The organism is Clostridium sp. CM038 (assembly GCF_055081105.1).
Window position 1 is genome coordinate 1,273,771 of the sequence record NZ_CM143651.1, and the last position, 57,671, is coordinate 1,331,441.

At 30.4% G+C, this 57,671-nt stretch carries 60 protein-coding genes and 5 pseudogenes (2 of these 65 only partly in view); 47 read left to right on the top strand and 18 right to left on the bottom strand.

Annotated elements, in window-relative coordinates:
* The 3 genes and pseudogenes from ACWJKS_RS05735 to ACWJKS_RS05745 form a co-directional block, all read left to right on the top strand.
* Positions 1 to 101, top strand: the 3' portion of a protein-coding gene (locus ACWJKS_RS05735) for a hypothetical protein (protein WP_165414698.1). Its footprint begins 163 nt before the window's first position; the window shows 101 of its 264 coding nt (coding positions 164–264); its start codon lies beyond the left edge, outside the window; the stop codon is at positions 99 to 101.
* A gap of 10 nt (positions 102 to 111) precedes the next feature.
* Positions 112 to 469 (top strand): annotated as a pseudogene (locus ACWJKS_RS05740) (IS1595 family transposase); the annotation flags it as partial.
* 117 nt (positions 470 to 586) lie between these two features.
* Positions 587 to 1,075 (top strand): hypothetical protein, encoded by a 489-nt coding sequence (locus tag ACWJKS_RS05745; protein WP_462960678.1) that lies wholly within the window; start codon positions 587 to 589, stop codon positions 1,073 to 1,075.
* A 341-nt stretch (positions 1,076 to 1,416) separates the two neighbouring features.
* Here the strand turns inward: ACWJKS_RS05745 and ACWJKS_RS05750 are convergent, their stop codons facing one another.
* Complete coding sequence (locus ACWJKS_RS05750; RefSeq protein WP_462960679.1) at positions 1,417 to 2,694, bottom strand: sensor histidine kinase; 1,278 nt, start codon at positions 2,692 to 2,694, stop codon at positions 1,417 to 1,419.
* A gap of 8 nt (positions 2,695 to 2,702) precedes the next feature.
* Entirely contained in the window at positions 2,703 to 3,416 is a 714-nt protein-coding gene (locus ACWJKS_RS05755) for a LytR/AlgR family response regulator transcription factor (RefSeq protein WP_462959291.1), read from the bottom strand.
* Positions 3,417 to 3,719: 303 nt separating this feature from the next.
* Between ACWJKS_RS05755 and ACWJKS_RS05760 the strand changes: the two genes are divergently transcribed.
* From ACWJKS_RS05760 to ACWJKS_RS05775, 4 genes are all read left to right on the top strand, one after another.
* Positions 3,720 to 4,472, top strand: coding sequence for an ABC transporter ATP-binding protein (locus ACWJKS_RS05760; protein ID WP_462960680.1), 753 nt, complete (start codon positions 3,720 to 3,722; stop codon positions 4,470 to 4,472).
* Positions 4,450 to 6,510 (top strand): FtsX-like permease family protein, encoded by a 2,061-nt coding sequence (locus ACWJKS_RS05765; RefSeq protein WP_462960681.1) that lies wholly within the window; start codon positions 4,450 to 4,452, stop codon positions 6,508 to 6,510. Before ACWJKS_RS05760 ends, ACWJKS_RS05765 begins: the two co-directional genes overlap by 23 nt.
* 559 nt (positions 6,511 to 7,069) lie before the next feature.
* On the top strand, positions 7,070 to 7,759 hold the full coding sequence (locus tag ACWJKS_RS05770) for a response regulator transcription factor (RefSeq protein WP_462960682.1): 690 nt from the start codon (positions 7,070 to 7,072) through the stop codon (positions 7,757 to 7,759).
* Positions 7,749 to 8,762, top strand: a complete 1,014-nt coding sequence (locus tag ACWJKS_RS05775) for a sensor histidine kinase (RefSeq protein ID WP_462960683.1) — start codon at positions 7,749 to 7,751, stop codon at positions 8,760 to 8,762. The genes ACWJKS_RS05770 and ACWJKS_RS05775 overlap by 11 nt, the downstream gene beginning before the upstream one ends.
* A 423-nt stretch (positions 8,763 to 9,185) precedes the next feature.
* On the opposite strand, the gene ACWJKS_RS05780 is transcribed toward ACWJKS_RS05775, so the two are convergent.
* Positions 9,186 to 10,679 (bottom strand): hypothetical protein, encoded by a 1,494-nt coding sequence (locus ACWJKS_RS05780; RefSeq protein ID WP_462960347.1) that lies wholly within the window; start codon positions 10,677 to 10,679, stop codon positions 9,186 to 9,188.
* Positions 10,680 to 10,860: 181 nt separating this feature from the next.
* On the opposite strand from ACWJKS_RS05780, the gene ACWJKS_RS05785 reads away from it, so the two are divergent.
* From ACWJKS_RS05785 to ACWJKS_RS05855, 15 genes and pseudogenes are all read left to right on the top strand, one after another.
* Complete coding sequence (locus ACWJKS_RS05785) at positions 10,861 to 11,724, top strand: ATP-binding cassette domain-containing protein (RefSeq protein WP_462960684.1); 864 nt, start codon at positions 10,861 to 10,863, stop codon at positions 11,722 to 11,724.
* A gap of 2 nt (positions 11,725 to 11,726) precedes the next feature.
* Complete coding sequence (locus ACWJKS_RS05790) at positions 11,727 to 12,944, top strand: ABC transporter permease subunit (protein WP_462960685.1); 1,218 nt, start codon at positions 11,727 to 11,729, stop codon at positions 12,942 to 12,944.
* A 4-nt stretch (positions 12,945 to 12,948) separates the two neighbouring features.
* Complete coding sequence (locus ACWJKS_RS05795; protein ID WP_462960686.1) at positions 12,949 to 14,064, top strand: hypothetical protein; 1,116 nt, start codon at positions 12,949 to 12,951, stop codon at positions 14,062 to 14,064.
* Positions 14,065 to 14,593: 529 nt separating this feature from the next.
* A pseudogene (locus tag ACWJKS_RS05800) lies at positions 14,594 to 15,795 on the top strand (transposase); the annotation flags it as partial.
* 533 nt (positions 15,796 to 16,328) lie between these two features.
* The gene (locus tag ACWJKS_RS05805; RefSeq protein WP_165414565.1) at positions 16,329 to 17,108 is read left to right on the top strand and encodes an ABC transporter ATP-binding protein; all 780 of its coding nucleotides are present in this window, start codon (positions 16,329 to 16,331) and stop codon (positions 17,106 to 17,108) included.
* A complete protein-coding gene (locus ACWJKS_RS05810) occupies positions 17,083 to 19,029 on the top strand; it encodes an FtsX-like permease family protein (RefSeq protein ID WP_462960687.1) in 1,947 nt (648 codons plus the stop codon). The genes ACWJKS_RS05805 and ACWJKS_RS05810 overlap by 26 nt, the downstream gene beginning before the upstream one ends.
* Before the next feature lie 297 nt (positions 19,030 to 19,326).
* On the top strand, positions 19,327 to 19,998 hold the full coding sequence (locus ACWJKS_RS05815) for a response regulator transcription factor (protein ID WP_462960688.1): 672 nt from the start codon (positions 19,327 to 19,329) through the stop codon (positions 19,996 to 19,998).
* Positions 19,995 to 21,014: a sensor histidine kinase gene (locus tag ACWJKS_RS05820; protein ID WP_165414568.1), complete on the top strand. Its 1,020-nt coding sequence runs from the start codon at positions 19,995 to 19,997 to the stop codon at positions 21,012 to 21,014. The genes ACWJKS_RS05815 and ACWJKS_RS05820 overlap by 4 nt, the downstream gene beginning before the upstream one ends.
* A 6-nt stretch (positions 21,015 to 21,020) precedes the next feature.
* Positions 21,021 to 22,540 (top strand): annotated as a pseudogene (gene tnpC, locus ACWJKS_RS05825) (IS66 family transposase).
* 213 nt (positions 22,541 to 22,753) lie between these two features.
* A pseudogene (locus ACWJKS_RS05830) lies at positions 22,754 to 23,242 on the top strand (PhzF family phenazine biosynthesis isomerase); the annotation flags it as partial.
* A gap of 81 nt (positions 23,243 to 23,323) precedes the next feature.
* A complete protein-coding gene (tnpA, locus tag ACWJKS_RS05835) occupies positions 23,324 to 23,632 on the top strand; it encodes an IS66 family insertion sequence element accessory protein TnpA (protein ID WP_462960689.1) in 309 nt (102 codons plus the stop codon).
* On the top strand, positions 23,626 to 23,979 hold the full coding sequence (gene tnpB / locus ACWJKS_RS05840) for an IS66 family insertion sequence element accessory protein TnpB (protein ID WP_165414570.1): 354 nt from the start codon (positions 23,626 to 23,628) through the stop codon (positions 23,977 to 23,979). The genes tnpA and tnpB overlap by 7 nt, the downstream gene beginning before the upstream one ends.
* 218 nt (positions 23,980 to 24,197) lie before the next feature.
* Positions 24,198 to 25,046 carry an IS66 family transposase gene (tnpC, locus tag ACWJKS_RS05845; RefSeq protein ID WP_462960690.1) on the top strand — a complete coding sequence of 283 codons (849 nt, stop codon included), beginning with the start codon at positions 24,198 to 24,200 and terminating at the stop codon, positions 25,044 to 25,046.
* A pseudogene (locus ACWJKS_RS05850) lies at positions 25,037 to 25,522 on the top strand (PhzF family phenazine biosynthesis isomerase); the annotation flags it as partial. The gene tnpC (ACWJKS_RS05845) and the pseudogene ACWJKS_RS05850, both read left to right, overlap by 10 nt.
* 85 nt (positions 25,523 to 25,607) lie before the next feature.
* Positions 25,608 to 26,642, top strand: a complete 1,035-nt coding sequence (locus ACWJKS_RS05855) for an L-threonylcarbamoyladenylate synthase (RefSeq protein ID WP_165414572.1) — start codon at positions 25,608 to 25,610, stop codon at positions 26,640 to 26,642.
* Positions 26,643 to 26,841: 199 nt separating this feature from the next.
* Here the strand turns inward: ACWJKS_RS05855 and ACWJKS_RS05860 are convergent, their stop codons facing one another.
* Positions 26,842 to 27,009 (bottom strand): hypothetical protein, encoded by a 168-nt coding sequence (locus ACWJKS_RS05860; RefSeq protein WP_220286651.1) that lies wholly within the window; start codon positions 27,007 to 27,009, stop codon positions 26,842 to 26,844.
* Between the two features lie 397 nt (positions 27,010 to 27,406).
* On the opposite strand from ACWJKS_RS05860, the gene ACWJKS_RS05865 reads away from it, so the two are divergent.
* The 5 genes from ACWJKS_RS05865 (at position 27,407) to ACWJKS_RS05885 (ending at position 30,296) form a co-directional block, all read left to right on the top strand.
* Entirely contained in the window at positions 27,407 to 27,901 is a 495-nt protein-coding gene (locus ACWJKS_RS05865) for an SDR family NAD(P)-dependent oxidoreductase (protein ID WP_224578840.1), read from the top strand.
* A gap of 57 nt (positions 27,902 to 27,958) precedes the next feature.
* Positions 27,959 to 28,171 (top strand): hypothetical protein, encoded by a 213-nt coding sequence (locus ACWJKS_RS05870; protein ID WP_224578842.1) that lies wholly within the window; start codon positions 27,959 to 27,961, stop codon positions 28,169 to 28,171.
* A 271-nt stretch (positions 28,172 to 28,442) separates the two neighbouring features.
* Positions 28,443 to 29,444: a transposase gene (locus ACWJKS_RS05875; protein WP_462960691.1), complete on the top strand. Its 1,002-nt coding sequence runs from the start codon at positions 28,443 to 28,445 to the stop codon at positions 29,442 to 29,444.
* Between the two features lie 23 nt (positions 29,445 to 29,467).
* A complete protein-coding gene (locus tag ACWJKS_RS05880) occupies positions 29,468 to 29,764 on the top strand; it encodes a site-specific DNA-methyltransferase (RefSeq protein ID WP_165414629.1) in 297 nt (98 codons plus the stop codon).
* 340 nt (positions 29,765 to 30,104) lie between these two features.
* Entirely contained in the window at positions 30,105 to 30,296 is a 192-nt protein-coding gene (locus tag ACWJKS_RS05885) for a hypothetical protein (protein ID WP_462960692.1), read from the top strand.
* A 335-nt stretch (positions 30,297 to 30,631) separates the two neighbouring features.
* On the opposite strand, the gene ACWJKS_RS05890 is transcribed toward ACWJKS_RS05885, so the two are convergent.
* From ACWJKS_RS05890 to ACWJKS_RS05900, 3 genes are read right to left on the bottom strand one after another with little or no spacing between them, the layout of a single operon-like run.
* Entirely contained in the window at positions 30,632 to 30,811 is a 180-nt protein-coding gene (locus tag ACWJKS_RS05890) for a hypothetical protein (protein ID WP_462960693.1), read from the bottom strand.
* An 8-nt stretch (positions 30,812 to 30,819) separates the two neighbouring features.
* On the bottom strand, positions 30,820 to 31,275 hold the full coding sequence (locus ACWJKS_RS05895) for a hypothetical protein (RefSeq protein ID WP_462960694.1): 456 nt from the start codon (positions 31,273 to 31,275) through the stop codon (positions 30,820 to 30,822).
* Positions 31,272 to 31,577: a PadR family transcriptional regulator gene (locus ACWJKS_RS05900; protein WP_165414625.1), complete on the bottom strand. Its 306-nt coding sequence runs from the start codon at positions 31,575 to 31,577 to the stop codon at positions 31,272 to 31,274. Before ACWJKS_RS05900 ends, ACWJKS_RS05895 begins: the two co-directional genes overlap by 4 nt.
* A gap of 270 nt (positions 31,578 to 31,847) precedes the next feature.
* On the opposite strand from ACWJKS_RS05900, the gene ACWJKS_RS05905 reads away from it, so the two are divergent.
* Positions 31,848 to 32,909: an ArsR/SmtB family transcription factor gene (locus ACWJKS_RS05905; RefSeq protein WP_462956292.1), complete on the top strand. Its 1,062-nt coding sequence runs from the start codon at positions 31,848 to 31,850 to the stop codon at positions 32,907 to 32,909.
* 21 nt (positions 32,910 to 32,930) lie between these two features.
* Positions 32,931 to 34,628, top strand: a complete 1,698-nt coding sequence (locus tag ACWJKS_RS05910; RefSeq protein ID WP_462960695.1) for an ABC transporter ATP-binding protein — start codon at positions 32,931 to 32,933, stop codon at positions 34,626 to 34,628.
* Positions 34,629 to 34,932: 304 nt separating this feature from the next.
* Here the strand turns inward: ACWJKS_RS05910 and ACWJKS_RS05915 are convergent, their stop codons facing one another.
* Positions 34,933 to 35,484: a DEAD/DEAH box helicase family protein gene (locus ACWJKS_RS05915; protein ID WP_462960696.1), complete on the bottom strand. Its 552-nt coding sequence runs from the start codon at positions 35,482 to 35,484 to the stop codon at positions 34,933 to 34,935.
* 620 nt (positions 35,485 to 36,104) lie between these two features.
* Between ACWJKS_RS05915 and ACWJKS_RS05920 the strand changes: the two genes are divergently transcribed.
* The 6 genes from ACWJKS_RS05920 (at position 36,105) to ACWJKS_RS05945 (ending at position 40,877) form a co-directional block, all read left to right on the top strand.
* Positions 36,105 to 36,860, top strand: a complete 756-nt coding sequence (locus tag ACWJKS_RS05920) for a hypothetical protein (protein ID WP_462960697.1) — start codon at positions 36,105 to 36,107, stop codon at positions 36,858 to 36,860.
* A gap of 238 nt (positions 36,861 to 37,098) precedes the next feature.
* Positions 37,099 to 37,620 (top strand): DUF3189 family protein, encoded by a 522-nt coding sequence (locus tag ACWJKS_RS05925; RefSeq protein ID WP_462960698.1) that lies wholly within the window; start codon positions 37,099 to 37,101, stop codon positions 37,618 to 37,620.
* Positions 37,621 to 38,357: 737 nt separating this feature from the next.
* Complete coding sequence (locus tag ACWJKS_RS05930) at positions 38,358 to 38,840, top strand: MarR family winged helix-turn-helix transcriptional regulator (RefSeq protein WP_462960699.1); 483 nt, start codon at positions 38,358 to 38,360, stop codon at positions 38,838 to 38,840.
* A 24-nt stretch (positions 38,841 to 38,864) separates the two neighbouring features.
* Positions 38,865 to 39,734 (top strand): SDR family oxidoreductase, encoded by an 870-nt coding sequence (locus tag ACWJKS_RS05935; protein ID WP_462960700.1) that lies wholly within the window; start codon positions 38,865 to 38,867, stop codon positions 39,732 to 39,734.
* A 158-nt stretch (positions 39,735 to 39,892) separates the two neighbouring features.
* Positions 39,893 to 40,258, top strand: a complete 366-nt coding sequence (locus ACWJKS_RS05940) for a VOC family protein (RefSeq protein WP_165414617.1) — start codon at positions 39,893 to 39,895, stop codon at positions 40,256 to 40,258.
* Positions 40,259 to 40,433: 175 nt separating this feature from the next.
* On the top strand, positions 40,434 to 40,877 hold the full coding sequence (locus ACWJKS_RS05945) for a flavodoxin family protein (RefSeq protein ID WP_462960701.1): 444 nt from the start codon (positions 40,434 to 40,436) through the stop codon (positions 40,875 to 40,877).
* Positions 40,878 to 41,196: 319 nt separating this feature from the next.
* Here ACWJKS_RS05945 and ACWJKS_RS05950 read toward each other — a convergent pair whose 3' ends face one another.
* Positions 41,197 to 41,490: a type I restriction-modification system subunit M N-terminal domain-containing protein gene (locus tag ACWJKS_RS05950; RefSeq protein WP_462961054.1), complete on the bottom strand. Its 294-nt coding sequence runs from the start codon at positions 41,488 to 41,490 to the stop codon at positions 41,197 to 41,199.
* 172 nt (positions 41,491 to 41,662) lie between these two features.
* Here ACWJKS_RS05950 and ACWJKS_RS05955 point away from each other — a divergent pair, with 172 nt between their 5' ends.
* From ACWJKS_RS05955 to ACWJKS_RS05965, 3 genes are all read left to right on the top strand, one after another.
* Positions 41,663 to 42,580 (top strand): ABC transporter ATP-binding protein, encoded by a 918-nt coding sequence (locus ACWJKS_RS05955; RefSeq protein ID WP_462960702.1) that lies wholly within the window; start codon positions 41,663 to 41,665, stop codon positions 42,578 to 42,580.
* Positions 42,581 to 42,596: 16 nt separating this feature from the next.
* Complete coding sequence (locus ACWJKS_RS05960; protein ID WP_462960703.1) at positions 42,597 to 43,391, top strand: ABC transporter permease subunit; 795 nt, start codon at positions 42,597 to 42,599, stop codon at positions 43,389 to 43,391.
* Between the two features lie 419 nt (positions 43,392 to 43,810).
* Positions 43,811 to 44,779 carry a DUF2087 domain-containing protein gene (locus ACWJKS_RS05965; protein ID WP_462960704.1) on the top strand — a complete coding sequence of 323 codons (969 nt, stop codon included), beginning with the start codon at positions 43,811 to 43,813 and terminating at the stop codon, positions 44,777 to 44,779.
* Between the two features lie 345 nt (positions 44,780 to 45,124).
* Here ACWJKS_RS05965 and ACWJKS_RS05970 read toward each other — a convergent pair whose 3' ends face one another.
* From ACWJKS_RS05970 to ACWJKS_RS05990, 5 genes are all read right to left on the bottom strand, one after another.
* Positions 45,125 to 45,634 carry a hypothetical protein gene (locus ACWJKS_RS05970; protein WP_462960705.1) on the bottom strand — a complete coding sequence of 170 codons (510 nt, stop codon included), beginning with the start codon at positions 45,632 to 45,634 and terminating at the stop codon, positions 45,125 to 45,127.
* Positions 45,618 to 45,935 (bottom strand): hypothetical protein, encoded by a 318-nt coding sequence (locus ACWJKS_RS05975; protein WP_462960706.1) that lies wholly within the window; start codon positions 45,933 to 45,935, stop codon positions 45,618 to 45,620. Before ACWJKS_RS05975 ends, ACWJKS_RS05970 begins: the two co-directional genes overlap by 17 nt.
* Positions 45,911 to 46,456, bottom strand: a complete 546-nt coding sequence (locus ACWJKS_RS05980; protein ID WP_462960707.1) for an RNA polymerase sigma factor — start codon at positions 46,454 to 46,456, stop codon at positions 45,911 to 45,913. The genes ACWJKS_RS05975 and ACWJKS_RS05980 overlap by 25 nt, the downstream gene beginning before the upstream one ends.
* A 5-nt stretch (positions 46,457 to 46,461) precedes the next feature.
* Positions 46,462 to 47,436 (bottom strand): hypothetical protein, encoded by a 975-nt coding sequence (locus tag ACWJKS_RS05985; protein ID WP_462960708.1) that lies wholly within the window; start codon positions 47,434 to 47,436, stop codon positions 46,462 to 46,464.
* A gap of 290 nt (positions 47,437 to 47,726) precedes the next feature.
* Positions 47,727 to 48,260, bottom strand: a complete 534-nt coding sequence (locus tag ACWJKS_RS05990; protein ID WP_462960709.1) for a cysteine hydrolase family protein — start codon at positions 48,258 to 48,260, stop codon at positions 47,727 to 47,729.
* Positions 48,261 to 48,556: 296 nt separating this feature from the next.
* On the opposite strand from ACWJKS_RS05990, the gene ACWJKS_RS05995 reads away from it, so the two are divergent.
* From ACWJKS_RS05995 to ACWJKS_RS06010, 4 genes are all read left to right on the top strand, one after another.
* The gene (locus ACWJKS_RS05995) at positions 48,557 to 48,757 is read left to right on the top strand and encodes a hypothetical protein (protein ID WP_462960710.1); all 201 of its coding nucleotides are present in this window, start codon (positions 48,557 to 48,559) and stop codon (positions 48,755 to 48,757) included.
* A 140-nt stretch (positions 48,758 to 48,897) separates the two neighbouring features.
* Positions 48,898 to 49,812 carry an ABC transporter ATP-binding protein gene (locus ACWJKS_RS06000; protein WP_165413986.1) on the top strand — a complete coding sequence of 305 codons (915 nt, stop codon included), beginning with the start codon at positions 48,898 to 48,900 and terminating at the stop codon, positions 49,810 to 49,812.
* A 7-nt stretch (positions 49,813 to 49,819) separates the two neighbouring features.
* Positions 49,820 to 50,656 (top strand): ABC transporter permease, encoded by an 837-nt coding sequence (locus ACWJKS_RS06005; protein ID WP_462960711.1) that lies wholly within the window; start codon positions 49,820 to 49,822, stop codon positions 50,654 to 50,656.
* A gap of 224 nt (positions 50,657 to 50,880) precedes the next feature.
* Positions 50,881 to 51,165 (top strand): hypothetical protein, encoded by a 285-nt coding sequence (locus ACWJKS_RS06010; RefSeq protein ID WP_462960712.1) that lies wholly within the window; start codon positions 50,881 to 50,883, stop codon positions 51,163 to 51,165.
* Positions 51,166 to 51,222: 57 nt separating this feature from the next.
* Here ACWJKS_RS06010 and ACWJKS_RS06015 read toward each other — a convergent pair whose 3' ends face one another.
* The gene (locus ACWJKS_RS06015; RefSeq protein ID WP_462960713.1) at positions 51,223 to 51,558 is read right to left on the bottom strand and encodes a DUF3784 domain-containing protein; all 336 of its coding nucleotides are present in this window, start codon (positions 51,556 to 51,558) and stop codon (positions 51,223 to 51,225) included.
* A gap of 172 nt (positions 51,559 to 51,730) precedes the next feature.
* Positions 51,731 to 51,994: an alpha/beta fold hydrolase gene (locus tag ACWJKS_RS06020; protein WP_462960714.1), complete on the bottom strand. Its 264-nt coding sequence runs from the start codon at positions 51,992 to 51,994 to the stop codon at positions 51,731 to 51,733.
* A gap of 330 nt (positions 51,995 to 52,324) precedes the next feature.
* Between ACWJKS_RS06020 and ACWJKS_RS06025 the strand changes: the two genes are divergently transcribed.
* Positions 52,325 to 53,023 carry a lysostaphin resistance A-like protein gene (locus ACWJKS_RS06025; RefSeq protein WP_462960715.1) on the top strand — a complete coding sequence of 233 codons (699 nt, stop codon included), beginning with the start codon at positions 52,325 to 52,327 and terminating at the stop codon, positions 53,021 to 53,023.
* A gap of 147 nt (positions 53,024 to 53,170) precedes the next feature.
* Positions 53,171 to 53,299 carry a hypothetical protein gene (locus ACWJKS_RS06030; protein WP_263492341.1) on the top strand — a complete coding sequence of 43 codons (129 nt, stop codon included), beginning with the start codon at positions 53,171 to 53,173 and terminating at the stop codon, positions 53,297 to 53,299.
* 127 nt (positions 53,300 to 53,426) lie between these two features.
* On the opposite strand, the gene ACWJKS_RS06035 is transcribed toward ACWJKS_RS06030, so the two are convergent.
* The gene (locus tag ACWJKS_RS06035) at positions 53,427 to 54,857 is read right to left on the bottom strand and encodes an MFS transporter (protein WP_462960716.1); all 1,431 of its coding nucleotides are present in this window, start codon (positions 54,855 to 54,857) and stop codon (positions 53,427 to 53,429) included.
* 19 nt (positions 54,858 to 54,876) lie between these two features.
* Positions 54,877 to 55,311 (bottom strand): MarR family winged helix-turn-helix transcriptional regulator, encoded by a 435-nt coding sequence (locus ACWJKS_RS06040; protein WP_462960717.1) that lies wholly within the window; start codon positions 55,309 to 55,311, stop codon positions 54,877 to 54,879.
* 194 nt (positions 55,312 to 55,505) lie between these two features.
* Between ACWJKS_RS06040 and ACWJKS_RS06045 the strand changes: the two genes are divergently transcribed.
* The 3 genes from ACWJKS_RS06045 to ACWJKS_RS06055 form a co-directional block, all read left to right on the top strand.
* Positions 55,506 to 55,760 (top strand): hypothetical protein, encoded by a 255-nt coding sequence (locus tag ACWJKS_RS06045; RefSeq protein WP_165413978.1) that lies wholly within the window; start codon positions 55,506 to 55,508, stop codon positions 55,758 to 55,760.
* A gap of 156 nt (positions 55,761 to 55,916) precedes the next feature.
* Positions 55,917 to 56,252 (top strand): cupin domain-containing protein, encoded by a 336-nt coding sequence (locus tag ACWJKS_RS06050; RefSeq protein WP_165413977.1) that lies wholly within the window; start codon positions 55,917 to 55,919, stop codon positions 56,250 to 56,252.
* 384 nt (positions 56,253 to 56,636) lie between these two features.
* Positions 56,637 to 57,671: the 5' portion of a NupC/NupG family nucleoside CNT transporter gene (locus ACWJKS_RS06055; RefSeq protein WP_165413976.1), read on the top strand. Its footprint extends 168 nt past the window's final position; only the first 1,035 of its 1,203 coding nucleotides appear in the window; the start codon lies at positions 56,637 to 56,639; the stop codon falls past the right edge of the window.

Below are 57,671 nucleotides of genomic sequence, written 5' to 3' on the forward strand. Positions count from 1 at the left end.
TGTTAGTATTTAGGTGTCAAAGTATTATAGCAGGTATAGAAAAAATATATGAACTTAAATTTGAAGTTAGAAGTTGTAAATGGATGATCTATAAAATGTGAATGAATATAACAAGTGTGTATTGCTACTGCCATTGATAGACAAGGTAATTTAATTATGGAGTTACTATGTAAAGGCAGAATGACACACCAAGAGTTAGAAAGGCTCTATGAAGGTCGTATAGGGGATAACTCTATCCTTTGTACCGATAGTCATAAGGGTTATGTTCAATTTACTAAAGATTTTTCATTGGAACATAAGCGAATAAAAAGAGGAAAACACAAAGAAGGAATTTACCATATTCAACACATTAATGCTGTACACAGCAAATTGGAAAAGTGGATGGATAAATTTAATGGTTCAATGTAATGTAGCCCACGCTTATACTAAAATATCAGATTTCAAAGAAAGAGAACCTATTTTTGTTTAGTGTACATATATTGGAATTGATTATGTAATTATTGTTCAAATATGATACAATTTAGTACACAATTATGATATTGTAAAATTAATTTTTATTTAACTTATAGAGATAGGAAGTGATGTAATGGGATTGTTAATAGAAAGCATTATTTTATGTTTAATCTTTTTCGTAATTTGCTTTTTAGGAACTGGAAGTGACGAAAAAAATATTAAAAGTTTTGGTTCATACCCAGATGAAATACAAGGCATAATAATCAATAATGATAGGTTGAAAAATAAAATTGTAAGGAAAAGTTCTCATATGTCGTTTATATCAAATGTTTTTATATTCTCTATAGTATTGTTTTTATTTGGATTTATTATAAGAACTGATAGTTGGAAACAAAACTTTATAAATATCTTAATTTTAGGTGAGGTTCTTAATGCTTTTGATTTTTTCTTTATTGATATGATTTGGTGGAGAAATACAAAAAGAGTAAGATTTAAAGGAACAGAAAAATTAGATATTGCATATAAAAATCCTAAAAAGCACATTAGTTCATTCTTGAAAGGAATTATTGTTTTTGTGATTGTTGCATTAGTTGATACAGTAATGTTAACTTTTTTAAAATAAATTTCAATTTATCTGATTTAAAAAGCAAAACAAGGGAAATCAAATGGTTTCCCTTAAAAATCTCTATATTTTCAACACTCTTTTAAAACATAGCCATATTTTAAAATTGAGAGCAAAAATTTTGCTCTTTTATTAGTTAATTTAGAGTATACTACAGACGAACGCTAACTAATAGCCATAAAGTTTATTGAAATTGCTATTTTGTTAAAACCAAGGTAGATATAATACTTTCAATGTAATAAGTCATGCTAGGCACATTGTAAGCTATAGTTCTTGGCAAAGGCATTTTGTGCAAGAATTCACACAACAACAGATAGTTATTTAAATATTAATAAAAATCTTTACACCTTTATAAAAAGTGTTATTTTAAAAGTATTATCTGTGTATTCTGTATCAATATCCCCGCTATATTTAGATACCACAGTTCTAATGATATCCACGCCATATCCATGTATTAGGTTATTTTTTTTATTAGTGATAAATCTCAGGCCATTTACTTTTATCTGATTTATCTTTGAGTTTTCAACCTCATAAACAAAATATCCTTTATCTGTATTTGACTTAATATTTATAAATCTGGAGTTTTTATCTTGTATTTTTGAACATGCATCTATTGCGTTATCAATAGTATTAGAGAATATGCTACATAAATCTGGTTGAGAAATATTTAATTGCTCAGGAACATAAATATTTATGTTAACATTTATACCTAAATCAATAAGCTTTTTGTGTTTGTTATTCAAAATTGAATTTACTACTTTATTCTCACAAAATGTATGAAGTGACATAGAGCTTATACTTTCTGTCACATTGCCAAGGTAATGCCTTGCATCTTCAATGTTCCCCTCATACAAAAATGAGTTTATAACCCCTAAGTGATTTTTCATATCATGCAATATTTTCTTTGTGATATTCTGATTTTCTTCTATATCCATATAATGTTCCATCTGCATTACTAATTGTTTATTTAAGGAGTCAGCTTCGGAACCTAAAGCAATTTCTTTAATAACATAAAACGTAGCAATAATGCCAAAAATATATAAAGTCATTATCGTAATGACAATGAGGTTGTAAAAGGTGGTTACTTTAAATATAAAAGGAACAATGCTAAAAACAATGGAGATGAAGGTAGCTAAAGACATAATACATATGAGTGCCCATATTTTGCTAGATAAAATTTCTTTAGCCCATAATACAACCTTATAAAGAGCAAAATATATTAAAATAAAAATCAGAACTCTTAAAGAAGATTCAATTATGTCATTAAATCTATATTTGTAGATTGGGAAAAAAGAAGCTATTCTAGCAGCCAACATTTTCACACTTACAGAGATAGTTGAAACCATGGACACGGCACAAATCCTTTTTATTTTTACGTCTTTATAAAAGATTAATCCTATAATCAAGTAGATAACAAATGAATATATAATATTTTCAATATCTCCTGACATAATAGGTATCATACACATCACAAATAAGGCGAAAAAATTTAATGCAGAAAATATTTTCGAGTCTCTTTTCGTTAAAAATGCATTAAGTAATTTAAATAAAATAATTGTTTCTATAAACGAAATAATAAATAAAATAATGATTGGAATAATAACTGCAATTATCTCCATAAAGCACCCTACCTCAGTATTTGTTTTGCAAACGTTATTAAAGTCTTTTTATATCTGTTTCTACTTATTGGAACGTTGTATCCAAGTGTAGTAATAGCATGATTTTGTTCAATGCTATTTATATTAGTTAAGTTTATTAAATATCTTTGGTGACAGCGTATAAAATTTCTATTAATAAGTTCTTTTTCTACATCATCAAGCTTTGAATAAAATTCATATTCACCCTGCTTACAGATTAGTCTAATAATCCTCTTATCACTAAAAAAATACACAATATCCAAAAAGTTAATTTTATGAGTTTTATCTTTAAAATTTATTATATACACATCACTATTTATCATATCCAAACTATCAAGAGCTTCTTTAAATACCTTAGCTATTTTGTCAATTTTAAAAGGTTTTAGTATATAATTGAAGGCTCTGACGTTATAGCCTTCGAATACATATTCCATAAGTCCTGTTACAAAAATAATTATAGCAATTTTATTTGTTTTTCTGATTATTTTGGCAGTATCTATTCCTGATATCTTTTTCATTTGAATATCTAAAAATATTATATCAAATTTATATGAATTGTTTTTTATGGTATTTATAAGCTGTTCTCCGCTTTCATAATCGTTTATTTTAGCATCAAGGTTGTTTTCTTTAATCTGGCCTGCCAGAATATTTTTCAGCATATTTCTTTGTTTAAATTCGTCTTCACATATAGCAATTTGTAACATAAATGTTGTTCCTCCAATTTTTTATATTTTCAAAAAAGATCTTGAAAAATTTCAAAAATTCCCAATATGATGTTGATTACGAAATGACTTTTGAGGTGTTTACAAATTTACTCTAATAATATTATAACATGATTTAACAGTAGTATTTTACAATTTATACAGTGTTAATTATGAGATTTCCACAAACATTACCAAACGTTACAAAATAACTACCAAGCGTTACAACACCTCAATTTATGAGATTGAACTTCGCATATTAACATGCTAATATTTCCTTATAATATAGAATGAGGAGGAGAAAAAATGTTAGAAGTAAAGAGTTTAAAGAAGACTTATGTATCAAAGGGTGGTGAATATATTGCTCTTAGGGATATTGATTTGAAAGTTAATGAAGGCGAATTTGTGGCTGTTATGGGGCCGTCTGGTAGTGGTAAAACCACACTGCTCAATTGTATATCAGGATTTATACATGCAGATTCGGGTCAAATTCTTTTGGATGGAGTAAATATTTTAAATATTAATGAGGATAGGCTTGCAGATGTGAGACAGAATAAATTAGGATTTGTATTTCAGGATTATATGCTGGTTAATGGACTTACAGTACTTGAAAACATATTTCTGCCCCAAATTATTGCCAGTAAGGATATGAATAAAATGATGAAAAGAACAGAAGAACTTATGGAAAATTTCACAATAGAAACGATAAAAAATAAATATCCTAACGAAATATCAGGTGGAGAAAAACAAAGAGTTGCAATAGCGAGGGCACTTGCGAATAAGCCCTTAGTTCTTTTGGCAGATGAACCAACAGGTAATCTGGATTCAAAGTCTAGCTTAGCGGTAATAAAGGCATTCATGGATGCTAAGAAAAACTTAGGAGCAACAGTATTTATGGTTACACACGATGCCTTTGCAGCATCATATTGTGATAGAGTAGTAGCGCTTACGGACGGACACATTGTTAAAGAACTTATTAGAACTACCTCTCCGCGGGAATTTTTAAATGACATTCTAACTTTCATGAAGGGGATAAATGGTGAGACTTATGACGCTTAACGCTATTGTTAGAAAGCTATTTAAAAATAACATAAAGGAATATGCTTTGTTTATTTCATCAATCATATTTGCAGTTACAATGATTGGGGGATATGGCATTCTCCAATTTAGTCCAACGGTTACCAAAGTACTCATGGATGGTGGTTCAACGCAACAAATTACGTTAAGCATGTTTGCATTTACACTAATAGGAACATTTGTATTTGTAATATATGCTTATTCGTTATTTATGAGATATAAGTCAAGGGAAATAGGTGTTTTCATTTCTCTTGGAATCAGACGTAAAAATGTAAGGAAAATTGTTATAAAAGAGCTGAATATAATTTTCCTAACAGCTACATTATTGGGATTACTCTTTTCAATATTAATTTCATGGCTAAGCTGGACTGTTTTAACCTTCTTTCTAAAAACAGAAGAAACAGCTTTTTCTATTGGATGGACTGGAATAGCTATTGCAATTTTATTTTCAGCTTTATGCATGATTATTACTAGAGTACTAACTTCACGATATATTAAAAAGATAGACATAATAAAGATACTTAAGGCTGAAGAACAGGTCGATGATAATAAAGGTGATAGTTTCGTTTTGGGTTTAGTTGGCATAGTAATGATACCTGCAGGGATAATTCTATTTACTTCAAGCACTAAGCTATATTTTTTAATAGCATCTTTAGTTGGATTGTATTTATTAATAGTACAGATTACATCCATAGGTGTTTTGTTTAAAAAAATTAGTCCTAGCTATTATTATAAAAACATTGTGTTTTTTAATTTGATAAAATCAAAGGGAAAACAATATACTTTACCATTATTTGTATCGACTATTCTAATTGGAGTTGGAATTTTCGGTGTTGCTTTTACTTCTGCTCAAATGATATCGGGTATTTTAAGTACAATCTATGTTGATCCCTATGATTATATGGTTAAAGTAGGATTTCAACAAGGAAATTTTAATGAAAGTGATATAAAAAAATTAGCAATAGATAATAATGTTAAACTTAAGGATTTCAAGAAGTTTGATACAATCATTTTAGGTGAGTACTTTAAAAAAAATAATGAATGGGGCCCTATCAATTTTGTAAGTGAAGAAACTGTATATGAACTTACTGGTAAAAAATTCGATATTGGTCCAGGTTCTTATATTAATATTATATCTGCTGACGAAAATAGTGATTCAAGTAAATATCACTCACAAACTATTGGGCCTATAACGCTACTAAATCCTACTACCAAAAAAGAATTCACTCTTAATAATAAAGGAATAAAATTTATTGATAAGATTATGAATCCAGATACACTATTTGATCGAAAAGGTTTTTACGTTATAGATACAGCTTTGTTTAATAAGCTGCGAAGCGAAATGAAAAAGGAATACATATTTACAACCTATGTATTCAATACACCAAATTGGAAGGAAACAGGTGGTTTTAGTAATGCATTATTTGATTCAATAGTTAATGCTAGCGGAGGGAAATGGTGTCCAAACTATAGCACCGGGGTTATATTTGATAGAATAAGAGCACAAAGACCAAACGAACCAGTAAATTATGAATATAAGGTGTATAAGGAAAATAGTTTTGAGGCAAATAGATTGTGGTCATTTATTCCATATTCAAGATATCACATATTTAATAGTGGCATTTCTGATTTTGCTGTTTATTTATTGCTTACTCTATATATTTCTATAATCGCAATTGTTTCAGCAATTATGACAATTGGTCTTAAGATATTAAATACAATGTGGCAGGATAAGTCAGTATATAAAAATATTACATTCCTTGGAGTAAGAAAAACTAAGATAAAGTCAATTATATCAAAGCAAGTTGCTTTAATATACTTCGTTCCAGTAACACTAGGAACTATTATCACTTTATTTATATTTAAGTCAATAATGACTACTAATGTTTGGGCGTTTTCAAATGTATCATTTTTATTTGCTTGTGGATTATCCTTATTAGTAGTTTTAATCCAAGTTGGATTATTTTTTGTAATTAGAAAGCAGGCTATTAAAGAAGGTGTTAATTTTATAGATTTGTAAATTAGAAAAAATGTAACAAAGTTATAGAAGCAAATGTTTTAAGAAAGGTGAGTTGAGAAATTGGCAGGTAATGTTATGATTATTTATAAGTGTCAGAGTGTAATTGACGGAGCTGAAAAGTTATATGAGCTAAAGTATGAGATGGGTACTTGTAGGTGGATATTATTTAAAATTTAGATCCCAGCTATCAATTACTGAAATAATATAGCCTGTACACATTTTATATTTTATTAGTTTCTCATATTATGAATTGTGATTAATATGTTATTTTAATCATTAAGGAGAGAAGCAAAGCTTGGCATTTACTTGCAGGGTGAAAGTCCCTGTTGAGAAGGGTCTAACCAACCACTCATATCGAGTATTGCGTTGAAGCTGGTAACAGCAAGACGAAGCGTACACAGAGAACTATATAGGCCGCAGAGAGAATTGTGATGAATCCATGTTGAACTTAGTAAAAAATATAAATAAGCATGAATACACTAATTTTATTTGGTATAATATGTTTAAATGGAATTGAGAATATTATAAGTTTTTTAATATAAACATATGGAGGAATTAAATGGAGAGAATTTTGATTGTTGAAGATGATAAAGATATTCGAGATATATTAAAAATCTATTTAAAAGCTGAATCTTTTGAAATATGGGAAGCTGAAAATGGTAAGAGAGCTTTTGAAGTTCTTGAAGATAAAGAGCTGGATTTAGTTATTTTGGACTTAATGCTGCCAGATATAAGTGGGCTAAACATTTGTAAAAATATACGCACCAAATACAAATTTCCTATAATAATGCTGACTGCAAAAACAGCGGATCAAGATAAAATAATAGGTCTTACTTATGGTGCAGATGATTATATCACTAAGCCTTTTAATCCCTTGGAAGTCATGGCAAGGGTTAAAGCTCAGCTTAGGCGATACAAGGAATATGGGGAAGGTACAAAGGAAAATAATACTATATATTATAAAGGATTAATCTTAGATAGAAATAGTAGACATGTTAATTTCAATGGCAAGGAACTAAAACTAACACCTACAGAATTTAACCTTATTGAAATATTACTATTAAACAAAGGACATGTTTTAAATGGAGAAAAGTTATTTCATTTGTTGAGGGAGGAGGAGTATTATTCAAAATCTACAAATACAATAACAGTTCATATTCGAAACTTAAGAGAAAAAATGGAGGAGTCTTTTGAACATCCGGAATATATTAAGACTGTTTGGGGGGTAGGCTATATCATTGAAGATTAAAAAATGGAACTGGAATTATTTTATTTTAGCTTTTTTTATATTTATAGGATTAATGTTATTTATTGATTTGAAATTGCAATTAACTGTGGCAGAATTTTTGAGAGATATGGTTATTGGAAGTTTTCTTCTTTTAGCGATTGTTGTTTACTATACATCAAGATACTCACAAAGTAAGGAACGAAAAAAGATAATAACTCAGTTAGAGCAAAGAATTTCTTTGCTCAGCAAAGGAGAGATACCTGAAAAAGTTCAAGAACTAAAACTAATTGATTCTGAGATAAATGAACTTAGACATGAGAATGAACTTGTGAAGCAGGAGATATTAATGGAGATGAGCAAGAAAAATGACCTTGTAACCTATTTAGCACACGATTTAAAAACTCCATTAACAAGCATCGTTGGCTATCTCACAATTTTAGATGAATCTGAGGTGCCAGAGGAGGTTCGTAAAGACTATATAAAGAAACTTTTGGGAAAATCCTATAGAATGGAAGATTTAACTAATCAGTTTTTTGATATTACTCGCTTTAGTCTTCAGGAAATCCCTTTGAATAAAAGTTTATTAGATGCAAAGTTTTTCCTAGAACAGTTGACTGAGGAACTATATCCTTTACTTAAGGAGAAAAACTTGAAATTTGATATAAACCTTACTCCTAATATTAAGATTTACGCCGACGGATCACTATTTGCCAGGGTGTTAAACAATTTATTAAAGAATGCTATAGCATATAGCCACAAGGATTCTGTCATAAAAATAAAGGTTGAAATAGGAAAATGTAATATGCAATTATTTGTAGAAAATGATGGTGACGTAATAAGTAAGCAGGAACTAAAACTTATATTTGAAAAGTTTTATCGAAGAGATCAGTCAAGAAGTCAATCAAGCGGGGCAGGACTTGGTTTGGCTATTGCAAGAGAAATTGTACAAAAGCATCAGGGCTCAATAGACGCGGAAAGTCAGGATGGACATACTGTATTTATTATTACTCTACCCAATTCTTAATAAAATCTTTATAAATACTAAATAATTTATGAATAAACCTTTCTTTTATCTCAGTTATACTGAAGATGAAAGAAAGGTTTTTTATTGATTTAATGACATTTCAGAAGGAAGTCTCCCACTTCTATAAGTGGAGGTCACATACTACAACAAAAATAAAACTTCAGTGGGGGGATAACAATTGATAATTGTTATCTGCCGCAGAGGTCTGCAAAGAGGTCAATCTCCTTCTGAAGTCGTTAATTGCAGCATCGCAGATGATGATTGAGTAGTCACGGAAACTAATATGTAAAACTTGAGTTTGTATAAAGTTATATAGAACTATAAATTTTATGTTAAGAGAGCAGTTAGTGATAAAAATAGGTATAGCAAACAAGCCTGCACGATGCAGGAATTTTCAGTAAAAAATATTCAATTGTTAAATAGCTACACTAATAAATTTAAAATACTAAAACCAGAAACTTTAAGTCTTGCATCTAGATGAATATTAATTCCAGCAATCATAGTCATAAATGAATAACGTTTTTTACCGTATATTCGTAAAGAATGAATTCTATAATCATTTAGAATACGATTGTTTATACGTTCTGAGCAGGTTCTAGTTTTATAAATAGTTTTCCATTGTTTTGAACCGCGAGGCAAAGGAGTAAACAACCGCAAATCCCATGATGGTTTAGTGTAGATTACTCGCCCATACGGTGAAGGTGAGCATTGTTCGCAGCAAGAGCAACTGTCAACCTTTTTTAAAACTAAAGGGCAACGCCATTTAAGGCGTGAACGACTTTTTTCATAACCGTTATAGACCATCTCATGGGCACCAATACAGATAGGAAATCCTTTTTCATTAATATCTAGAGCAGCTGGATATTTTGAATTTCCTTTGTTTTTGGAGTTCAGATCAATAAAGGGATTAATGTTCCATTTGGAACATAATTCATATGTAGCATAGTTATCGTTAGCTGAGTCAAGAACATAATTTGTTATATTGAATTGCGGTAACAGTTTTCTAAATTCAGCTAATGCGACTATTCCAGTGACACTGTCGTGTCTGCTTGCTTCTACAAATCGTAGATAAATAGGTAAATCGATCTTGTATTTCTTGTTATAGGAAGATAAAGCATAGAGCGTGTAGCCGTAAAACCAACGATTTTCATGACTGTCCCAACCCCAAGTAGCATTTATGTCAGAAAGTCTACGAGGGCATTTGCAATCGTAAATTCCATTTTGACGGCAGTCACAAACTTTAGAACCATAGTAGGAAGATTTACAGTGAACGCAAGTACCATCACCCGCAACTGTGAGTTTATCTTTTTCTATTAAGTTAAGATTAAAAGATGGCTCTACAGCAACTAATGAGAATATTTTTTGAAGCAGCCTTTCGGCTCTTAGTGAAAATGAGCGACCAGCTTCAAAAAAATCTGAAATTCTTTTAACAACACCTGTTTTTTTATTAGGAAGCTTTTTATTTTTCCCGGGTTCTTTGATTTTAGAGGGTTTCTTCTTATACGAATATGTATTTTTTAGTTTGATTCTGTCGATAGACAGATCTGAGAGCCATAATCTAGAGATAAAATCATAATGAGCACCAAGTGATGGGACATTATTTTCAGTGCAGCCAATACAGGTTGCAAGTAACTCACAGGCATGAAGCTTTTTAACCCAGTTGGTAATGCTTGTTTCCTTTTGAAAAAGCATTAAAGAAAATGAACGAAATATTTCAGGTTGAAGGGTCGCAGGTCTACCGGTATTAGAATAATAAGGTTTTAATATCTCTCTAAGAATATCTAAGTCTAAGCAATGCAACTTAGAGATAGAAGTTTCAAGTTCTATAATTTTTTTAGGAAAAACTTTGTAGAAACATGAGAGAGTTGAAATAATAAATTGCTGATAATCAGCATGAGAGCTCCAATTTTTAAGCATAAAATAATCCTCCTTTTAAAACATGTCTTTAAGAGGAGGAATTCAAAATTTTACAAACTTGTCAAGTGTTTTATGCAAAAAAAATGGGGGAATTAATAAAAATTAATGATACTAAAAATGAGTAATCACGGGCTCTGAAGAGTTTCCGTGAGAGCTCTGATTTAATAAGGAGGAAAAAAATATGAAATTATTTGCTTATAATATTTCTAAGGAGTTTAAAGATTTAAAGGCTGTTGATAATATAAATCTTGAATTTACTCCAGGGATTTGGGGACTTTTAGGACCAAATGGTGCAGGGAAAACCACATTAATGAGAATGCTAGTTGGTAATACAACTCCAAGTAAGGGTAAAGTAATGTTAGACGATGTAAATATCGCCAGCCTTAAGGATTCGTATCTAGATAAAATAGGATATTTGCCTCAGCACTTTGGATATGATAAAAATCAATCTGTTGAAGATTTTCTCCATTATATTGGAACTTTAAAGGGGCTTAATAAAGAAATTAGAAATAAAAGAATCAGTGAATTATTAAATGAATTTAATTTATCAGAAGTTAGAAAGAAAAAGATTGATAAGCTTTCAGGAGGTATGAAGCGTAGAGTTGGAATATGTCAAACTATGTTAAATAATCCTGATGTCTTAATTGTAGATGAACCAACTGCTGGTTTAGATATTGAGGAAAGAAGAAAATTTCGTAAGTATTTAACTACAATAAGCAAAGAAAAAATCATTATTGTATCTACACATATTGTTTCAGATATTGAATTTATTGCCAATTACCTTGTGCTTATGGACAAAGGCAAAGTAATTACAACTGGAGAAGCTCATTCTTTAATTGAAACACTTGATGGTAATGTGTTTGAGACTGTTATTGATGAAAATGAACTTTCACGGCTAGAAAATGAATATAGAATTATGAATTTTCGTAATGAATCTAGGGGACAGGTTTCAATTCGTTATGTTGCAGATGTTCCATTAAAAAATAGTAAATTAGTTTCACCTTCTCTTAATGATTTTTACCTTTCAAAAGTTAAGGAGGTATAAAAATGGATGTATTTTTTCAAGAGTTAAAAAGACAACTAAATTTTAAAAGGCTTCTAACATATGTTTTAATTGCAATTGCTTTGGCAGGATTATGGACATGGTTTATAGTAGGGGGAGCTACTGAAGACTTTTTGCAGCAAGGAGTTTACAAAGAATATAAAGGTAGATCAGCAATAGACGCAGCAGGTAAGGATAGAGTAGGCGCTGAAGGAGAAATGACTTTAGATAAATTTCAAAGTGGCTGTGATATTTTTCTAAAGTCATTAAAAGGTGATAATGAAAGTGATGTAATAATTACTAAAGACTTGTTGAAATATACTGTCTATGCTGACCAATTAATTACCCAGGAGTTTCGCTTGAGAACTATGATAGGAGAATCAACAAGTGACCTTTTGCATATTCCGAGGGATGCAGGAATGAATTTTTATGAAAATGAAGATTTATTCTATGGTAAATATATTGATAAAAATGCACTTAATGAAAATGAAAAGACCTTAGCTCTCTCTCTATTGGATAAAGTGAAAAAACCTTATACTTATTACACTGGATTTATACAATGGAATGATGGAATTAATCATATTGCATTTTTCTCATTTGTACTTATGGTTATGTTAGGAGTTTTTTCAAGTTCCATAATAACCAATGATAAAGAAAATGGAATGGATGAAATTATAACTACTACAGTAAAAGGCAGGAAAAGCCTCACTATAGCAAAAATTAGTATACCTTTAATTATGGCATCTATTATATATCTTTGTGGAGTTGGTCTTTATGTTTTGCTATTAAAATATTTATTACCTGCTGATGCTTTAAATACTTCAATACAGGTCTTAAGTAGAAGTTTTCTTCCATATACTCAAGGTGACTTACTTAGAAATGTATTTATCGTAGGCTGGATAGGAATTTTAATAGTGTCAAGCTTTTCTACTTGGATTTCATCTATATCTAAAAAATCCTCAAAAGCCATCCAATTCTCGATACTTACAATATTAGGTTCTTTTATTTTAAGCACATTTATCACTAGTCACTCTAAGAATATGGATATAATTAAGATGCTTATACCAGGAGGAATAGGATTTTCATATTTCCAATCTATAGACTTTCCATTCATTACAATTTTAGGGAAGAATCTATGGATGCCATCCATTTTGCTCATAGCAAGCGCAATTATATTTTTACTTAGTACCATTTTTACAACACTTAACTATAGAAGGAGGTAAGGAGATGATATATCAAGAATTAAAGCGTCGCCTTTTTACAAGATATGTTTTCTTCTCAATAATAGGTCTACTTTTGCTTACATGTGTATTAAATCTACGCACTATAGCAATAAATGAAAATCTACATGAAGTCATTAAAGAAGAGTCTGTATATGCTGGTGAAATGACTGAAGATAAATTATGGCTAGGTCTAGAAAAAGTGCGGGATGAAAAGTCAGATGAAATAAAATATAAACCACTCATAGCTTTTATAAGTCGGTTAGTTTATTCTTATCCCGGAATTCTATACAATGAAAATAAACTAACCGACTTTCCTGATTATTATGTCAAAAATTTTTATGCGTGTTGGGAAAAAAAATCTACTGCACTTATAGAAAAAATACCTAGAAATAATCAAGCAAAAGCATTGGAAGAACTAGATAAGGTGAAAACACCTTTTTATCAATATGAAGGCTATTATCTTTGGACTGAAAGCTTTAATATGCTTAAGGTTCTTTATCTAATAATTATATTTATGGTAACATTTTTTGCGGCATCCACCTATTCTGATAGCATGGAAGACGGTAGTATGGAAATTATGTATGCAACAGTTTTTGGCAAAAAGATGATGGGCATTCGCCTTCTTCCTGTTATGATATATGGGTTGCTTTTAACTTTGGCAGCAACACTTTGCAGCGTATTAATTTTAGGTTCAGCTACTGGACTTCAGACTTTAAAGAGTAGTTTAAAGGTATTTGCATTATTTTCTATAGGTAACTTTACATTAGGAAGTGGAATACTCTTAATGTTTGTAAGTGAACTTTTAGGGGTGATATCGTTAACAACTATTATGGGATGGATATCCTACAAAACAGCAAGTACAAGCCTTGCTACATCAATAGGAATAGGAATAAATATTTTCTATATCATCATGGGTTTATTTATTAAGCTTCCGTGGAAATTTTTCCAATTTATCTTAAATGCATTGCCACTGGCATCATCACAAATTATAAATGAAGTGTCTGGATTTCAGTTTGACATGGGGATTTGGAGACCTTATGCAGTTATGGTGAGTATGGTTGTGGTGTTTTTTGTTTTTTATTTTTTGTTATATCGTGCAATCTGCAAAAATAAAATATAACTAATTATTCTATACGGGTATTTTTGCCCAGCCCCCCGAAAAGGGTGAATAAGCAAATTACTTGTTAGGTAACATCTGAACTATAGCCATTCCATACCTAATTGCCTATAGTTGTATTTCAAAATATGTACTAAGTATTTGAAACATGTCAGAAATAAATAAGATGTACTTATGACACACAAAAAGGGGATGGGCAAAACACCCTCCTTTTAGCATAATAGTATAGCCCCTTTTATTTTAGTCTACTATACTAATTCGACATATCTTTTAAAATTCCTTTTTGGTTTTAGTCTTTTACATAAAAAAATCGCCATCTTTAATTCGATGACGATTTTTCATATAGTTTTTCAGTGGCCTCACTAAATAATGTGGATTTTTAACATATGATCATGTATCATTTAACTATAGTTTTTTGATACGCTTATTGTAACTTTATTACAAAGCTACAACTTGTTTTGAGTAAAAAAACAAGAGCTTCATCATTTAGTGATTAAACCCTAGATATATCAATGCTTTACACTGATGTTACTTTTCATTTGTTTATGATGAATTGGTGGTTAACTATAGTTCATCTATGGGTAGAGGTGCTATTAACCCCATAATGCTATTTAAATATTTACTTTTGAAAGTAATATATGAATTGTCTGATGAAGATGTTGTTGAAAGAACTCTTTATGATATGTCCTTTAAATATTTTCTAAATTTAGCCCCAGAAGAAACAAATTTAATAAACTCAAGTACATTAACTAAATTTAGAAAGCTTCGCCTTAAAGACATGAATTTATTGGATTTATTAATAAACAAGACTGTAGAACTTGCTATAAAAGAGGGAGTTTTAAAAAGTAAAGCAATAATAGTTGATGCTACGCATACCAAGTCACGTTATAACCAAAAGTCAGCAAGTGAAGAATTATTGAAACGTGCAAAAAACTTAAGAAAAACATTGTATGGAGTACATCCTGGTATTAAAGAAGAGTTACCTAATAAAGTTACAACTGGAGTACTTGAAGATATTTTTGAGTACTGCAAATTATTAATTGATAGCATAAACGAGAAGCCAGAAACTGCAGCAAATCCAGCTGTGAAAACTAAATTAAACTACTTAATGGAAGCTATTAATGATGACTTAGAAAATCTAAAACTATCAAAAGATGAGGATGCAAAAGTGGGGCATAAAACTTAGTAATTGGAGATACAGCTTATTCTGAAAAGAAAAACTTAAAATATACAAAAGAAAATAAAATTGTATTAATTTCAAGACTAAATCCTGTAATTTCACAAAGAATGCGAAAAAAAGAAGATGAATTTGAGTTTAATAAAGATGCTGGTTTATTTGTATGTCCGGCAGGCCATATGGCTATTAAAAAAGCAAAACAGGGAAAGAAGAATGTTGGTAAAAATCAAGTGCTAACTTACTATTTTAATGTAGAAAAGTGTAAAAATTGTGTTCATAAAGATGGGTGCTATAAAGAAGGTGCTAAATCTAAAACTTATTCGGTTTCAATAAAGTCAAATACTCACAAAGATCAAATAGAGTTCGAAAAAAGTGAGTATTTTAAAAAACGTGCTAGAGAACGTTATATGATAGAGGCTAAAAACAGTGAACTTAAGCACCAGCATGGCTATGATGTAGCAACATCGTCAGGTTTAATTAGCATGCAAATGCAAGGTGCGTTATCAATCTTCACTGTGAATCTAAAGAGAATAATCAAGTTGAAAGGCATGAAATAAGGCTTTTTTAACTTAAATATAAAAATATAAAAAGAAAAAGCATGAAACATCCAAAAATATGGGTATTTCATGTTTTTTCTGTTCAAGCCTAAAAAACTTACTGAAAAGAGAGTGCTTTTTTCAGTGGCCTCTATTTAGTCGAGGGTTTTCTTATGCCCTAATTTAGTTGAATTAGTATAATGAAGTGTGAACTCGAAAAAGAAGACAAGAATTTAAATAAATTATGTTTCCATATACTCCTCATGTGGAGACGGAGGTGAAGATAGTAAAGAAATAAGCTGATATCAAAGGCTTTGAAGGTTTTAAAGTAAATATTGAAGTGTGTTTTATGTTTCCTCAGACTTAAAGTGTCCGAGAAAATTTTTTTGCGGTTTTTTATCATTGAAATAATCAAACTTATGTTAACATAACAAAAATGTAATGTTAATGAAATATACATCGATGGTTGCTGCAAATAAAATTGTATATAATAAGTACATCAGATGGAGTTAAAGCAATTAAATTTAAAATAAAGAAAAAAGGGAGAGTTATAAATGAAAACAATATTAAGTGTAGAAAAAATTGAAAAGTATTATGGAAATAAAGATAATGTCACAAAGGCTATAGACAGTATCAGTTTTAAGGTAGATGAGGGTGAGTTTGTTGGGATAATGGGACCTTCAGGAAGTGGTAAAACAACATTGCTTAATTGTATATCAACTATTGATAATGTCACTACAGGGAAAATAATAATAAATAATAGTGATATTACTAGGTTGAAATCAAAAGCATTAGATAAGTTTAGACAAAATGAGTTAGGTTTTATATTTCAAGATTTTAACCTACTAGATACCCTTACTGCTTATGAAAATATAGCTTTAGCATTAACAATAAAAGGTGAGAAAAGTTCAGAAATAGATGGGAAAATAAAATCAGTAGCAAAATATTTAGACATTGAACCAGAACTAAATAAATATCCTTATCAAATGTCAGGTGGACAAAAGCAAAGAGTTGCTTCTGCAAGAGCAATAGTAACAGATCCATCCTTAGTACTTGCTGATGAACCAACAGGGGCACTGGATTCTAAAACAGCTAGATTATTACTTGAAAAATTAGAAAGTCTAAACAAAGATTTAAAGACCACAATACTTATGGTTACCCATGATGCTTTTACAGCAAGCTATGCTCATAGAATTCTTTTTATTAAAGATGGAAAAATCTTTAGTGAGGTAGTAAGAGGTAAGGATACTAGAAAAGAATTCTTTAATAAAATTATAGAGGTTATAACTCTACTTGGAGGTGATGATAATGTATTCCAAAATAGTTGTAGGTAATGTAAAGAAGAGTTTTAAGGACTATGCTATATATTTTTTAACACTAACTTTAGCAGTTTGTATATTTTATAGCTTCAACTCAATTGGGTCACAAAAGGCACTTATACAAATGAAATCTGTATCTAAATTAATGAAAGTTATGTCTTATGTGTCAGTATTTATATCTATAATATTAGGTAGTTTAATATTATATGCAAATAATTTCTTGATAAAAAAACGTAAAAAAGAATTAGGAATATACATGACTTTAGGTATGGGAAAAAGAAAAATATCTATAATATTAGTAATGGAGACTTTTCTAGTTGGAGTTATATCTTTAATTAGTGGACTTATACTAGGAATTGGAGCATCACAAGGATTAGCCACCTTTGCATTAAAGTTATTTGATGTATCGATTAATGAATATAAGTTTACAATTTCAACAGGTGCAATAGGTAAAACTGTATTATACTTTGGAATAATGTTTTTACTTGTTATGATATTTAATGTATTTGTTATATCTAAATACAAGATAATCGATTTATTAACAGCAGGTAAAAAAAATCAAGATATTAAATTCAAAAATTCTATTATATATTTAATAGCATTTATTTTATGCGTAGTATCACTTGGTTTTGCATATAAATCAATACTAAATGTAGGTTTAAATGTACTAGACCCTATGGTCTTAATATCAATAGCTTTGGGAATATTAGGTACAGTGTTATTTTTCTTTAGTTTATCTGGACTTATATTATATGTGGCAAAGAAAAATAAAAAGGTTTATTTTAAAGGGTTAAATATATTTGTAGTAAAACAGATAAATAGTAAAGTTAATACAAACTTCATATCAATGTCTTTAATTTGCTTAATGTTATTCTTCACAATAGTAAGTTTATCTATGGGAATAGGCTTTAAAACAGTTATGGATGCAGGAATTAAAAAGGCAACACCCTTTGATGCCAGCATATCAGTAACAAAAGTGGATGGAGGCTACAATATAGAAGATGTTCTAAATAAAATTAATTTGAAAATAAGTAAAAATGAAAAATCCGTAGCTCATAATGAATATCTTATAGGTATGAAAGCTAGTGAGTTTTTAACAACATTTGGAGATTTTAAAGACGACTATGTAAAATGTGTTAAACTATCTGATTATAATAAAATTTTAAAATTTAAGAATGAAAAAGAAGTAAATTTAACTAAGGATGAAGTTTTAATTTTATCAAATACTGATGAATTTATGAAACCAATAAATGAAAAAATAAAAAATAATAATAAAATTAACATTAAAGGGAAAGAATATCTAATAAAAAACCCTAAAGCTATAGAAGAAAATCTTTCAACTGCTTACTTTACAACTAGTTTGTTTATAATAGTTATAAATGATGAGTTTTTATCAGATTACAAAATTACTAACTCAGTGCTTAATGTAAATTATTTAGATAAAAATAGAGAAAAATATAATGAAAAATATCAAAAACGCGAGGACTATGGTAAAGGTGGTACGATACTCGGTAGGTCAAAGGATGGGATTTATTCAGAAAATATGGTAACAACAAATGTATTAATATTTATCATAATATATTTAGGTATTGTATTTTTAATAACTAGCATGGCAGTACTCGCTCTTCAACAATTATCAGAAGCTAGTGATAGTATAGAAAGATATAAAGCTTTAAGGAGACTTGGTGCAAACGAAAAAATGATAGATAAAACAATTTTTGTTCAAACATTGATATATTTTAGTCTTCCAGTTAGTCTTGCATTAATTCATTCAGTGGTTGGAATTAAAGTAACTAGCGATTTAATAAATAGCTTACAAGAAACAAATATTAACTCTTCAGCATTAGTAGCAGCTTTAATATTTATTGTAATTTATGCAGGATACTTCTATACAACATATGTAGGATATAAAAATGTTATTAGGAATAATTTATAAAGAGATTTATTTTAGAATTAATGCATATGTTTGTGTTGATGTGTATAAACCAATGAAGAATGATGCAAATAAAATAAGTAATAAATTAAAGAGGTATTTACTGAAAAGTAAGTACCTCTTTAAGGTGCTCCCCAAATGGGCACAATCTAACGGGTAAAAGTCCCGATTAGGATTTTGATAGAGCTGAATATGTACTTTAATATTTAAAATATATATATGGCCTTATATTTTATAAAATTTAGAATATGTTATGATATTAGGGTACAGGATAAAATAAGTAGGGAGGTAAGAGTACATATGAAAAAAATTATTATTATTGAAGATGATGAAGTTATAAGAGAAGAATTACAAATTTTTTTAAAAAGATATGGATACGAAGTAAAAGCTCCTATAAATTTTAATAATATAATACAATATGTTGAAAATAAGAATGCAGAACTTATATTGTTAGATATTAATCTTCCAGTGTTTGATGGTTATTATATATGTAGAGAAATACGAAAAACTTCAGATGTTCCAATTATAATAGTTACAAGTAGAGATAGTGATTTAGATGAATTAATGAGTATGAATTTAGGAGCAGATGATTTTATAACAAAACCTTATAATATAGAAATATTATTAGCAAGGATAACTAATATTTTAAGAAGAATAGGTGGAAGTTCAAAAACTAATAATATATTAAGCTATAGAGATTTTAATTTAGATTTCTCAAATGCAACGGTTATTTATAAGGATAAATGCTTGGAATTAACGAAAAATGAGGTTAAGATACTCTCTTACTTAATAAACAATAAGGGGAATATAGTAAAACGAGATTCGCTTATGGAATATTTGTGGAAATCAGATTATTTTGTAGATGATAGTACCTTAACTGTTAATATTAATAGATTAAGAAAAAAACTTGAAGAAATAGGCATAGAAAATCCAATAGAAACAAGAAGAGGGTTAGGGTATATAATGCCATGAGTATAGGTGAATTTATTAAAGAAAAAATGGTGGTAATAATATCTAACATGCTGCTATTTATCATATTAGCAGCTATAATGATTATTATTAATGTTAATGTCATTATAATTTCATTTGCCTTTTGTATTTGGTTTTTGCCATTAATTTCTTATATGGCGTTAGAATTTATAAACTTTAAAAATTATTATGATGAAATTAATAACATATTAGAAAATTTAGATAAGAAATATCTACTTCCCGCGGTAATAAAGGAAGCGAACTTTATACAAGCGAAAAAGTTAAATTCTATACTTAAAGAGATAAGCAGAGATATGCACGAAAATGTAAAATATTATAAGGATATACAGGTGGAATATAGAGAATACATAGAGACATGGGTACATGAAATTAAAACACCAATAGCTTCTACAAAGCTAATAATTGGAAATAATCGAGATGAAGTAACTAATAAAATAGACTTCCAGATAGATAGAATTGAGGGGTTTGTAGAACAGGTGCTTTATTATTCTAGAAGCGATGATGTTAGTAAAGATTATATTATAAAACAAATTAATCTTGATAATGTAGTAAGGAATGTAGTTAAAAGAAATTATAGAGATTTTATTCATAAGAAAATAAAATTAGATATAAAAAATATAAATGAAATGGTATATAGTGATACGAAGTGGACTGAATTTATGATTAATCAGATAATAGGAAATTCTATAAAGTACTCAAGTAGTAAAGAGCCCATGATAAGTATATATTCAATTAAGAAAGCTAATTCAGTAATGTTAACCATAGAGGATAATGGGGTAGGTATAATAGATAAAGATATAAATAGAGTGTTTGAAAAAGGATTTACTGGTGAAAACGGAAGAAAATTTAGTAAAAGTACAGGAATGGGATTGTATTTATGTGAAAAACTATGTTCAAAACTGGGCTTAAAAATTACTATTGATTCTGAGGAGAATAAAGGAACTAAAGTTACATTAATATTTTCTTTGTCTAGTATGGTAAATTTTACAGATGACTAAGGATAAATTATTAAAATTAAATCACAAGAAGCCCAAATTAAATTATTAGAAAAAAAGATAGTCTGGATGATGGAGCAGATAACCTTATTGAAGCATGTGCGATTTGGATCTTCAAGTGAAAAAAGTGAGTATGACCAACTAAGTTTATTTGATGAGGCTGAAAAGGAAGCTGATGAACGTGTTGCTGAGCCTGAATTTGAAGAAATCAAGATTAGGAAAAAGAAGCACATTGGTAAAAAGGATGAAATGTTATCTGATTTACCTGTAGAAGTGGTGGAATACTATCTTCCTGCGGAGGAACAATTCTGCCCTGAATGCGGCGGTGATATGCATATTATGGGCAAAACTGTGAGAAGAGAATTAGTAATAATTCCAGCCCAAGCAAAGGTACTAGAGAATATACAATATATATATTCATGCAGAGATTGCGAAAAATATAGTGATGGAACTCCTATTGTTAAATCGGGAGTATCAGAACCTGTTATTAAAGGAAGTATGGCTTCGCCATCAACAGTAGCATACATTATGTCTCAAAAATATGTTAATGCGATGCCTTTATATCGCCAAGAAAAAGAGTTTGAAAGACTAGGAATAGAAATTTCAAGGCAGACTATGGCTAATTGGGTTATAAGATGTGCCAATGACTGGCTTGAACCTCTATATTCTGCAATGAGAGAAATCTTAGTGAATAGAGAAGTTATTCATGCAGATGAAACTGTGCTTCAGGTTCTAAAAGAGCCTGGTAAGAGGCCACAGTCTAACTCATATATGTGGCTTTATAGAACTAGTGGTGATACTGAAAGTCCAATAGTTTTATATGAATATCAGCCAGATAGGTGTGCTAAAAGGCCTAAGGACTTTTTAGAAGGGTTTAAGGGGTACCTACATACTGATGGTTATGCGGGATATCATAATCTTTCAAAGGACATCACTGTTTGTGGGTGCTGGAGCCATTCAAGACGTAAGTTTGATGAAGCTCTTAAATCAATATTTCCTTCTGAGTGTCTTGGCTCAAAGGCATTAGAGGGTAAAAATTACTGTGATAAGCTTTTTGCCATAGAAAGAAATCTTTCTAATTGTACAACTGAAGAAAGACATAAAAAACGTCAAGAGCTTACAAAGCCTGTTCTAGACGACTTTTTGTTATGGTTAAAAAATTGTAATGCACTTCCGAAGACAGCTTTAGGAAAAGCAGTCCACTATGCATTAGATCAATGGAAATACTTAGAGAACTATCTTCTTGATGGACGGTGCGAAATAAGCAATAATCGTGCTGAAAGAAGTATTAAACCTTTTGTTATTGGAAGAAAAAACTTCTTATTTTCCGACACAGTCCGTGGCGCTAAATCAAGTGCAATAATATATAGCATTATTGAAACAGCAAAAGAAAATGGGTTAATTCCAATGAAGTATATTTGTTTAAAATAATGGCTAATATAGATTTTAAAAACAACCTAGATTTATTTGAATCCCTATTTCCATGGGGTAATCTTCCTGAAGAATGTTATTTAAAGAAAAAAGATTAAAAATAGCGGTTAATAGCTGTCAAGGTGATAAGTTATTAACCGCTTACATTATAAACATAAATTACATCATTGAAAGAATAAGAATTATCAACGATTGTAGTTAAGTCACATTGTCCGTAAAGCTCGTAATAAACAATTGTAAAATTACTTGAGAGAGCAGACGAAATAGACAGATTGTGTCATATAAATTGATACTGTCTTAGGGGGGATATTATGACAAGGAAATATAATTTATACCAAATTGACTCATTCACTAAGGAGAAGTTTTCTGGAAATCCAGCTGGAGTAATAACAAATGCCGACGGATTTACTGAAGCTGAAATGCAGAAAATAGCTAGGGAACTTAATAATTCTGAAACAGCATTTATTCTATCTTCAAATAATGATGAGTATGATGTTCACATACGGTTTTTCACCCCAACAAATGAAGTACCAATTTGTGGACATGCAACTATTGCGGCTCACTATGCCCGTGCAATTGAAAACAGGCTTGTTACTTCTAGGGTTTATCATAAAACTGGTGCTGGAATTTTACCTGTTGATATAATAAAAGAAAATGATGACTATAAAATTATTATGACACAAGGTAAGATTGAATTTGGATCGATTATTGATGGGATAAATATAAAAAATATTACATTGGCGTTGAATATAAGTAATAAGGATTTACTAGAAGATTATCCAATACAGGTAGTTTCAACGTAAGCGCCAAATAACTCGTCACCTACCATAATTAGAAAAATGATGTAATAATACTCCTATAATGATTGGGAGGTAAGATACATGAATAAAAGAAAATCTAAAGCGCAATGGATGTCATTAATAAAAGAATATAACTCAAGTGGCCTAAATTTAACAGCTTGGTGCAGGGAAAAAGAAATTAGCAAAAGCTCTTCTTATCCATATCTAAAAAGTTTCAAAGCGCCAGCTTCTGAGCCTTCTGAACAAAGATGGGGAACAGTAACAATACCCAAAAGCACTGAGGCCTCTTCAATTTCATTAAAAGTGGGCACAATCACTTTAGATATAAAGAATGGCTTTGACAAAGAAACCTTGATAGATGTTTTAAGTGTGGTAATGAAACTATGTTAACCCTCATGAATTCTAGTAATGCATATCTTGCTTGCGGAGCAACCGATTTAAGAAAGTCTATTGATGGATTAGCTGCCATTATTCAAATGAGGTTCAAGCTAGATCCGTTTTCAAATTGTCTATTTATATTTTGCAATAAAAATAAAGATAAAATAAAAATTTTACAGTGGGAATATTCAGGTTTTTGGTTATATTATAAACGCTTAGAAAAAGGTAGATTCAAATGGCCTTCAAATGAAAATGAAGTAAAAAGCGTTACACAAAGAGAAGTGAGATGGCTTCTTGATGGATTATCAATAGAACAACCTAAAGCGCATAAAGAAGTAACTGAACGATCAGTAATTTAGCTTCAATTTTCAAAATGAAAGTAGGCTTAAACAGTTGATTTCAATGGATTATCCCTATCTCTTTAGCTCGAAATATGGTATAATTAAAGCATGATAAATATAGAGAATAAAATCAAAATTCAAACTGAATATATTAAAAATTTAGAGGAAACTTGCAAATCACAAGAAGCCCAAATTAAATTATTAGAAAAAAAGATAGTCTGGATGATGGAGCATTAGTGAATAGAGAAGTTATTCATGCAGATGAAACCGTGCTTCAGGTTCTAAAAGAGCCTGGTAAGAGGCCACAGTCTAACTCATATATGTGGCTTTATAGAACTAGTGGTGATACTGAAAGTCCAATAGTTTTATATGAATATCAGCCAGATAGGTGTGCTAAAAGGCCTAAGGACTTTTTAGAAGGGTTTAAGGGGTACCTACATACTGATGGTTATGCGGGATATCATAATCTTTCAAAGGACATCACTGTTTGTGGGTGCTGGAGCCATTCAAGACGTAAGTTTGATGAAGCTCTTAAATCAATATTTCCTTCTGAGTGTCTTGGCTCAAAGGCATTAGAGGGTAAAAATTACTGTGATAAGCTTTTTGCCATAGAAAGAAATCTTTCTAATTGTACAACTGAAGAAAGACATAAAAAACGTCAAGAGCTTACAAAGCCTGTTCTAGACGACTTTTTGTTATGGTTAAAAAATTGTAATGCACTTCCGAAGACAGCTTTAGGAAAAGCAGTCCACTATGCATTAGATCAATGGAAATACTTAGAGAACTATCTTCTTGATGGACGGTGCGAAATAAGCAATAATCGTGCTGAAAGAAGTATTAAACCTTTTGTTATTGGAAGAAAAAACTTCTTATTTTCCGACACGGTCCGTGGCGCTAAATCAAGTGCAATAATATATAGCATCATTGAAACAGCAAAAGAAAATGGGTTAATTCCAATGAAGTATCTTACATATTTGTTTAAAATAATGCCTAATATAGATTTTAAAAACAACCTAGATTTATTTGAATCCCTATTTCCATGGGGTAATCTTCCCGAAGAATGTTATTTAAAGAAAAAAGATTGAAAATAGCGGTTAATAGCTGTCAAGGTGACAAGTTATTAACCGCTTACGTTTCAACAGGTCATTCTAAGGTTATGATTGGTATAAAAAACATTGAAACTTTAAATAAAATGAAACCAAATTATGATGCCCTTTCTAAATTGAGCAACGATATTAAGTGTAATGGATATTACGTTTTTACAGTTAATACTCAAGATGCTGATATTTTAGTACATGGCAGAATGTTTGCTCCTGCGATAGGCATTAATGAAGATCCTGTAACTGGTAATGCAAATGGTCCTTTGGGTGCATATCTGGTTCATCACAAATTAGCGAATCATAATAATTCTTTATTTAGATTCAAAGCTAAACAAGGTGAAGCTATAAAAAGAACAGGTATTATCGACGTTGAGGTAAAGATAGAAAATAAAGAACCTGTAGAAATTAAAATTTCAGGAAATGCCATAATAGCATTTAAATCTGAATTATCATTGGAATGACTATCTTAAATAACAACCAATTTAGATAAGATAGAATAAAGTTTAATTTTGAAAACAAATTACGCAAATAGGAGGCAGGTTATCTATGGAAACAGAAATATTAAATGTTAAAGATTTAAATATTAATTATAAAAATATTGAAAAAGGTGCAGAGTATCTAAGAAATGGTGAAGTTATTGCAATTCCAACAGAAACTGTTTATGGATTAGCCGCAGATGCGTTTAATGAAAATGCAATAAAAAAAATATTTGAAGTTAAAGGAAGGCCGCAGGATAATCCATTATTGGTACATATATATAAATTGGAGCAAGTTTATGATATATGTAAAGATATTTCAAAAGAAGCAGAGAAAGTATTTGGTACTTTTTGGCCGGGATCAGTAACTTTGATTTTTAATAAGAAAGATTGCATTTCAGATACAATTACTGCAGGAATGAAAACTGTAGGAGTTAGATTTCCAAAAAGTGAAATAGCAAGGGATATAATTAAAGAAAGCGGAACTTTATTAGTAGCTCCATCTGCAAATTTATCAGGAAAGCCATCAACTACTAGTGCCAAGCATTGCTATAATGATTTAAATGGAAAAATTCCTTGTATTTTAGATGGGGGGCCGTGTTCAATTGGGTTAGAGTCAACAATTATAGATATGTCTACTCCAGCCCCAATACTTCTAAGGCCAGGAGCAATAAGCTTGGATGACATATGTAATGTAATTCCAAATCTTATATATAAAAAGGATTTATTAAGCGTGAAGGGAAATGAAATTCCAAAGGCTCCAGGAATGAAATACAGACACTATGCACCAGATGCAGCACTAACATTGGTCGAAGGAGATTATATAAAAACTTCTAAATGGATTAAAGAAAATGCAAATGAGAATGATGTTGTAATTTGTTTTCAAGAATTTTTAAACGATTTTAAGGACTATCAACATATATATAGTTTAGGAAGCTTTAAAATGTTAAATATAGCTGCACAAAAGATGTTTGATTTGATTAGAGAATGTGATAAATTGAATGTAAGTCATATTTATATACAAGCTCCCAATAACAATGGGTTAGGGAATTCTATAATCAATCGATTAGAAAAAGCAAGTGCAGGAAACATTATTCATATATAAAACATATCGGTTGTTTTTAATTACAATAACAGGAACAGCTGTGATTATTAAGAGCAATATTGAGAATATATTGTAGGATATAATTGACGAATAAAATGCAGTAACTGTGATATGTCGAACTTACTAAACATTGCGAATTGTAAATAATTTGTAAAAAGCAAAAGGCAACTTCTTTTTATTGAAGCTACCTTCCGGCTCATTATTCAAGCCAGGATGAAATAATCGCTCCTAGCATAGTACAAGCTATCCATACAGCAATATTTCCTACATTCTTTGACAGGATATTAAAATTAATCTCCACTACCTTATAATGTATGGAAAGTATTATGATGGATACTACGAAAAATCCTACTTTAAGATGCTTCATGACAATTCCTCCTATAAATAATTCTCAAATTATTCATCGGATGTAGAATTACTTTTGCATCTTTTGCTAATCTATTTATAAGCTTTTGTAAATAATTTTTTAACTAAAGTAGGGTATCTAAATTATTGACAATCTTATAATAATTATTCAATGGGGGTGATGAATAATTATTATAAAATTTTTATATAACTGTGGGAAAATAAGTAAAATTGCAATGCCATTCCCAAAAATAAAATTTCGTACGTTAAGGAAAGTGAAAGTTACACAACCCCCAATACTCGTTGCATTTTTGTAGAATTACGATGAAATTATTCCAAATAAGATGGTTAAAGTTAATACGTCAATTAGGTAAAATTATATTTATAGCAATAAGATGAATTGCAAGCAGGAGGTATATATGAGAAAAAAGATTTCAATTGTAACCGGAGCAACAGGTGGACTGGGAAGAGAATTCATAAAACTACTGCTTAAAGAAGATGTTGATGAAATTTGGGCGATTGCAAGAAATATGGAAAACTTAAATAAGCTGAAGGAAGATTTCGGCGGAAAAATTGTTCCCATTTCCTGTGATTTGTCGCGAGATAAGTCGTTGGAGCTGATAGAAGGAATGCTTCACGAATGCAACCCGCTTGTCCGTTATCTTATCAATAATGCAGGTAGCGGAAGAATGGGGGCATATAATGAGTTTTCCAAAGCGGAGATTGAATCGCATATAATGACTCACTGTACCGCAACGGTTGTTTTGTGCAACTTATGCATACCGTATATGGAGAAAGGCAGCCATATAATAAATATGGCATCACAATCTGCCTTTCAGCCGGTGCCGTATATTAATATTTATGCGGCTAGTAAAGTGTTTGTAAAAAACTATTCACGAGCGCTAAATGTTTAGCTGAAAAGCACAGGCATTGTTTCTACTGTCGCTTGTCCCGGCTGGGTCAAGACCGATTTGCTTGAGAGTGCGCGTAACGGTAAACAGATTCATTTTCCTGGAATGGCATTGCCAGAGGCGGTTGCTGTAAAAACGTTCAAAGATGCAAAAAAGGCTAAGGATATGTCCGTTTACGGCGGATATGTAAAATACATGCATCTGCTGGCGAAGATATTCCCACATAAGCTTGTTATGAAAACATGGATGAAGCAAATAAAGGATTATATTTGAGGTGGTAGTAAGTTGATAAACAGAATAGCTACAGAACGTGCTGATTTGTTTGACCCGAATATATACATAACCATGCTGTTCGATATCATCGGCAAAGTAGACGAGGAAGCGTTGGTTGCGGCAATAAATAAATAAAAAGGCTATTACTTTAGCACACCCCGAAGCGATTCAAGTAAGCGATAGGTTTCATATTTTAAAAAATCTAACATCCTATTGCAAAGATTATCTGATGAAATATTTAAAACCAAAAGTAATAATTGATGTAGTCAAAATGGAATCAAGCAATGTGGCTACGAAATCACCCATTCAAAATAAAAAAGTAACACTAGAAGAAAAAATAATGAAAGCGATTCAATTATTGCATGATGGTATTGGCAAAAGCCAAATTTGCAAGCAATTAAATATGGACATCAGAGTATTTAATAAATTATTGTCTATGAATGATAATGAGCGTTCATTCTATTTAAAAAGTCCATTACAAATATCACATGAAGGTAAAGTTGCAAAAAAAAATGAAATAATAAATATTGCAAGAGATATGCACAACAATAATCATTCAGTAAGATCAATTGCTATAGAACTTGGAATGTCACGAAAGACAATTACTAAATACTTAGATGATAATGTGTCTGCTATAAATGGGAATTATAATGTTAAAAGAAAAAGTATTTTAGATCCTTTTTTAGAAGAGATTAATAAATTAATAGATAAAGGACATACTTCATCTGACATAGAAAATGTAATTCGTCAAAAAGGTTATAATGGCTCTGACAGTACTATTCGTAATTATAGATCTCGCTTAAAAAAATCAATTCATAAAACTTATAAAAATAGTAAAACTTCGCCTGCTACAACAGATTTGGTTGACCGAGGTCAATTACTAAAATTATTGTATAAACCACTAATTAAAGTAAAACGATTGTCTATTGACTATGTAAATAAAGTAAATGAAAAATATCTATTATATAAAGAGATAATCGATTTAGTAGGTGAATTTAGAAAAATTCTAAAGAACAAAGAAATAACTAAAATTAGTAAGTGGATGGAACAAGCATCTTCTTTAAACAATAAATATATTAATTCATTTATAAATGGAATAACCAGAGACATTTCAGCAGTTAAAAATGCGATTATATATGATTATAATAATGGGTTAGCAGAAGGCAGTGTGAATAAATTAAAAGTTATAAAAAGAATTATGTATGGTCGTAATAGCTTTGAAATGTTGTATAAAAAAATATTATGGCTTGAAAAAAGACGTAAAATCAACTAACATTGGAAAGAATCAGTTTTCACTTGACAAATACAGTTGCAAAAGAATTATATCGAATACTTAAACCTAATGGCAAAATTGTCATTCAAGGCAATTATATTGAAAAAGACAGTAAAAGCTTTGAGCTTGCCCAAAGCAAAAGCCTTGAAAGAGGCTTGGTTGAAGAATATTTGGTTAATGATTTAAAAAATGCAGGCTTTGAAAATGTTATATCAACAGTTGTAGCAGAAGCTGTATGGGCAGAAAATCCATATGATTTACTTCCTGTGGCAGGCGACACTCAGCGTTATTGCATAATTCAAGCTCAACGCACAAAATGAGCATAACACGAAGTTGATAAATTCCATCAAGCTAAGAAAATTCTATAAAAATACACTATCACCTCACCAAATGCCTCCTGGAATAACCATGCAAGTTTTTCTCTAAGAATCTTTCCATAGAGCTACCAATATTAGTATCAATATTCAATTGTTTTTTGCTGCAAAATTATCGTAAATTCGTTAGGGATATAATGATTCATCCATAATTTATATGTTGATTCTATCATGTAGCCTACTTTTACACCTAATTATGTAAATCGTTGCACTGGATAGAATTTAATTGTATACTTGTTTATATAATTTACAATTACTTGATTACTTGATTAGAAGAGGGTTAGAAATGAAAAAAAATTATATACTAACGAATAATGTTAAAGCTATTTTGATGTATTTTATAGTAGTAATGGCATGTGGTTTATTAATGGAGATTTACAGTCCATCATTTTCAATTGCAATGCTTATATTCGGTAAGAGTTATATAATAACAATATTTGCATCTATACTTCTTGTTACTGGTGTTTGTTGTATATAATACAGATAACTATATTTATATTGCTTTCACAATCATTCATTTTTTACTTCTTACATATACATTATATTGTCTTAATAAAATTAATAAAAGTAGAAAACATTATACTAAATTAATCTTTATGTTGGGTATTATAATAAATTATATGACATATAAACATTTTCAATATCTTGGATATGATGGTTATTTTTTAGATATAACTTCAAGGGGATCTCTTTATAGCTTATGGACTGTATTTTAAATTTATTTATCTACCGCACTAGATTACTTTACTTGTAAAAAATACGGTAATCCTCAGCAAGATTAAAAACGCAATACTTTTAAAATCTGTCTTAACTTTATAAGTCATCTTCTTCAATAATAATCATAACAGAATATTGAGTTGAAAACATAAGACTGCCCCCATTTGAACTATATTGAATGTCATTAATTTTCACTTTATTATTATTGATAAAATCATTTACTTCTGTTACTAAACAAAATTTATTGGTATTATTAAATATCCTTATTTGTTTCAAATTCGCCATCACCTTTCTATTTTATCAAACTTTAATTTGCCAGTTGGTAAGAACACATCTTCTTTTTGCGTTACTTTTATGACACGCATGATTCCACTTACCACTCCAGCTACATAACCTACAAAAATCCCTAAGCCAACTCCAATTAGAAGAATCATTTTAGGAGATAATTCAAAAAAAGAAGGAGTTTTTTCGCCAACCCAATATCCACTGATCACCCCTAATAAAACTATTGAACCAATTATTAATGAACGCTTAAAAACAGATTTAAGCATGATATCACTTATATTATTACCCATACTTATAATCACCTCCACTAAATTTAAAAGTCGTGCATCCATTGCATTAACAAATACATCAATTATTTCTTTGAAAGAGAGCTTCCTTTTCTCTAAAATATATAAAAACTCATCTTCATAACGTTCTCTCCACTTTTTAGGATATAGATGAATAACCCATTTCATATCATACCTAACCTCTTAAAACCTAAGTTTGTAACATTCTCCATCTCTCTCAATTTTCCTTGTAAATATTCTCTGCCTTCAGGGGTAATTTGATAAGGTTTTCTCCTGTCTTTTGAGGGAACACTCTCAATGAACTTTAGTTTTTCAATACGACTAATAGCACCATATAATGTACCTGGTCCAATTTTAATATTGTATGAAATTTCGATATCTTCCATGATCGCATAACCATGTTTGTTACTCTCTGCTAAACTAATTAAAATAAATAATGTAGGTTCTGAAAATCGTTCAATTGAGCTCATTATTCTTTGTTCATCTCCTATAACTTATTATGTTGCATGGTATATCACGTAACGTAATAGTAAACCACAAAAACCTATTTGTCAATATTAATATGTAGTAACCGTGTGATTACATTAATTTCTGCTCTGTTTAGTAATTAGATGGATATATAAATTACATTCAAATATATATCGAAATTATATTGACATTATATAGAGAATTGTCTAAAATGTATTTAGATGACATTCTAAGTGATGCTTAGATACAAATATGAAGAATGAGGGGATAAAATGAAGATAATTTTTGATAAAAGGCAAGGTGTATTACTTGATTTGTTTGATAGTATATCCTGGGTATTGAATGATTGCCACAGGGAGATGCATTCAAAGTTTGAAGCAGAGGTCAACAAAGATGTAGAAAGAGCCGTAAAAGCACTATCTAAGATAGTTAATAAAAATATTGAGCTTTTAGAGGTATATTTTAAAGAAGGGTCACCATTAAATTATCCAATAGATAAGAACTCAGATATATGGGGCTGCTCTGATAAGGAGGAACTTATAAATTTTATAAGAAAGTTGAATGGTCAGCAAATTAAATATGAAGCAATTAAATCTATGGGAGAATTCAAGGAGGATGCTGCTTCTAAGGAAAAGATTAATGAGATACTGCAAAGTGATATCAAAATATTAGATTTAATAGAATCTTTAAAAGTGGATGATAACATGAAGTGGAAGCTACTAAAACTTATTAATAATAGTGACAAATGGGTAAGAGAATTTATGCAGTTTATTGAGGGATATATCTCTCAATATGAACAGACCATGGAGAAATATGAAAAATCAATACAAGTATTTAATAATTATGTTGAAGAAAATATAAATAACGACGGAATTAAATTTTTAGAGAAAATACTTGGAAACTTCAAGGATGTATTTTTAAAATTTGATGATTATGAGGAAATATACGTTAATACTATTTTTTTTAATTCAATAAGTTGTGCTTTTCATGAATCAGATAAAAAATTATATATGTTCTTGGGGAGGGATTTTGAAGCAACAACAAAACGATTAATTGGAGAAAATGAATTTGAAAAAAATATCAACATATTTAAAAATTTGTGTGATAAAACAAGGTTTAATATACTAAATTATCTTATGGATGGAGAAGTCTATAGTCAGGAAATAGCTAATAAATATGGGATTTCCATGGCCACAGTGTCATATCATATGAATTATTTGGCAAGTGTAAAATTAGTTAAATCTGAAAAAAGAGCGCAAAAGACCTATTATGTTGTTAATAAGGATACTTTAAGAGAGTCTATTGAGTTTTTGAAGAAAACATTTAAATTATAAATAGTTGGGGGGGGGAATAAAATGAAGAGGTATTTTTTCAAATTTAAGGGTCTACTTTCTGTAAATATTTTTATGATTGCACTTACAGCAGTAGCAAATGTGTATCTTGCTTTTATATTAAAATCAATTGTTGATATAGGAACAAAGGGTACGGTGAGTGAATTAAAGACAGCTTTGGTATTTTCTCTATGTTATGTGGTAGCAACATTTGCTATAGGTTATACAAGAAAGTTTTTGGAAGCTTTGTATATTAAGAAAACGTTGGTATCATTAAAAAATGATGTATTTGGTAAAATACTTGGGCAAAATTTAAAAAGCTTTAATGAAGAAAATAGTGCGAAATATATTTCTTTGATTACAAATGATATTAATATTGTTGAGCAGGATTATTTTATAAACATTCTTCAGATTATTTATAACGCTATATCCTTTGGAATTGCTACTTTTGCTATAATAAAAATGAATGTTTATATTACAATTGGTGTTTTTGTTGTTGGGGCAGTTACTATTATAATTCCTATGGCGTTTGGAAAAAAATTAGGAAAAAGCAAAAATATATATTCTGATAACCTAGGTATATTTACAACAAAGGTTAAGGATATGTTTTCAGGATTTGAAGTGATAAAAAGTTTTAATATTGAGGACAAAATTCAAGATGAATATAAAATATCAAATTATAGGGTTGAAAATTCAAAATATAAGTATTTACTGCTTAGTGCTTTTGTTGATGGTTTATCTGAAATAGGTGGATTTTTAATGTTTTTTACAGCAATGGGACTGGGAACTTATTTTGTTATTAAGGGTGAGTTAACAGTGGGTGCAATGATTGCTACAGTTCAATTGATGAATAATATAGTTGGGCCGCTTGTTGCAGTGTCAACAAGATTAAACAAGGTTAAAGCAGTTAAATTAATCGGTGAGAAGCTAGTGAAATTTGTAGGTGAAAATCAAAATCGCGATAGTGGGATTGATAAGTTAAGTTTTGAAAGGGGAATAACCTTTGAAAATGTAAATTTCTGCTACAGTGAAGAACGGAAGGCGCTAGATCGTGTATCTTTGAATATTAAAAAAGGTAGTAAATATGCAATTGTTGGGGGAAGTGGAAGCGGTAAATCTACTATAATCAAATTGTTTTTAAGGTATTATGAGAATTTTGAGGGAGCTATAAAAATTGATGGAGTTGATAATAGAGAGATTAAAGTTAGTGATTTGTATAAGTTGATTACGGTAATACATCAAAATGTATTTATGTTTGATAATAGTATAGGAGAAAATATTACGTTATTTAAGGAATATGGTGAGGGGGATATTAAAAGGGCGGTAAAGCTTTCAGGACTTGAAGAATTAGTAGGTAGACTTTCTGGTGGACTCGATAGTAATGTTGGTGAAAATGGTTGTAATCTATCAGGTGGAGAAAAGCAGAGGGTGGCTATTGCTAGGGCATTGATTAAAAACACTCCAATCCTTGTACTTGACGAAGCAACATCATCACTTGATAATGAGACAGCTTATAATATAGAAAAATCAATTTTAGGTATTAATGAATTGACGTGTATGGTAGTTACACACAAACTTGTTGATGAAGTACTCAGAATGTATGATGGGATAATAGTAGTCAACAATGGAAGGATAGAGGAGATAGGTAGTTTTGATGAATTAACACAGAAAAAAGGATACTTTTTTAGTCTTTATAATGTTACAAAGGAAGATGACAAGTGAAAGTATGTGGAGAAAGCGAATGCCAGTAGGACGAAAGTTCAGGAAAAAAGGTTATTGTCCAACAGCCACAAACGGCAGCAATGCCTTTTTTCTTTTTCATAAGAGTGATGATAAATAGGTATAGTACATAAGATAAATCTTTGTACTATAGCTATTTACCTGCACTTCTCATATATATAGGTAATAAATTACTCCCATTAAAACTGGTAGCATACCAATCCAGTTGGTTTTATTCCACCACTTTTTTTAATTCGTAATATGTCTTCCTGTTGCGATGTATAACTAATATTTGTATTCTAATATATTATAAGTCAAATCGTTCTTTTATCATCTTTGCAACCATTTCTGCTGGAAGAGTGGAATTATCGATTTTTATATAATTTTCAAATGGAATTTCGCCATCATTGCTGACACAACGATAGTTGTTGTCATCATTAATGAGTCTTTGGGTTGACATTTCAACATCTCTTTTTGTTGCTTTGTGCTTCAAACGATTTTCAGTAGCATTCCTTTGTAGTCTGATAGATTGAGGTGCAACAAGTTCCACATAATATATATCTGCACTATGTTTTTTAAAAATGTCACAGACATGTTCTACATAATTCCAATCGGATTGCTGGTCAAATGCCCACATATATGTGAAAATTAATCCGTAACAGTCAGAATTCGCAAATTCCTCAAAAATAACATCCCTCATTCGTGTTATTGCTTTTCCGTAAAAATATCCAAATGTCTCTATTACAGGTTCAATAATTATATGATTATGGAATAACCGAAAATCCGTAATTTTGGCCAGTTCCTGTCCAACTGTCATTTTACCGACAGCAGTATCTCCAATTAAAAATACTAATTTCAAAACAACACCTCTTTTCTCAAATATAAACATTACTTCGCAATATTTTACGGTTGCAACATAAATATATGGTTAATTATCCTATTTTAACTACGAATAATATATAAAATAAAAGATTTTATATATTAGGGATCAAAAAAATAAAATGCCGTGAAATAAAAATTTCACGGCATTTGTTATATATGCACATCTAGCCTATAGACTCAAAGGCCTATTTTAAAGAAGTATAAGAACTTTTTCTTTTATTGAGAAAAAGTGTAATCAAAATAAGAAGGAATATAGATACAATTGTGAAAATTAAAGTTAATAGTCTTAATGTTAAAGCTAATTTCAGAAAGAGGAGAAAGATTGAATCTCCATAGTAGAGATAACGCCGCATCGTTCAATAGCTCGTTTCAGAAATTGAGCAATTTTCGTAGCTATCATCATTTAAGTATATACTTAAGGTGATAGCTTTTATCGCATAATTAACAAAATTGAGGTAAGTATTATCCAGTAATATGGGCAAACTAAAACTGGATGATAAACATGCCATAGGGAAATTACATATGTGGATACAAGAAGCTTTTCAATTTGATAATGAAGCGGTTAATTAAAAGATATTAAACCATGGAGGAGATAAAATGAGTTTTAAGATTATTGCAGACTATCATACTCATACTAATATTGCGAAGGGACATATTCCCTTATTTAATATTATTTTGGGAAAACATGCAAAAGGAAGTATTGAATCAAATGTTAAAGCTGGAATAAAAAGAGGATTAAAAGAAATTGCTATAACAGACCATGGTTATAAACATATTACCTTCGGGATGAAACTAAATCAATATGAAAAATTACGCAAATCAATTGATGATATTAATAAGAGTTCATTATTGAAGGAGAATGACTTTAAGATTCTTCTTGGCGTAGAATGTAATATTGTTACTAAAAAAGGTGATATAGATATTAAAGATGAAGTAATTGATTACCTGGATATAATTTGTGTGGGTTATCATCCTGGAGCAGTGCAAAATCCATTTTTATTGAGGAATTATACAGAAGCTGCGATTAATGCCATTAAAAAATATGAAATTGCAATATTAAATCATCCTTTAGAGCATGTTAATCCAGATATTATCGAAATTGGAAAGGTTGCTGTTGAAAGAAATACTGCTTTGGAAATTAACAGAAGTCATAAGAATATGGATATTGAAACAATAAAAAAGTTAAAGAATATGGGTGTTAAATTTTCATTGGGAAGTGATGCACACAAATCGGAGGATGTAGGGTATTTTGGTAAAGCTTATAATATTGCAGTTGAGGCAGGTCTTACAGATGATGATATTGTTAATGCTGATGGAAGTGCACATAGATCAATGAAATTATTAAGATATTAGTGTGGCTAGATTAAACTTTATTTCCATTCCGACAATTACTCTTAGAGTCTGTAAGAGCTACCTTTTTTTTCGTTGCAATATATTATATTTATTTTATGTATAAAGAATTGTAGAAACATTTAAGGCATTAGAGAAAGTGTGTTCAAAGAATGTTTAATATCAATGGTTAATATCAATGTTTAATGCATATACTACAATTATAAAACAAAGCTAAAAAATAAGAAATAAGGTGATTTAAATGATATACATATATAATTGTTATGGAGGAACCCACTCATCTATTTTAGCAATCGCTTATCACTTAAAAATGCTGGATGAAACCCGAGAACCGACTAAGGATGAAATATTGGAATTACCTAACTTTAATAAGTTAGTATATGGAAATCGTGGAGAACTTTTTTATTATGGAAGTGATGAGGATGGTAACAAAGTCTATGTTGTAGGTAGGGGACGTTCAAAGGTTTTAATTCCTGGATTATATAATTTAGCATCTATGCTTCATAAACAAAATCTATTAAATGAAAAAATTATATTTTCCAATACGTCACCAACTGTTCCATTACCAATGACCTTTGGTGGATTATTTTCTAGATGGCTAAAAATTGATTTTATAGGAGTGCCCTTGCTTGTAAAGGGAGCAAAACAATCATACCAGGACGTTATAAAACTTGTAAATCACACAAAGAAGGCAGCAAAGGCAGCAAAGGAAGATAAGTCAGGGGTTATTATTTTAGATAATAAGGAATTTAAGAAAAAATGATTTTTAACTATTATACGGGTTACATCAACTAAAAGCTGATGTAACTTTTTATTTCAAAATGGGAAAGTAATTGATACTGTTATGCCTAAATATCACACTATTTAATTTTCAAGGAACATTTTTTATTAACACTTTCTAATTGGGAATCAGTAAGCTAAGTGATGTAGCCATAGAGCAGATATACACTTTAAAAAACAACTTCCCTAGAATTAATGCTACGCTTACATATTATAAACTCATCGAAGATGGCTTTATTAAAGAAAAGGATATATCAATTTCAACAGTTCAGCGGTTTATAAAAAACAAGGACCTTAAATCTGCTTGATGTACCAATATGAAAGATAGAAAAGCTTTTGAAGAAGAGTTTGCAACTGGTATGGTGCCATACCCCTATTAGGTTGTATAATTTCTGTATTTAAGAATCTCTATTACATCTATATATTACTGTCTGATAATCCTTATTTTCAAAGTATTTTTTACTGCATTTCATAAGCATTATAACTTTGGTGAGAGTTTAACTCTCCTTCCAAAGTAGTTTCAAAAAGCTCTGAAGGAGATTATTTAACAGGAGCATCAAAAACTGCACCCCGAGAATAGAAGGAAAGTAAATTTTATTAAGAAGCTGAAATATATTTTTTTTTATAATAAAATATATCTTTACAAATGAAGTAAGGCGGCTTACTATATAAATATGAGGGGGTTTTATTATTAAAGGATATAAATTTAGCCTTAGGGATATGCCAAAACAGGAGATTTTAAAAGAATATTCTAGCCATTATTCAAGTCTAAATGTAGAAGCAGTTGAAACTTGTATAGCACTTCTCAGAACGGCTTCTGATATTTTAGAAATATTTGAGGAGCATTTTTCTAAGTATGGTATTTCGGAAGGGAAATTTACTATTTTAATGCTTTTGTATAGGCAGAGTGATTATCAATTATCTCCAATATCGCTTAGCACAAAGGCTGAGGTTACTAAGGGAACTATGACAGGATTATTAGCAGGCCTTGAAAATCAAGGATTCATAGAGAAAATCCCCAACCCTTGTGATCAGAGAGGTTATTTGGTTCACCTTAGTTCAAAAGGATTACAAATACTGGAGGAGATTCTGCCAGTGCACTACACCTTAATTACTAACCTAATGTCTGGACTTGAGGATGGTCATTTGAAGGAATTAACCTCTTTACTAAATTTACTATCAAAGAATTTATTAAAATATTAAAATATTGAAAGGTGAGATATATTTATGATACTTATTACTGGAGCAAATGGGCAAACTGGCCGTGCAATCATTAAGGCTTTATTATCTAAAGGAGAGCGGATTAGGGCTTTCGTTTTTAGGACCGAACAAGTTGAGAAAATTAAATCCTTAGGCGAGATGGAAGTAGTTGTAGGAAATATGATGGATCAAAAGGCGGTTGATAAAGCATTAAGCGGAATCAGTACGGTTTATCACATATGTTCTGCTGTAAACCCCGATGAAGTCGCGATAGGACAAATGATAATAAACGCTGCTCGCAAGGCTAAAGTGGAGCATTTCGTATACCATTCAGTGTTGCATTCTGTACTTCAAGATATGCCACATCATCAGAAGAAACTCATGGTTGAGGAGCTTTTAGTGAATTCGGGGATCCCATATACTATTATTCAGCCAGCAGTGTTTATGCAGAATATCCTCGAGTCTTGGAAGTCACTTACTGAAAAAAGTATATTTCAACAAAAATTTTTTACTTCATCAGAAACTCGCATGTGTTTGCTTGACTTAGAAGACTTAGCTGAGGCTGTTTCTATAATTCTCACAAGTCCAGCTTATAAGGGGGCTACATATGAACTTTGTGGACCTGAAAATTTATCTTTGTCTGATATGATAGCAGCTATGGAACAACATTTTGGTCGTGAAATAATAGTTGAAACGCCTCAGGACGAAATGTTTGCAGCACAATTAAAAAAGGTTGGATTAGGGGACTATAAAGTAAATACACTATTAAAGATGTTTAAGCATTATAATGAACATGGATTTGTCGGTAATCCAAATGTTTTAACTTGGATATTAGGTCGAAAGCCAAATAATTTTTCATCCTTTATTCTTAGAATAATACAAAGTAAAAGATCATAGTTGCCAATTATAACTAAATAAATATTGAAATAAGCGTAAAATTATATAGTTTTATGTAACAAATCCCTACAATTTTAACCTTGTATAATACTTGTGAGAATTATTTTAAAGGGTTAGCGATTTATTTTTACACTATAATAATTTTGTGAGGTGGTTTTATTAGATTTTGTTGGAGTACCCTAAACGTAAAGGACTTAGAAGAATCAATCAGGTTTTATACAGACATCATAGGGCTTGAGGTGGTTAGCAAATTTAACGCAGGGCCTGGAGTGGAGATTGCATTTTTAGGCAAAGGAGAAACAAAAATTGAGCTCATTTGCGACGATGAGAGAAGGGATACAGTTGTCGGCAACGATATTTCCTGGGGATTTGAAGTCGAGTCTCTTGATAAGATGCTTGTTTTGGTTAAAGAAAAAGGTATCAATGTTGACAGCGGGCCGACCCAGCCTAACCCGCATGTTAGATATTTCTTTATAAAGGATCCAAATGGTATGAGAATACAGTTGGTGGAGAATATTGCGTAAAATAGAGCTTTGTCAGGGGAGTTTTTTGTGGTCAAATTATGTATTGATTATAGCAACCCCTGTGGTAGTGCCAAATTGGCGATGCCATGATCAGTTAATTAGAAGACATTGCATAAGGCCGAGTTTATCGCTTCTCTGAAACAAGAGATTCAGAGTTTATAAAATGGAGGTTAATATGGCAACTATGAATATCAAAGTAATTTATCACTCGTCAACAGGCAATACGGAAAAACTCGCACGCGCAATAGCTGATACGCTAAGTATCCAAGCTGAACTGTTAGGAAAAGACCCTATTTCTTTTTCTGAGCCTGTCGATTTACTTTTCATTGGAGATGGGTTATATTTTGGAAAAGCAAATAAATGGACACTCTCCTTAATTGACCGATTAGATCCGAAAATGATAAAAAACGCAGCTATCTTTGCCACATATGGAGGGCAAGCTAAAATCGGCACTGACATAAAAGAGCTCGTACAGAATAAAGGAATAAGGGTTGTTGATGAGCCTTTTACTTGTAAAGGGCAGTCATGGGTATTCATAAATCGGAATCACCCAAACGAAACCGATTTAAGCAAGGTCCGCAAATATGCTAAAAATGCAGTTACAAAGGTGGGTAGATAAAACAAAGTCTCGTATAGGCAAGGTGAATGGTTGATAGCCAACACACTTTGCCTTTTTGACACTCTGAGAACTTCGGAGAATATATCCGCAAAGCCCTGGTGTGATAACTACTTAATTAAACCGAGAAGATACGCTAAATCGCTAAATATATACTTGACATGAAGTTGACTTCATGGGTTATAGTTAAGTTAATAATATACTGCTAGATGTATAGGTTGTATATTTTATTATGTTGAAGCTTTATATTCTAAAACAAAGTTTATATTAAAGGGGTAATTAGATATGATGATTAAAGAAGTTTCAGAGAAAACGGATATATCTATTGATAATTTGCATTTACAGAAGTAACATGTGTTGCTATTTCACTCCACCGAGCTTCTAACGGTACACAAAATATTCTCTCAGCGATATATTCATCTTTATCTTCCTCAAAGTCTTCATGTTCTTTTACTTGCTCATCATATTTTTCTGAAAAAGAATCTGATACATATTTTAAGAATATCAAACCTAGTACTACATGCTTATATTCAGATGCATCCATACTTCCTCCAAGTTTATCTGCTGCTAACCATAATTTATCTTCAAATCCTACTGTTGTTGTATTTTCTGATATAGTCTATGACCTCCATGTATTTAATCTTATGTTGCCTCAATTATATCATTTATTTCCCAAATACTGTGGTTGTATTTTACCCCTTCGTTTAATAAATGAAAATTTTTTACTTGCAGTAAATTTTTTGAACTTTTTGTCCCAGTCTACGTTTAATAATTGTGAGGTGAAAAAAATGAATGCAATAAATATATCGAATCTTAGAAAATCTTATGATGGAAATACTAATGCTTTAAATAATATAAGTCTCAGTATACCCAAGGGTGAAATATTTGGATTTCTTGGTCCTAACGGCTCGGGAAAAACTACTACTGTTAGAATTCTCAATGGAATTCTTTCATCAACCTCAGGTCATGCTGAAATTTTAGGAAAGCCTGTGAATGAACATAATCTTGAACTCCATAGATTATGTGGAGTTATGACCGAAAGTTCTTTCTGCTATGAAAATCTTACCGCTGAGGAAAATCTAATATTCTTTGGAAGAATGCACGGTATGGAAGAAAAGCTGCTGAAGGAACGCATAGATTTCATTTTAAAAAGGCTGGAATTACTAGATATAAGAAATAAGAAGGTTCAAGCTTTAAGTACAGGGATGAGGAAGAGAGTTTCTCTAGCTATAGCTATTATTCACAATCCTCAAATTTTATTTCTTGATGAGCCTACTTCTGGCTTGGACCCAGAAAATGCACTTAATGTCTCAAAACTTATAAAAGAACTTGCAGAAGAAAATGAAGTTACAATCTTTCTTTGCACTCATCAGTTAAAATACGCTGAAAATATTTGCACATTGTATGGCTTTATAAATAATGGTAATATTCTTGGATTCGGTACTTTTGATGAACTTGCGTCAAAGAAAAATGCAAGTCTTCAATTAAAAATCAGGGGAAAAAATATTTCTGAGAAATTTGGACTTATTCATGAAGATCATAATCTATATAGTAAATCTATTTCAGGGGACGCCGAAGTGAATGCTATTATACATAATATAATAGCAAACGGTGGAGAAATTTATGAGGTTGTACAACAGAAATGGTCCCTGGAGCAGCTGTATTTTATGTATATAAAAGGCACAGCCGACGGTGTATTATTGTAATAATGGGGGGATTAATATGAATAGAAGTGAAAAAGTATTAATTAAAAAAGATTTAAATGAGATAACAAGTTCAAAGCGGGTAATTGTGCCAATGGCTATTGTACCAATTGTTCTGACCGTACTTATACCTTTGGCATTAATTATCGGTGTCAATTATATCGGGAATGCTTCAGATGTTTTAAGAGGGTTCGGATCTCTTCTAAAAAAGCTGCCTTCTGAATATAAGGCATATAGCCCTGCACAACTTGTAATAAAAATTGTTATAAATTATTTATTTCCATCATACTTTCTTATAATTCCTATAATGTGTTCAGGAATTATTGGCGCCAGTAGTTTAGTAGGCGAAAAAGAACATAAGACAATGGAGACACTACTTTATACACCAATATCCATGGAACAACTGCTAAGGGCAAAGATTTTAGGCGTTTTTATACCATCCTATATTATAACTCTGCTTTCATTTATAGCTTTTGGCATAATAATCAATATAGGTGGCTTCATATATTTTGGAGGACTTATTTTTCCAGATATAAAATGGCTCATTATAATACTTTGGATTTCACCTGCTATTAATTTGTTATCCTTAACCTTCACTGTGATGGTATCAGCAAAATCAAAAACCTTTCAGGAAGCACAGCAGGTAAGCGGCATCCTTGTTCTTCCTGTAATTCTTCTATTGGTAGGTCAAATGACAGGTGTAATTATGCTCAATAACCTTATTATGTTTACAGCGGGTGCTGTTCTCCTGATAATTGATTATATATTAATAAAGAGAATTTCCTCTAAATTTATTCCTGAGAAGCTGATTTAAATATAGGGTATTGTTCTATTTACATTCCCACTATCACTTGCATTTGTTATCCATTTAATCTAACGACTTAAGTGCATATTGGAAAGATTAGAATTAGATAGGATAAATCGTATTACAAATGACACAGGCTTTCTGTGAAAGCATTGATATAGCTTAATTTAAATAATGAAATTATCATCTAAATAAATTGCAGATATAGAGTGTATTTCAATAATCATAAATGAGATAGCCATTAAAATAATAAAGACGTAGAAATTCACTTTAGATGAAATATATACAGATATTTGAGAAGTAATAAAGAAGGAGAATCCTCTGATGATGTGGGTTCTCCTTTTATTTTATTTGTTACAAATTTATAGTTGACAAAAATAAAGAAAAAATGTTATGCTGTCTATGAAATTAATAGACAGGAGAAAGATATGAATGAGTTTATTCGCAGTGCAACTATTGAAGATTTTAAAAGAAGTTATGTATGGGATGGTAAAAAAGCAGAATTTATTTGTTTAATATGTGGAAAATATATTGGCGAAAATGATGAAAGTGTAAATATTCATACTGCAAATCATGGAACTCCTATTGAAATGCTGCTGATGCTGGACAAGAAATATACAGGATTGACTGAAATTCAAAAAGAGTTTTTAGATATGGTATGTAATAAATATAGTGACAAAGAAATAGCAATGAAGCTTGCATGTGCAGAATCCACAGTAAGAAATATGAGATTTGCATTGAGAGAGAGGGCAAGACAAGCACGGGCATTTTTGGCGGTTATGGAATTAGCTGAGGAAAAGATGCCAAAAATAAAAAATCCGAAGCTTCGTGTGTTCCCTGTTAAAGAAGAGAAGCGGAAAGCATTATTACCAAGGTTTGCTGATTTGTTTGAACCTGATAGAGAATATACGGAAGCTGAAGTAAAGAAAATCATTAAAACTATTTATGAAGATGATGCAATAATACGACGGTACCTGGTAGACCATCGATACTTGAGCAGAACCAATGATGGCAGCAAATATTATAAGAATTGTGAGGAAAATATCATGAGAAATATAAATAAAAAAGAAATTATAAACAACTATAAGCAGCAAGAAATACAGATGGGTATAATTCAAATATATAATACGGTTAATGGATATTCTAATGTGAATATATGTACAAATTTATATAAGCCCTTTGAATCAATTAAGTTTCAATTAAATTTAGGTAGGATTAAAATTAAAAGATTACAAGAGGATTGGGCTGCTTACGGAGAGAATGCCTTTGAGTTCAAAGTTGTAGAAAAACTTAAACCTAATGAGGTATCTACAGATAAAGAAAAGGTTGATGATTTAAAAGATCTTTTAAATATGTGGATTGAAAGTCAAGGAGAGAGCCTAAAGTTATATAAATAAATATTAGGGGCAGAAACTGTAAATGTATTTTTAGCAGAAAAAGATATTAAACACTGTAGAGGTCGCCATTTATGCTGGTTCAAAAGTCCAGGACAATGTGTAATTAAATAAATTGAAAATTAAGGACATTCAATATAGTACAACTGGTGGTATGTTTTCAACTCAATATTCTGTTATGATTGTTATTGAAGGAGATGAAATACTCTGTTAAGACAGAGTTTTCTTAAATTGCGTCATAAACGAATGTACGATTTAATATAAAATCGTACATTCATAAAAATATAACTTTTTATTGTATAGGAAATAGCTTGGGATGACATGTAGGAATATTATAAAGGAATTATACTATTTCTTTTGATGTGGCTTCACTAGAAGATATACCCCAATAAATATAAAAAGTACTGGTACAAAGTATATTCCTATGCTCTGTTTTATAAAATCATATATTGCATTACTTCCAAATAATTTATTAATAATTGAAAGAACACCTATTATCACCAATGTACAGCCGACTATTAGCCCACTTTTGTCTTTCATGTTTTCTATAGTATCATTATTTAGATTTTCTTTCTTATTGAAATTATGATAATTACTAAATATAAAGTCAGAGTCACATACATTTTCGCCTCTATCAAGCTTATGAGCGATATTGAATGTGTCAAAGAGCAAATAGAACCAAAGTGGAATTTGAATTACGCTTGTTAATCTTCCTAACCCAATAAATCTAAATAAAGGTTCTACCATGAAAAATATAACCATTGCTTGTATTCCTTTTTTCATAAGTCCTAAGTACATATATCCAAGCCCAGGAACTAAGGCCGACATAAAGGTTAAAAAATCATTTCTTTTTTGCATTATATCCATCTCCAATCAAATATTTTAAATCATTCATGTTTTCATTATATTTATATTGCACAACCATAATTTCTGTTTTTAATCTGCATTGTGTTTTAATTATTTTATATTGTAAGTTAGTACTAATTATCAGCATCATAGTCAGCCCTGCAACAATTAGTGACATAGCAGGAATATCTATTGAACTTTTTTTAGTCTTTTCAATTCTGTTTATTAGCTTCTCATTATAATTGCTACTTAGCTCATGTTCTTCAAAGGAATTTAGTATAAGCCTATCTAAATCATCCCACTTTTCGTGCATATTTCGATATCCCCCCTTTGAATTTCTATCCTCAGTTTTTGTTTTGCCCTATAAACTCTTCCCTCTACAGTTTTTTGAGATACGTTTAAAACTCTAGATATTTCCTTTTCTTTTAACCCTACATAATAGTATAATACTACAGCTTCTTTTAAATCTCGTGGAAGGCTACATATGCATTTCCTGACATGATTTTTCTCATCTATGTCACATACCGTCGGTTGGATATTATTAGTAAAAAGTCCGGTTAAAAATCCCTTTAGATTTCTCTTTCTCTTATAATCTAAAGCTTTTGATATTGATATTTTATAAATATATGTGGATAACGAACATTCCTCTCTAAATTTTACTATATTATTATACAAGGCAATAAATACTTCTTGTGACAAATCTTCAGCTTCAAAGTAATCTTGAGTATATGCATAGCATAAAGATATAACCTTTCTTTTGTACTCATTTACTATTTCAATAAAGCTCTCATTGTCCTTATTTCTAAGTCTCTCTATTATTTGATGTTCTTCCAAAAAAATCACTCCTGACTATTAACACTCACTACCCCATTAGCAATATCAACTTTTAATTTCCCTTCCCCATTCCCAATTTTTGTTGATATTCCTTTATTTACTCTTTTCTCTCCATTTACTATACATGCTCCACTATTTATATTTGCGTCTACATTTAAGTTCTTATTCTCTGTGTATACAGTAATCTTACCATTACTTGCATTCATATTTATATCTTTACAAAGTTTATTTCTAAAATATATATTAGCATTAGAAACATTTATATTGCTTTTTTCAATATCTCCTTCTAAGGAAATATTTGCATTACTTGCATCGATATCTATATTAGATTTTATATTTGAATCAATAGTTTTTATTTGACAATTAGCAGCATCGATTTTTAAATTGTATCCATAAGGTACATATATATATGCCTTAACTTGTTTAATATAACTTTCTTTAATATTAACCTCATACCCCTCCATAGTTTTTTGCTCAGCTATTTTATAATCATTAACAGAACTATTTTCTTTCACATAGATATCTGCTTGGATTTTTATATTTTGGTCTTGTGATCTGCAAATCTTAATATCCGCATTTGGAGCTTTAAATACAAGTCTATTTCCATTAATAGATAAGGTTTTAGATGCACTTATTTTTTTTGTGTTATTTAAAGAGCCTATTTTAAAGTTTCCGTCGTTAAATTCAATGCCAGACCCAACTTTATCTATTATGCTTCCAAATTTTCCGGATAAATTAAGGAATACATTTATTCCTAAATACAAAAAAATAATTAAAATCGTCAAGTAATTAAATTGATTTCTACAGCTCTCATGCTTTCTATTAGACTGTATTAATATCTCTACTCCCAGTAGAATGAAAATTCCAGGCCACCATATAAAAATTTGCTTACCAAGTTCTGGATTATTCATATATATAATCATCCAGATACCAAGAAAAATTAGCCCTATTGAAGAAGTAATCGTACCTATTTTTCTCATAAAAATCCCCCTTTAATTTAGTTCTCATAGGTTTAGACGTATATACTATGAAAAAACCCACGGACTTTTTTAAATTTTGTGGAATTTTTTATTATACTATTAAAATATAGGTACCTGACCCTTGGGAATAGTTACTAATAGAATGCCATAATAGGTACAACTTCTTATCCATCACTAATTCCAATATTGGGGTTAGAGGCAAATTGGCTATAATATCAAATATTAGCTATAAATAAAATAAAAAAGCCATACAATATAAATTTCATTATACTGTATGGTTTTTTTATTAGTTAACCTATTAATCTTTCTATTGTATTATCTAGGCATTCTACGATACCGAATCTACCATTAAATATATTAAAGTTATAATGTTCATATAGATCTTTAGCTAATATATTTCCATTATTAAATGTTGTATTTGTTTTCTCAGGTATAATTAACTTAAAACCATACTCAAATGCAACTTTACAAGTAGTATCAAAGCAATACTCTGTTTGCATACCTGTCATAATTAATTTGTTTATACCTTTATTATCTAAATAATTTTTTAAAATTGTTTCCTTAAAAGCAGAATTATAGGTTTTACGTATTACCTTTTCATTTATAGCAGGACTTATTTCTCCATAGATTTTCCAGCCTTCCGAATTAGGTTCTAATTCACCCCCAATTTTATCAGTATGTTGAATATAAATTACTTCTACATTTTTTTCTCTACATGTCTTAATTAATTTTTTTATATTACTTATAACCTCTTCTACTGCGAAAGGCTTGGCTAAGACTAGTGCATTTTGAACGTCTACAACTAAAAGTGCTGTATTTCTCATAGCTATATCTCCTTTTTAATTTAATCTATATAAGACCAATATTTCCTTAATTATACTATTAATAATGTACATTCCATAGAAAAATATGATCAGCTTGAATACCATAAAGATTTTGCATATGTAAATCATCAAGAAGCAAAGTTATCTGCACAATAGCTTTCTTCTGTTTCACCGGATAGAAAAACTTTATATAAAGAGGGCGTACAAACGATAAGAGGTCAAAAGCATAATAAAGAAAACATTGAAAGTCAAAAGACTTTAATTGATTATTTACTTTTACTATGACACCGGCAGAAATGGAAAAGAAAAATGAATTTAATAAAATATTTGATAGTACATATAATGCTGCAAAGCATGAAAACAAGATAGTATCAAATGGGCGTTTAGTGATTCAGCGAAAAAGTTTTAACTGGGATAAGTTTGAACTATTTATGAAAACAAAAGATAATACAAGTTTAGAGTGTCTAGTCTATTGGGAAGGGTTATACTTCTTATAAAATAAATTGTATTTAGGCGAATTAGCGGTATAATTTACATAGGAAAGCCAATCATGTAAGTGAAGCAAATTTCGCTTTGAGCATTATGCATCTGCTCGTTATGTTAGCTTTGTAATTATTCAGTTGATAGGAGTGATACCATGAGAAACATAATAGAAGTTAAGGATTTTGTAAAGAAATATGATAAATTTACAGCAGTAGATAATGTTTCATTTGAGGTAGAAGAAGGAAGCATTTTTGCATTTCTAGGTCCAAATGGAGCAGGTAAAAGCACAACCATCAATACACTGTGTACCATATTTGATAAGACATCAGGAACTCTGACTATTGACGGAAAAGATGTAACGCATGAAAAGGATGATGTTAGAAGTGTTATTGGGGTTGTTTTTCAGGAAACGACATTGGATAATAAAATGACTGTCCTAGAAAATTTAATTATGCATTGTCATTTTTATGCTATACCCAAAAGTGAAGTAACAGAGCGTATACAATTTGTTTTAAATTTAGTGGATTTACTGGATTGGAAAAAAGCGATGGTAAGCAGTCTATCCGGTGGGATGAAACGGCGTGTGGAAATAGCAAGAGCACTGCTGCACTACCCAAAAGTATTGTTTTTAGATGAGCCAACCACAGGTCTTGACCCCCAAACAAGGGCTCATATGTGGGAATATATTGTAAAACTGCAAAAGGAGAAGAATATTACCATTTTTTTAACAACACATTACATGGAAGAGGCCGAGATTTGCAGTAAAGTTGCAATTATGGATGGTGGTAAAATCGTTGCAATAGACACTCCTTATCATTTGAAACAGCAATATACAAAGGATAAAGCAAATATAACAACCCTAGATGGGAAAGGGCTGGAGGTACTGCTAGACAGGCTAGGGTTCATTTACAAGAAAAAAACCGGCTATTATTCGATTGAAGTTAATAGTATACCAAAATTAATGGAGATAATAAGCGAGCATAAAGCTTCGATAACAGATTTGGAAATTAATAAAGGCACATTGAATGATGTATTCTTAGAAATTACGGGGAAAGATATAAGAAAGTGAGGAATTTATGGATATTATAGTAGCTTTATGGTTTAGAAACATTAAAATTTTTGCTCGCAATCGTGTTCAGCTTGTTTTCACGATTATCATGCCATTCTTCTTTTTATATGTGTTTAGTTCGATATTTAAAAATGACAATATTCAAAATCCAGTAAACTATATGCTCGCAGGTATTGTAATAACGACCGTCTTTCAAACGTCCCTTACTATTGCGACCAGTACAATTGAAGATATTGTTTCGGGATTTATGAAGGAGGTGCTAGTAAGTCCCGTTAAACGAATCCAGATTGCCGCTGGTCAGCTATTATCAGCAGCAACAATAGCAACCATGCAGGGTATTATTATTCTAATCATTGGTTATTTTATAGGGCTTAAATTCACATCCTGGATAACACCATTTGCGGTAACCTGCGTGATGATTGTTGTTGGACTTGTGTTTTCGGGGTTAGGATTGTTTTTAGCAGCTCTGGTTAAAAATTCACAAACTTTTCAAATTGTAATAACGGCGATAACAATGCCGATGACATTCCTTTGTGGCGCATATATTCCGCTTTCAATGTTACCAAAAACAATGCAATATATTGCTTATCTCAATCCAATGACATATACAACAGCGTTTTTTAGAACTATCATACTGGAAAAGACGTCTTTAACAACCGATCAAATGGTGGCGGAACAGCTTGCTTTTAAAATAGGAAATTTTGTGATTACGCCTCTTATCAGCATGGCGATTGTAATCATTTTCGGGCTCATATTTTTACTATTATCAACTTATGTTTTCTCAAGGGTGGATTTTTCAAGAATTAATCGCTCAAAAAGTAAAGAAGCTGATATATGGAGTTAGTAATAATATGAGCAATGAGTATTAGCTAAGCAAAGTAATAAAGATAAACCTATATGCGTTGCTATGACTGATGCTTTTGCTAAGTTTAATTTAAAAGATTAAGAAATAACACGAGGTATAAGCATTTTTATACATTGTGTTATTTTTTTTCTGAAATTATATTAATAATTGCAACTCATTCCCTACATATAGTGGGAGATATTAAAGCAGAGCAGCTAAGAATATTGATTAAAGATAAAAATGGAGTATCTTTATTTGATAATGATAAAATAGATGAGACCTATGGTCATATTATTGAAAATATCTTAAAAACTACAATGAAATTAGAAAATGTGAGAAATGATGATATTTCAGCAAGGATTGAAAAAGTATTAGTGTTATTAGAAAAGGATTTATTTGAAACACCCGAATTTATTGAAGAGTTTGATTATCTAAGAAAGTATTTGGGAGATTTTGATAAGGATATAATGCTCATTAACTTAGAAAAAGCAAGAAGGAAAAGAAGGTAGAAACATAATTAAATAACTACTATGGATTATGCTTAATATAACAATAAAAATGTATTTCTACTTTTTATTGTTATCATACTTCTGGATGATAACAATTAATATAATGATTCCTACAGCAACAACGAAAGCAAAAAAACCTCCTACATAACCAATGATATTTTTAACATCATTTTTAATAGCATATTGGGTAACAAAGGACATAATGCCTGTAAGAACCGCAATACTCAATAAGAAAATCCCTATAGCACGAGAAATTTTCTTTATATCACTATTCGCTTTTTCTTCTTTACTCATAGCGTTGTAACCTGAAATCATCCAACTACCTTTTCCGCAGATAAGACAAATACCCACAATTGAAAAAAAAAGTACATCTATCCCAAAAATAATCATCATAATTAATTCACCCTCCACCAAACTATTTTATAATTGTGTCCTTATTCAATTATACAGTATATCAATATAATTATTCAAACATTTAACATAATTATATATAAATTGCTTCCCTAACTTTAAAATCCTTTAACTTTGTATCTGAAAGAGATGTATGAATAATTGTTTTAAATTATCAGGCAATTTGTCCTGATTTTATTAGTGCAGTGTGCATTTCCTTTACAAGAGAATCTGTATCTCTTGGTACATCTGTTACCTCACTCAATCCATGTCCTGGTCTGTCATAAACAACTGTTTTAGTATATTTTGAAATTTCGTTATAAAGAGAGTACATATCCGCATATGTACTTGGAGTATTCGTACCCGATGAAAAAACTACAGTAACATTCCCTTTGCCTTTACTGTAAACATTTATTTTATGATTATTTACATCAATCATTTTTCCTACTGGAGAATATTTTTTAGCATCATTATATTCTCCAATCTTTTCGTATGAAAAACCAATTAATAAAATAACAACTATACAAACTAAGACTCTAAATACATTGGTTTTCCGGCAAATAAAGATCATAAATTGTTTATATATAAACAACATTAAAATCAATTAGCTAAGCCATTTCTACGTGAGTTAGTATAGATAATCATTCAAAACCCACGCTAAAAAATAGTAATCTATGGTACATAATGGTATAATTGACTTGAAATTGTTGCGTAATAGTAGAATAAAACGGAGTAAAAATTATATAATCTAATTATTGGAGGGTAAATTATGAGGTGGACAAAAAAAATCGCACAAGAACGCATATACATTTTTTCATTTATGGTTGCATTAATCGCTATAGGACTTCTGTATATTTGCAACTTTTGGATATTCAAATCGCATAATGGGTTAAACTATGGCTTAAACCGTATCCTTGCTTATGTAGCACCATTAATTTTTGTTTTTGTTGTTTGTTTATTTTCGGGAAATATTAGTAAAATTGAATTTCATAAAAAAGGCATTGTCACAGGTGTCTTGCTTGGATGGCTTATTATTGCTAATGGTGTATATGGGTTTGTGTCCTCATATGTTAGTTTTGATAAAGGCAGTATTTCCTTTCCGAGTATGAAAAAAATAATCTTCTTTACCGTAGTAATGCTTTTGGTAGGTATATTGGAAGAAGTACTCTGCCGAGGGGTTATACTAAATAATATGCTAAATAAATGGGGATACACTAAAACTGGTATAATAAAATCAGTAATTTTGTCTTCACTAATTTTTGGATTGGCGCATTTAGTAAATTTAATTGTATTTCCAACGCTTATTATGGCAACAGTAACCCAGGTAATATATAATTTTTTAACGGGTGTTTTATTTGCAAGTATTTATCTTAGATGTAAAAATATATGGGCTGTTGTTGTTCTTCATGCTATATATGACTGGCTGGCGATGGTATCAGATATTTATCATACAGTGGCTGCTCCTTGAGCACCAGTTGATACTTCGGTTGTATCAGGATTAATCACTAGTATGCTGTATATACCTTTTGCTTTAGTCGGTTTTTTCTTACTTAGAAAAGTATTTGATGAATATATGTCGAAATCTGAAATAGACACAAAATCGGTATAATTGAAAGTGAAAGTTGTTTCGGAATTTTCGTATAATCCGAATGAAGCAGACGAAAAAATAATAGATGAAGCAATAGAAGAATCAAAAGAAAATAGCCATTATTTAAGTGAATTAAAAAGACTTAAAAAACAGTGAAAAGTAAGTAAATAAATATACAGTGACTTAATAGAAATTTGAAGAATCTGTTAAGTCACTTTTTCTTTTAACTATTTTAAATATATTTTAAGAAGATTTATAAGAAGCAGTGTAGATCAGGTATTTTTTAATTTTCTAATTTATATTTGCTACTAAATAATCTTAAAGAGGTTAAAATTGCTCCAATCATACAAATAACTGCTGCAGCTATATATACAGCTTTCATGCCGTAAATAAATGCATCATTTCTTCCTACTACATAATCTGTTACATTGTATCCAATTGTATAGCTCATCATGCTATACAAAAGAGTTGTGGATAAAGCTATGCCGCATACCATTCCCAAATTTCTTACAAGTCCATTTACACTTCCTGCAATACCCAGCTTATCCTTTGATACTGTTGACATTATTAAAGAAGTATTAGGTGATTGGAATAACCCATTACCCAGTGACATAACCCCTATGAAAATTACCATGCTTATAGTTGAAGAGTTCTCATTTAGAGTTGACATTAATATTAAACCTAAACTTAGAACTACTAACCCAATAAAAGTTAAAATTTCTGAGCCTATTTTATCTGATAAATGTCCACTAAGAGGTGCCACTACAGACAAAACTAATGGATAGATCATAAGTAATAAACCAGTAGATGAAGGTGAAAAATTCATCACATCCTGAAGATAAAAAGGTTGAATAATACTTGAGCAAAAGATGGCTACAAAGGATATGAATCCACAAAATATACTGAGTGAAAACAATTTATTTTCGAAAATTTCTAGCTGTAATAAAGGGTCTTCACATTTCTTTTCCACCATAACAAATACAATAAAAGAAATAATTGCAATTAAAAACCCTAATAAAATTATGGGCTGAGTAAATCCAACCTCTTGACCTTTACCTAAAGCTACAAATAGAGAAACTATAGCAAACATAAACAATAACGCTCCTAGTACATCCAATTTTCCATTTGCTTTTTTGTGTTCTTTAGGAAGTACCTTAAAACTATAAAATAAAATTATTATACCTATTGGTACATTTATTAAAAAAATATATTCCCAACTAGTGGCTTGTACTATAAATCCTCCCAGTGGTGGTCCAACTAAAGCTCCAAGTGCCACGAAGGTTCCTGAGATTCCTAGTGCTTTCCCTCTTTCATTTGATGGAAATACTGCAGTGATAATCCCTTGGCTGTTTGCCATAGTGGCTGCGGCTCCTATTGCCTGTATTACTCTAGCGAGAACTAAAACAAACAGTGAGCTTGTTACTCCACAAAATAAAGAACCAAGTGTAAACAAAGCTATTCCAAACTTGAATATCTTTGTTTTAGAAGTTATATCCCCCAATCTTCCAAAAACTAATATAGTTGCTGAAATTATAATTAAATAACTGGTTACTACCAGTTGAATACCTGCTGATGTTACATTTAAAGATTTAGCCATTACAGGTAAAGCTACATTTACAATGCTACTATCTAGGGTAGACATAAAAACTACCATTACAATTATAATTAGAATTACCCATCTGTTTTTATTACTGATATTATTTGTTACTTTCATTTATATTCTCCTTTTATCCTTATAATTTAAAATTTTTCATATTATTTAAAATTTTATTCAATGAATCTAGGGTAATAACTTTCTCCTTTTCACTTAAATCATTTGTTATTAGACCTTCCAACTTATGAATTTCATTGAGCACATTTGGAATTATAATCTTAGCCTTCCGTGTTAAATATAATTTATATGCTCTAGAATCGGCCTCATCCTCTTTTCTATCTAAGTATCCAAGGTTTATAAGTTTTGTGACAGTCCTAGCTGACATTGCCTTATCAAAACCTAATTCTTTACTTATTTTATTCTGGCTTATACCTTCATTTTCATTTAATGCAAGTAAATATGGGTAAGAACCACTGCTTAATTCATATTTCTTTAACACCTTATCCAAATAAACCTGGGTGGTTCTAAAAATTTTATTATTGAGTTTAATTAAATGCATTATATCTTCTTTCAAAATTTAACCTCCTTATACTCAAGTATCTTAAAAAACTTCTTGTTTTAATTGACAAGTCAACCTTATTATAGAACGATTTTGTTGACTCGTCAACTATATATTTAAACCAAAAATACAGGTATATTTTAAAACTTCTGTAGAACATTATATATATAGTAGGTTAAAAAATATTATGTGCTATGGAGGTGTATAAAATGTCAACGAAAAGTACAATTTATGAAGTTACAATAACAGAAGAGGGGCTTGAAAATTATAACCGTGATACGATTAGTGCAAAAGACATGGCTGAAAATTTAGGCATTGATGCCGTGATGACTGATTTTCAGTGGGATGAAGATATGGAGAGAGGTTTGATTCTTACTGCCAGAATCATAGATGATATATCAGTAGAAGATGCTTTATCTGAATTGAAAAATGCTGACTATATTGATCATGTAGAAGAAAGTTAGCAAAATAAATTGTGCCCGCAATTTGTTAATATACCCCGGGAAATTTTCTGAAGGAGACTGCAACTGCGGATAATTATTATAAAAGGTAACGTAAGTTACGGACTTTTATCACTAATAGTAATATACTGTAATCAAGAAATTTAAGGGGGTAACAGCATGAAAAGCTTAATTAAAAATATAGAATTCTCAAAAGTAATTGATTTAAAGAACTTAATATCTTATCAAGAGGCCCAGGTTATAAGTAGAACGATTGCGCAGACACCATCTGTGAGTATTACATTATTCTCATTAGATAAAGGAGAAGGTATCAGCACTCACGTAACTCCTGGAGACGCTATGGTTCAAGTATTAGATGGTGAAGCGGAAATTACCATCGATAATGATATTTTCAATGTTAAGGCAGGCGAAACAATAATCATGCCTTCTAATGTTCCTCATGGACTTGAAGCTCGCGCAAGATTCCAAATGCTTTTAACGGTGATAAAAGGTTAAATAATTAAGGTTGTAGCAATGGCAGTTATGTGGTGGACATAATAGATGTTTAGTTTAATTAAAAAAAAGCACTAAAAACTTTTCTGTTGATTAGTTTTTAGTGCTTTTGTTTTTAGGAATTCTAAAGCAATATCCTATTTTTTAAGAAACTTAATCTATTTTATTAAATTCGACAAATTATTTAAATAAAGATACTACTAGCTACTATCCTACGGTATAATAAAGTGTAAGATTTTAAAAATGGTTGTATAAAATAAACTAATAAAGCATCTTGAAAATAGACTAGCGCATTGACTTGTTATTTTTTTGAAGATTTCTAAAGGGTTAAATTATCAATAATTAATAAAATCATATAAGAGTAAGGAGAGAGTGGGGGAATAATTTATGATAATAATAAGAAACTTATTAGGGATTGTAATGTTATTTGGTGTTTTATATCTAGTATCAAATAATAAGGCTAATCTTAATAAAAAATTAATTATTAAGGCATTTGCTATACAATTTGTAGTGGCAATCTTATTAGTTAAAGTTCCATTGGGAAGAGTAATTATACAAAATGTATCGGATGGGGTTAGTAATGTCTTAAACTATGGTAGTGAGGGACTAAATTTTGTATTTGGATCATTAGCAGACGGCAAAGCACCAACAGGAATGGTATTTGGTATACAAGTATTAGGTAACATAATATTCGTATCAGCATTGGTTTCAGCTTTATTTTATCTAGGAGTTTTAGGGTTTATTATTAAGATAATAGGTGGGGCGATAGGAAAAGTTATTGGAACAAGCAAGGTAGAAAGTTTTGTGGCAGTAGCAAATATGTTTTTAGGGCAAACAGATTCACCATTACTTGTAAGCAAGTATCTACCTAAAATGACTGAAAGTGAAATAATGCTAGTGCTTGTATCAGGTATGGGTAGTATGTCGGTTAGTGTAATAATGGGATATGTTGGTCTTGGAATACCTATGGAATATCTTTTAATTGGTAGTACATTAGTGCCACTCGGAAGTATAATTATTTCTAAAATATTAATTCCTGAGGTAGAAGTGGCGAGTGAAATAGATAATTTAAAAATAGATAATAAGGGTGATAATGAAAACTTAATATCAGCTATTTCAGAAGGCGCATCTGCAGGACTTAATATGGCTCTTGGAATTGGTGCAGTGCTTATAGCAATAGTAGCACTAGTTGCAATGCTTAATGGGTTCCTTGGAATCTTTGGAGTATCACTCGAAGGAATACTCGGATATGCATTTGCACCAATAGGTTATTTAATGGGTGTTCCGAATGACCAAGTATTACTTGCAGGGCAATTACTTGGAAGTAAGATGGCGTTAAATGAGTTTGTAGCATTTGGACAACTTGGTAAAGTAATAAGCACATTAGATTATAGAACAGGACTTATGCTTGCAGTATCATTA

Excerpts from the sequence above, each read along its gene's own strand:
- ACWJKS_RS05745 (WP_462960678.1), top strand. The coding sequence starts at position 587 with ATGGGATTGTTAATAGAAAGCATTATTTTATGTTTAATCTTTTTCGTA.
- ACWJKS_RS05750 (WP_462960679.1), bottom strand. The coding sequence starts at position 2,694 with ATGGAGATAATTGCAGTTATTATTCCAATCATTATTTTATTTATTATT.
- ACWJKS_RS05755 (WP_462959291.1), bottom strand. The coding sequence starts at position 3,416 with ATGTTACAAATTGCTATATGTGAAGACGAATTTAAACAAAGAAATATG.
- ACWJKS_RS05760 (WP_462960680.1), top strand. The coding sequence starts at position 3,720 with ATGTTAGAAGTAAAGAGTTTAAAGAAGACTTATGTATCAAAGGGTGGT.
- ACWJKS_RS05765 (WP_462960681.1), top strand. The coding sequence starts at position 4,450 with ATGGTGAGACTTATGACGCTTAACGCTATTGTTAGAAAGCTATTTAAA.
- ACWJKS_RS05770 (WP_462960682.1), top strand. The coding sequence starts at position 7,070 with ATGGAGAGAATTTTGATTGTTGAAGATGATAAAGATATTCGAGATATA.
- ACWJKS_RS05780 (WP_462960347.1), bottom strand. The coding sequence starts at position 10,679 with ATGCTTAAAAATTGGAGCTCTCATGCTGATTATCAGCAATTTATTATT.
- ACWJKS_RS05785 (WP_462960684.1), top strand. The coding sequence starts at position 10,861 with ATGAAATTATTTGCTTATAATATTTCTAAGGAGTTTAAAGATTTAAAG.
- ACWJKS_RS05790 (WP_462960685.1), top strand. The coding sequence starts at position 11,727 with ATGGATGTATTTTTTCAAGAGTTAAAAAGACAACTAAATTTTAAAAGG.
- ACWJKS_RS05795 (WP_462960686.1), top strand. The coding sequence starts at position 12,949 with ATGATATATCAAGAATTAAAGCGTCGCCTTTTTACAAGATATGTTTTC.
- ACWJKS_RS05805 (WP_165414565.1), top strand. The coding sequence starts at position 16,329 with ATGAAAACAATATTAAGTGTAGAAAAAATTGAAAAGTATTATGGAAAT.
- ACWJKS_RS05810 (WP_462960687.1), top strand. The coding sequence starts at position 17,083 with ATGTATTCCAAAATAGTTGTAGGTAATGTAAAGAAGAGTTTTAAGGAC.
- ACWJKS_RS05815 (WP_462960688.1), top strand. The coding sequence starts at position 19,327 with ATGAAAAAAATTATTATTATTGAAGATGATGAAGTTATAAGAGAAGAA.
- ACWJKS_RS05820 (WP_165414568.1), top strand. The coding sequence starts at position 19,995 with ATGAGTATAGGTGAATTTATTAAAGAAAAAATGGTGGTAATAATATCT.
- tnpA (WP_462960689.1), top strand. The coding sequence starts at position 23,324 with ATGAATAAAAGAAAATCTAAAGCGCAATGGATGTCATTAATAAAAGAA.
- tnpB (WP_165414570.1), top strand. The coding sequence starts at position 23,626 with ATGTTAACCCTCATGAATTCTAGTAATGCATATCTTGCTTGCGGAGCA.
- ACWJKS_RS05855 (WP_165414572.1), top strand. The coding sequence starts at position 25,608 with ATGGAAACAGAAATATTAAATGTTAAAGATTTAAATATTAATTATAAA.
- ACWJKS_RS05860 (WP_220286651.1), bottom strand. The coding sequence starts at position 27,009 with ATGAAGCATCTTAAAGTAGGATTTTTCGTAGTATCCATCATAATACTT.
- ACWJKS_RS05865 (WP_224578840.1), top strand. The coding sequence starts at position 27,407 with ATGAGAAAAAAGATTTCAATTGTAACCGGAGCAACAGGTGGACTGGGA.
- ACWJKS_RS05875 (WP_462960691.1), top strand. The coding sequence starts at position 28,443 with ATGGAATCAAGCAATGTGGCTACGAAATCACCCATTCAAAATAAAAAA.
- ACWJKS_RS05885 (WP_462960692.1), top strand. The coding sequence starts at position 30,105 with ATGAAAAAAAATTATATACTAACGAATAATGTTAAAGCTATTTTGATG.
- ACWJKS_RS05895 (WP_462960694.1), bottom strand. The coding sequence starts at position 31,275 with ATGAAATGGGTTATTCATCTATATCCTAAAAAGTGGAGAGAACGTTAT.
- ACWJKS_RS05900 (WP_165414625.1), bottom strand. The coding sequence starts at position 31,577 with ATGAGCTCAATTGAACGATTTTCAGAACCTACATTATTTATTTTAATT.
- ACWJKS_RS05905 (WP_462956292.1), top strand. The coding sequence starts at position 31,848 with ATGAAGATAATTTTTGATAAAAGGCAAGGTGTATTACTTGATTTGTTT.
- ACWJKS_RS05910 (WP_462960695.1), top strand. The coding sequence starts at position 32,931 with ATGAAGAGGTATTTTTTCAAATTTAAGGGTCTACTTTCTGTAAATATT.
- ACWJKS_RS05920 (WP_462960697.1), top strand. The coding sequence starts at position 36,105 with ATGAGTTTTAAGATTATTGCAGACTATCATACTCATACTAATATTGCG.
- ACWJKS_RS05925 (WP_462960698.1), top strand. The coding sequence starts at position 37,099 with ATGATATACATATATAATTGTTATGGAGGAACCCACTCATCTATTTTA.
- ACWJKS_RS05930 (WP_462960699.1), top strand. The coding sequence starts at position 38,358 with ATGCCAAAACAGGAGATTTTAAAAGAATATTCTAGCCATTATTCAAGT.
- ACWJKS_RS05935 (WP_462960700.1), top strand. The coding sequence starts at position 38,865 with ATGATACTTATTACTGGAGCAAATGGGCAAACTGGCCGTGCAATCATT.
- ACWJKS_RS05945 (WP_462960701.1), top strand. The coding sequence starts at position 40,434 with ATGGCAACTATGAATATCAAAGTAATTTATCACTCGTCAACAGGCAAT.
- ACWJKS_RS05955 (WP_462960702.1), top strand. The coding sequence starts at position 41,663 with ATGAATGCAATAAATATATCGAATCTTAGAAAATCTTATGATGGAAAT.
- ACWJKS_RS05960 (WP_462960703.1), top strand. The coding sequence starts at position 42,597 with ATGAATAGAAGTGAAAAAGTATTAATTAAAAAAGATTTAAATGAGATA.
- ACWJKS_RS05965 (WP_462960704.1), top strand. The coding sequence starts at position 43,811 with ATGAATGAGTTTATTCGCAGTGCAACTATTGAAGATTTTAAAAGAAGT.
- ACWJKS_RS05970 (WP_462960705.1), bottom strand. The coding sequence starts at position 45,634 with ATGCAAAAAAGAAATGATTTTTTAACCTTTATGTCGGCCTTAGTTCCT.
- ACWJKS_RS05975 (WP_462960706.1), bottom strand. The coding sequence starts at position 45,935 with ATGCACGAAAAGTGGGATGATTTAGATAGGCTTATACTAAATTCCTTT.
- ACWJKS_RS05985 (WP_462960708.1), bottom strand. The coding sequence starts at position 47,436 with ATGAGAAAAATAGGTACGATTACTTCTTCAATAGGGCTAATTTTTCTT.
- ACWJKS_RS05990 (WP_462960709.1), bottom strand. The coding sequence starts at position 48,260 with ATGAGAAATACAGCACTTTTAGTTGTAGACGTTCAAAATGCACTAGTC.
- ACWJKS_RS05995 (WP_462960710.1), top strand. The coding sequence starts at position 48,557 with ATGGAAAAGAAAAATGAATTTAATAAAATATTTGATAGTACATATAAT.
- ACWJKS_RS06000 (WP_165413986.1), top strand. The coding sequence starts at position 48,898 with ATGAGAAACATAATAGAAGTTAAGGATTTTGTAAAGAAATATGATAAA.
- ACWJKS_RS06005 (WP_462960711.1), top strand. The coding sequence starts at position 49,820 with ATGGATATTATAGTAGCTTTATGGTTTAGAAACATTAAAATTTTTGCT.
- ACWJKS_RS06015 (WP_462960713.1), bottom strand. The coding sequence starts at position 51,558 with ATGATGATTATTTTTGGGATAGATGTACTTTTTTTTTCAATTGTGGGT.
- ACWJKS_RS06020 (WP_462960714.1), bottom strand. The coding sequence starts at position 51,994 with ATGATTGATGTAAATAATCATAAAATAAATGTTTACAGTAAAGGCAAA.
- ACWJKS_RS06025 (WP_462960715.1), top strand. The coding sequence starts at position 52,325 with ATGAGGTGGACAAAAAAAATCGCACAAGAACGCATATACATTTTTTCA.
- ACWJKS_RS06035 (WP_462960716.1), bottom strand. The coding sequence starts at position 54,857 with ATGAAAGTAACAAATAATATCAGTAATAAAAACAGATGGGTAATTCTA.
- ACWJKS_RS06045 (WP_165413978.1), top strand. The coding sequence starts at position 55,506 with ATGTCAACGAAAAGTACAATTTATGAAGTTACAATAACAGAAGAGGGG.
- ACWJKS_RS06050 (WP_165413977.1), top strand. The coding sequence starts at position 55,917 with ATGAAAAGCTTAATTAAAAATATAGAATTCTCAAAAGTAATTGATTTA.